Below are 57,671 nucleotides of genomic sequence, written 5' to 3'. Positions count from 1 at the left end.
CGTCCACTCCTCCGGCACCAGCGACAGGTCGCGCCGGAAGCGGGGCAGCAGCAGCCGCCCGACCTCGTCCGCGGTGAGCGTGGTGGGTGGCATCAGCCCGCTGCGGGTGAGGTCGGCGACGAGTTGCGCGTCGTCCTGCGAGCGGATCGCCCGGGCGGCCGCGCCGGACAGCGGCGGGGCGGAGAGCACCACGTGCGCCGGCTCCAGCCCGGCGCCGGCACGGTTGGCGACCTCGGCGGCGACGAGCGCGCCCAGGCTGTGTCCAAAGAGGACGGTACCGGCGGAGAGGTACGGGGTGACCGCCTTCCACCACGCGTCGGCGACATCGGCCACGGTGACCGGGCCACGCAGGCTCGCCTCGCCGGCCACCACCCGCCACGACTCCGGCAGGTGCTTGGCCAGCCGGGTGTACGAGCCGGCCGAACCGCCCGCGTACGGCAGGCAGATCAGCGTGCGCCTGTACCTACCTCCCCGCCCCTCGCGCAGCACCCGCAGCGTCACGTTGACCTCGCCGGTACGCAGCTTGAAGCGGGCCAGCTTGCCGGTCGAGGTGACCGGGAGCTGGTCGACGACCTCGATGACGGCCGGCCGCTTGAAGACCGGCAGCCGGTCCCGGAACGCCTGCCGCGCCGCCGTGCGCAGCACCGCGCGGTCCACCCCGTTCTCCGGTACCAGGTAGGCGACCGCCTGCTCCAGCCCGCTGGTGTCCCGGGCGCCCACGACCGCGACCTGGGAGAGGCCGTCCACCTCGCGGGCGGCGGCCTCCACCTCGAACGGCGACACCTTGAAGCCGCCCACGTTGATCAGGTCGTCGCGGCGGCAGACGTACTCCAGGTCGCCGTCCACCGCGCGGCGCACGATGTCACCGGTGTACGCCCCGCCGTCGGCGAACGTGCGGGCGGTGGCGTCGGCCCGGTCCAGGTAGCCGGCCGCGACCGAGCCGCCGGCCACGTGCAGCCGCCCCTCGACACCGTCCGGCACGACCTGTCCCTGGTCGTCGCGGACGGTGATCCGCACACCGGGTACCGGGATGCCGGTCGAGCCGGGCCGGCTGCCGTTGGTGGCCACCACGATGTGCAGCACCTCGGTCGCGCCGAGCCCGTTGACCAGCGGGGCGCTGCACACCCTGGCGAACTCGCCGCACATCGGCGCGGGCAGGTGCTCGCCGGCCGAGACGGCCAGCCGCAGCGAGCCGAGCGCGAGCGCCTCGCCGTGGCGGATCCGCTCCAGCAGCGCCGCGTACACCCGGGGCACCGAGCAGAGCACGGTCGGGCGGTGGGCGGCGAGCGTGGCGGCGACCCGGAAGACGTCCGGCGGGCCGGCGCTGAGGACGGTACGGGCGCCGGCGGCGAGCGGGAAGAGCAGCGAGTTGCCGAAGCCGTACCCGAAGGAGAGCTTGGCCGTGGAGAGCACGGTGTCGGCCGGGGAGAGCGCGAGGATCCGGCCGAAGCCGCTCAGCACGCCGTCGATGCCGGCCCGGGTGTGCAGCACGCCCTTGGGCTGGCCGGTGCTCCCCGACGTGTACTGGATCAGCACCACGTCGCCGTCGCCCTGGTGCGCGGGGGGCGGGATCTCACCGTCGTACGGGGCCATCCGGTCGGCCCGCCCGCGGGGCAGGTCGAGGGCACCCTTGGCGGGGAACCGCTCCTCGGCCCGCTCGTCCACGTGCAGGTACGTGGCCGAGCAGTCGCCCGCGATGAACTCGATCTCGGCCGGGGTGAGCATCGGGCTGACCGGCACCGGTACGCCACCGGCCCACCACACGCCCAGGATCGCCACGACCGTCGCGATCGAGTCGTCGGCGACGATCAGCGCGTTGCTCCCCGGGCGGAACGCGGAGCCGTCCAGCCGCGCCGCGTAGGCGTGCACCGCCCGGGCCAGCTCGGCGTACGTGACCTGACCACCGGCGTCCACGTACGCGGTCGCGTCGGGCTTACCAGCGGAGAGCAGGTGCTCGACGATGTTGTTGTTCACGATGACGAAACCTCCAAGCTGGCCGTGCTCCCGCACGGCTCGACCGCGAGGGCGAGGATTTTCGTGGGCCTGATCGGGTTGGGCTCGCTTCGCTCACCGGGCGCCGCGAGCAGCCCGGCCCCCGCGAGCAGCCCGGCATCCGGGAGCAGCCCGGGCCCCGCGAGCAGCCCGGCATCCGGGAGCAGCCCGGGCCCCGCGAGCAGCCCGGCATCCGGGAGCGGCCGGGGCGCCGCGAGCGGGCCGGTGGCGGCGCAGAGCGCGGCGGCACCCACCACCGCGAGAAAGCCGCCCGCCGCGCCGAGGTCGCCGAGCGCCCGCTCGACGTGCCAGACCGGAAACGGTTGCCCGGACGCGAGCGCGTCCACGAGGCCGAAGTCCGATGTGGACACCACGAGGCCGTCCGGGCGGGTCTGCGGCCGCGCGGCGGCCTGGATCACCCGGGCGGTCGCGCGGACGAGGTCGGTGCGGTGGCACTCGCCCAGCTGGATGCCGGAGCCGCCGGCCGGGTCCAGCACGAGGCAGGCGGCGCCCTCGGCGGGCGTGAGGTGGTCCTGGGCGGCGGTGAGGCTCCACCGCGTCACGGTGGCGGAGGCGCCGACCAGCGCGGCTCTCGCGTCGCCGGCCGCGATGAGCCGCATCGCCTCGGCGATCGCCGAGATGCCGGCCGTGGCCCCGCCGGTGAGGGTGAGGTTGGGGCCGGCGAGGCCGAGCCGGATCGAGACGGTCGCGGCCGGCCCGTTGTGTGCCGAGGCGGGCCCGAGGGCCGGCGCGACGAACCCTGGCTCCAATGTGGACGCCTCGGCGCAGACTGTGGCGTACTCCGGCAGCCCGGCCGTGGAGCTCGCCCAGACCACCGCCGTCGTGTCGTCGGGGCCCTGCTTGCCCGGGGTGCTGGCGGCGGCGCCCAGGGCCAGCAGTGACTCGTGTGGGAGGCTGCGCAGGCCGCGAGTGCCGGCGCGGGCCGGGACCCGGGGCTCGACCGGGCCGTAGACCTCCCGCTCCACCGGGGCGAGCACGGTGTCCGGCGCGGCGAACCGGCGTACCTCCGCGGGTGCCGGCGCGGAGCGGAGGCGGCGGGCGAGCGACGCCAGGTCGTCCACTTCGGACAGGCGTAGGCCGGCGCCGCAGACGGTGACGCTAGCGGGCATCGGGGTTCCCCTTCCCCAGGAGCACGGTGCAGACCGCGCCGCCGAAGCCGTACGCCTGGCTCAGCACCCGGCGCACCGGCCCCCGCCGGCCGGCCGGCTCGACCAGGTCGACGCCGGCACACTCCGGGTCCGGCTCGACGAGCGTCACGTTGCCGGGCACGAGGTCGTACGCGAGCGCGCGTACCCCGATGACGGCCTCCAGCGCGGCGGCCGCGCCCTCCGCGTGGCCCAGCTGTCCCTTCACGGAGGAGAGCACCGGGCGCCGCCGGCCGCCGAGCGCCTTGGCGACCGCGCGGGCCTCGACGGCGTCGTTGGCCGGCGTTCCGGTGCCGTGCGCGCAGACCCAGTCGACGTCGTCCGGCTCGACCCGGGCGCGGTCGAGGCAGGTCTGGATCGTGGCGATCAGGCCGGCGCCGTCCGGGTGCGGCTGGGTCAGGTTGTGCGCGTCGGCGGCGGACGCGGTAGCCAGCACCCGGGCCAGTGGCTTACGGCCGCGGGCGGCGACCCGCTCGGCCCGCTCCAGCACGAGCACCGCCGCCCCCTCGCCCGGCATCGTGCCCCGGCGCCCCGCGTCGAACGGCCGGATCGCGTCGGCGGCGAGCGCCCGCATCGACGTGAAGAACGCGAACACCTCCAGCGAAAGCTCGTCCGCCCCGCCGCAGACCGCCACGTCCACCTCGCCGGAGGCCACCGCCGCGGCGCCGGCGGCGATCGCCTCGTTGCCGGCCGAGCAGCCCGGCGCCAGCAGCACCGCCGGACCGTCCACTGTGACCACCTGGCGTACGGCGGCGAGCAGCTCGTCGGGGCGGGCCCAGGCCCGGTCGGCCACGCCGAGCGGTCCGCGCCCGATCGCCCGGTCGAGCAGCGGCCGGGTACCCATGACCGTGCCCACGAACAGTCCCAGCCGCCCGCGCCGCCGGTGTGCCGGCAGCCCGGCGTCGCCGAGCGCCTCCAGCGTCGCGGCGGCCAGGTAGCGGGCGGCCAGCGACTCGTGCGGGGGTACCAGCGAGTCGAGCGCCGCGACCGCGCCGGGCGGCACCTCGGCGGCCTGCCGGGTCGGGTACCCGGACAGGTCGTACCGCGTCACCGGCCCGGTGAGCACCCGGCGGTCCTCGATGGCGCGCCACAGCGCGTGCACGCCCAGTCCGGCGGGTGAGACCGCGCCCACGCCGGACACCGCGACGCCGTCACGGTCCAACGCTCAGTCCCCGGCTTCTCAGTACGGTGATCGCCCCGCCGAGGTCCCGCATGCCGGCCGCCTCGTCGTCGGTGAGCTTCAGCCCGAGCTGCCGCTCCATCCGTACGACGAAGTCCACCTTCTGCAACGAGTCGACGCCGAGGTCCTCGTAGAAGGCCGCGCCGTCGGTGATCTCCTCCGCCGGTACGTCGAACACCTCGGCCGCCAGTGCGCGCAGCCGCGTTGCGGACGTCTCCTGTGGCATCGTCTCTCTCCCCTAACCGCTTACTGCCTCCCCAGGCCCGGTACTCGCGGTCGACCGTCTTTGGGAGCGGCCAGGTTCGCCGGGACGATCAACCCCGGGGATCAGACAACGGGCCCGCCGCGCCCGGTCGCACACGGCGTGCGTCGTTTTTCGGGGCCGGAAACGACGTCAGGGCGCCCCCGTTTCCGGGGACGCCCTGCTCAGACCCGCTGTGATCGAAGCTCCCCTCACGTCGCTAGAACGACGTGACGGGAGCTTCGATCACGGGCGGGTCAGGCTTCTGCGACGCCGACGACCTCGCGGAGCTCGACGCCCCAGTAACGCGCGTCCGGCCAGCGCTGGGCGATCTCGACGGCCCGCTCCAGCGACTCGACCTCGAAGATGCAGAGGCCGGCCAGCTGCTCCTTGGCCTCGGTGAACGGCCCGTCCGTGACCGCCGCGACCCCGTCGCGGACCCGGATCGCCTTGGCCTGGGCCGGACCGGCGAGCCCGGCACCGCTGACCCACTCGCCGGTCTTGACCAGCTCCTGCCAGATGTCGCCGGCCTCGTTCTGCAGGCCGCCCATCTCCTCCTCGGACATGGCGGCCGCCGCGGCGGTGTTCTGATAGATCAACATCATGTACTTCACGGCGTAAACCCCTCGTGGTCTCGGTGCCCTGGTCGGGCCCCTCGCACCGGTAGGTCGGAGCGGCACGCTGGTCCTCGACATCGCCCGTGAGATCCACGTCACGGCCCCCGGCGGGGAGAGTCTAGCGACGGGAGATCCGCACCGGTCGGTAATGCTCGTGACTAGAGCGGCCCGCTGGGGGAAACTGAGAGGAGTCTGAACCGCACCTGTTGCCTGGAGGTGCCCATGACGACCGATGTCCACCTGCCCGACTCGATGCCGGTGCTGTCCCGCGGCCGTCACCGCAACCCGCGCAAGGGCGCCTGCTTCATGGAGATGGCGTCCTACCTCGCCGGGGAGCGGTGGAGCGACCATCCGGGCTGCACACACCCGCTGCTCGCCTCACTCGCCCGCCTGGTCAACGACCACACCAGTGACACCGGCCGCCAGCGCCTCGCCGAGCTGATCCCCTCGGTCATCGGCCTGACCAGCGACGACGTCCGCTGGGACGCGTTGATCGCGCTGCGCGCCGCGGAGACCGCCCTGCCGGTCGTCTCCGCCGAGATGCAAAACGCGATGGCCGTCTCGGTGCTCAGCGGCAACCGCCTGCTGGCCGGCCTCGACGGGCGCCCACCGGACACGCTCCGCCCGTCCAGCCGGGGCGCCCTGCTGCGCGCGCCACTCGCGGCCCGCTGGGCACACCGGTTCACCTACGACGTGTCCGTCTCCCGGAGGATGTACCAGCGGCACGGCGCGCCACGCACGGTGGAGTTCGCGGTGCAGGGCATCGCCAGGGCCTGCATCCCCGACGCCGACGAGACCCTGCGCGGCCTCCTCGCCGGCGCCATCGACGACGTGACGGCCACCCAGCCGGCCACGGCGGTCACCCACTCGGCGGTGCGGGCCTGGTAGCGGTGCCGTCCAGGATCTGGGCTGCCGCGACGTCCGCGGTGGTCCGGACCGTTGCGCGGGTACCCCGCGCAAGCGGTCTACAGCTGGCGCGGACCGGGGCAAATCCGGTCTGAAGAACGCCCGGGACGCGCGACCAGGCTCTCTCAGGACTCGTCTTCGTCGGCGGGCTGTGGGGTGTCGCCCTTGCGCACCAGCGCCTCGGGGCGGCAGAGCACGGTGACCTTGTAGGACAGGCCGACGTTGGACCAGATCTCGCCGCGCAGGCCGAGGCAGAGGCCGACCCCGTCGAGCCCGGCGGGGTGCTCGAAGAAGTCGACCTCGGGCTCGGCCAGCGCGCCGACCAGGCCCTGCGTGCCCCGGTCGGTGGCGGGCACCTGCAGGAGGCCGACCACGACCTGCACCTCGACGTCATCGAGGGCGTCCGCGTCGTACCAGTGGGTGTCGGGCAGGAAGAGCCGCGAGTCGACCGCGCGGCGGCGGTAGTTGGGGCCCATCATGCCGGTCTCGCCCGCCGGCTCGTCGCCGATCCAGGCCATCCCGGCGAAGTCACTGCGCAGCCGCCGGCTCTCGGTGTGAAACTCCGTCACGACTGTGTCGATGCGCGGCTGGGCGACGAGGTGCACGTCAGCGTCGGTCACCTGCGGCACCCTAGCATCCGGCCGGACTCCGCTCCCGCCGCGGTTGATCAGGGACTTGATGGAGTGACACGCGGCGCGACACGCCCACCAACTCCCTGATCAACCGGGCGGAGGGTCACGGGCGGGTGGAGGGTTACTCCCAGCGGACCAGCGTTGCGGCGGAAGTGCCGGCTAGGCGGCGGGTGGCCGCCGCGCCGGCGAGCGCACCGGCGAGGGCGGCGGCCGGGACGGTCGCGGCGAGCAGGAGCCCCGACGGGTACTGGGAGAGCCCCGGGCCGGCGCCGATCCCGGTGGTCACCTGGTCGGCGAGCACCCGGAGTACGACCAGCCCGACCGGCAGGCCCACGATGCCGGCGGCGAGCCCGAGCGCCGCCCCGCCGGTCGCCGACTGGGCGAGTGTCTGCCGCACCGTGAAGCCGACCGTGCGCAGCACTCCCAGTACCCGGGCCCGCTCCCGGGCGCCGCTCAGCAGCGCGGCGGCCAGGTTGGCGAGGCTGACGACGAGTACGAGCCCGGCCATCACCTGCAGCGCGACCGTGAAGACGCCAAGCTCGTCGGGGTCTGCCTCGCGGGCCCGTACCGTCGCGGCGGGGCCGAGCCGGTCGCGCAGCGCGGTCGCCAGCGCCTCCGGCGACCCACCCCGGCCGCTCACCAGGAACGCGTCGGGCGTGGCGCCGGGAAGCATCTCGGCCCGGTACATGAGCACCTCGCCGGTGTCTTCGGTCTCGCTGTACCAGCCGACGATCCGCAGCGAGAGCGCTGCCTCACCGGCCCGGATGTCCACTGTGTCTCCCACCGCCAGGCCGAACCGCCGCAGGAACCCGTATCCGGCGACCGCCTCGCCCGCCGCGCGCAGCGGTTCGCCCTCGCGCAGCAGGAAGCCCGCCTGCGCCGGGTCGCCGCCGATCGCCCGAGCCAGAAACGTCTCCTCGCCGAGCGTGGCCCGCCGGTCGGTCTGGGTGTACCAGCCGGCGACCTCGGGCATCGCGGAGAGCGCCGCCGCCGTGCCCGCGCCGCCGGTGCCGTCGCCGGCCACCATCACGTCGTACGGGTCGCCGGCCCGGGCCGGTTCGCTCACGATCCTGTCCATCGTGGACATGAAACCGGCGGCGACCACGACCGCGGCCACGGCGATCGCCAGCGCGGCGGCGGTCAGCGCCGAACGGGCCGGCCGGGCCAGCACGGTGCCGAGGCCAAAGCGGGCGGCCGGGGCGAGCCGCAGCCGCTCCAGCAGCCGCGCGACGCGGGCCGGGGCGGCCGAGCGGGGCGGGGCGTCGCGGAGCACGTCGGTGACCGGCTGGCGGGCGGCCCGCCGCGCCGGGATCACCGTGGCCGCGGCCAGGATCACCCCGACGAACGCGACCGCGATCAGCAGCGACACCACGCTCACCCGCAGCCCGGTGCGGCCCATCGCCGCGGCGAGCCCGACCTGCAGGAGCGGCGCGACGAGCGTGCCGACCACCCAGCCGAGGACCGCGCCGGTCACGCCGAGGAGCAGCGTCTCGCCGAGCAGGCCGCCGACGACCTGCCGGTTGGTGTAGCCGACGGCCTGGAGCATCGCGATCTCGCGGCGCCGGGCCAGCAGCCGCGCCGCGGCCGCGCCGGCCACCACGAAGGCGGCCGCCAGCAGCACGAACACGCCGAACCCGGCGAGCGAGGCGCCGAAGATGAGCTCCCGGACGAGGATGTCGTCGCGGGTGTCCGGCCACGGCTGCACCCCGTCGACACCGGGGAGGGTGCCGAGGCGGGCGGCGGCCGCGTCGGCGGCGTCCGGGTCGGTGAGCCGGCCGATCAGCAGCGCGCCCCGCTCGACCCCGCTGGGCGCGAGCGCGTCGAGCCCGGCCGGAGACACGAAGAGCCGGATCGGGTCGCAGTCGGGATAGAAGCAGTCCGTGAGGTCGACGGCGGTGCCGACCACGGTGAGGGTCGAGGGGCGGCCAGCCACGTCGACACGTACCAGATCGCCGTCGCGGACGCCGGCCTCGACGGCGGTGGCCCGGTCGAACACGACCTCGCCCGCTGCCACCGGCCACCGTCCGGTGCGCAGCTGGGGCGCGCCCACCGCGGACGCCGGCGGGAGCGTGGCGACGCGCGCCTCCACCGACCCGTCGCCGATCTCGACGTCGCCGGTGGTGAACGGGGTGACCGGCCCGGTCGCGGCGAACGCGGCGTCGCCCCGCAGCCCCGCCAGCGCGGCCGGCTCGCCGTAGACCACCAGGTCGGGACGGCCGGAGTCGCGGTAGATCTCGTCGACCTGCGGGCCGCCCTGGCTCTGCACCGAGAGGCCGGCGACCACGGCGGCCGCGGCGAGGGCGGCCACCAGCGCGGTGGCACCGGCGGCGACCTTGCTCCGCCCGCGCAGCCCGGACAGCGCCAGCCGAAGGGTGGCGGACATGGCTCAGCCCTCCAGGTTGATCAGGTTGGCGTACGTGGGGCGCTCCTTGGCACCGGTCAGGTCACGCTCGTCGACGATCTGGCCGTCGAGCATGGTCACGACCCGGTCTGCCGCGGCCGCCACCCTGTGGTCGTGGGTGACCAGCACGATGCTCTGGCCAGCGGCGTGGCGGCGGCGCAGCAGGTCGAGCACCACCTCGGCGGAGGCGGAGTCGAGCGCGCCGGTCGGCTCGTCGGCGAGCAGCACGTCGGGGCGGTGCACGACCGCACGGGCCAGCGCCACCCGCTGCTGCTGCCCGCCGGAGAGCTCGGCCGGCGCGGCGTCGGCGGCGTCGCCCACGCCGAGCTCTTCGAGGATCTCCAGCGAACGGGCGCGCGCCTCTCGCCGCCCGACCCCCTGCAGGACCAGGGGCAGCTCGACGTTGCCGATCACGGTCATCGTCGGCACCAGGTTGAGGAACTGGAACACGAACCCCACGTGCCGCCGGCGCAGCAGCGCCCGACCGCTCTCGCCGCGGTCGTCCAGCCGGGTGCCGGCCAGCCACACCTCGCCGCTGTCCGGTCTGTCCAGGCCACCGAGCAGGTGCAGCAGCGTGGACTTGCCGCACCCGCTCGGGCCGGTGATGGCCACCCAGTCGCCGGCGGCCACGGTCAGGGATACGTCTCGCAGGGCGGCGTACTCCCGGGCTCCGCCGCGGTAGGTCCGCACGAGCGCGCTGGCGCGCAGCAACGGGTCGGTCATGGCTGGTCTCCGTCCGGCTTGGGTGGGGACAGGGGCTGGATCTGGGTGAGCTGCTGCTCGCACGCCTCCAGCCAGCGCAGCTCGGCCTGCAGGTGCAACGCGGCGGCCTGGAGCAGCAGGCCGCTCACGCTGCCCGGCGGGGTCTGCCCGGCCTGGCGGTCGAGGTCGCGCAGCGCCTCGAAGCACCGCTGGCGGTGGTCGGTGATGATCGCGCGGGCGTCGATGCCCGGGATCACGTCCGCGGCGAGCCGGGCCGTGACCAGCCGCAGCAGCACGTCCGGCTTGACGATCGGGGTGTCGGGGCGCTCGGCGAACCACTCGCGCAGCGCCTTGGTGCCGGTGTCGGTGAGCCGGTAGACCTTGCGGTCCCGCTTGTCACCGCCCGGCGCGGGTGTCTGGGCGACCAGGCCGTCCTTTTCCAGCCGGCCGAGGGTGACGTAGATCTGGCCGACGTTGACCTCCACACCGGCGCCGGCGAAGAGCTCGTCGTATCGCCGGCGCACCTCGTAGCCGTGTGCCGGGCCGGCCGCCAGCAGGCCGAGTACGACGTACTTCATCGACGCTCCTCCAATACCTAACGGCTAGAGCTTAACTGTTAGGTATTGCCTGTCAAGACCAGCCTGGTCCGAGTGCCGCTCGCGGAGTTCAGTTCTTGCGGATATGGATCAGCTTCTTGCGTTGATCAGTCTGAATTTGTATCGTCATCGCCACGTAACACAGGTGCGCCCCACGCGCCCGGGCGTGGCGACTCACCGGTCTGGCCCCCTCTGTCGCCCACGGAAGTAGGTGCCGCACCGCCATGTCCCGAAGATCCGCAAGAGCACTCGTCGCCGCCGTAATGCTGGTGGCGGGGGTCGCGGTCGCGACGCCCGCCGAGGCCGCCGCCGGCCCCAGCCTCGCCGCCGGACGCACCGCGTCGGCCAGCGCCACCGCCGCCTCGTTCCCCATCGCCAACCTCACCGACGGCGACCAGGCCACCTACTGGCAGGGCTCCGGCGCCTTCCCCCAGTGGGCGCAGGTCGACCTGGGCGCCAGCCGCTCCATCGACCAGGTGCGGCTCCGGCTTCCGGCCGGCTGGAGCCAGCGCACCCAGACGCTCTCCGTGCAGGGGAGCCCGAACGGCAGCACGTTCGCCACGATCGTCTCCTCGGCGGCGTACACGTTCGCGCCGGGCAACGGCAACACCGTGACGATCGACTTCGCCGCCACCACCGCCCGGTACGTGCGGGTCGACGTCACCGCCAACACGGGCGCGCCAGCGGCACAGCTCTCCGCGCTCGACGTCTTCGCCGTCGCGGCCGCCGGGCCCAACCTCGCGGCCGGCAAGGCGATCCAGGTCAGCAGCACCCAGGGCGGCTTCCCCGGCGGCAACGCCAACGACGCCAACCAGGGCTCGTACTGGGAGAGCGCCAACAACGCGTTTCCACAGTGGATCCAGGTGGACCTCGGCTCGTCGGTGAGCGTCAACCAGCTCGTGCTCAAGCTGCCGGCCGGCTGGGAGACCCGCACCCAGACACTGACCGTGCAGTCGAGCGGCAACGGATCGTCGTTCGGCACGCTGGTCGCCTCCGCCGGGTACGTCTTCAACCCGGCGAGCGGCAACACCGTGACCATCGACTTCACCGCGACCACGACCCGGTACCTGCGGCTGAACATCACCGCCAACACCGGCTGGCCGGCCGGGCAGGTCTCTGAGCTGGAGGTCTACGGCCCGGCGACCGGTGACACCCAGCCGCCGAGCGTGCCCGGCAACCTCGCCTACACCCAGCCGGCCACCGGGCAGATCCGGCTCACCTGGAGCGCCTCGACCGACAACGTCGGCGTCACGGCATACGACGTCTACGCCAACAACGAGCTCCGCACGAGCGTGGCCGGAAACGTCACCACGTTCACCGACAACCAGCCGGACGGCACCACGGTCTCGTACCACGTGCGGGCCCGGGACGCCGCCGGCAACCAGTCCGCCAACAGCAACACCGTCACCCGGCCGGGCGGACCGACCGGCGGCACCAACCTCGCGGTCGGCAAGCCGATCACCGAGTCCGGCCACGTGCACACGTACGTCCCGACCAACGCCAACGACGACAACGTCGGCACGTACTGGGAGTCCAACGGCTTCCCCGGCACGCTGACCGTGCAGCTCGGCGCGAACGCGAGCATCAGCTCGGTCGTGCTGCGGCTCAACCCGGACCCGATCTGGGGGACCCGTACGCAGACGGTGCAGGTGCTCGGCCGGGAGCAGAGCGCGTCCGGCTTCGGCAACCTGGTGTCGGCGCAGACGTACACGTTCAACCCGGCCGCCAGCAACACCGTGACGATCCCGGTCACCGCGACCGTCGCGGACGTGCAACTGCGCTTCACCGCCAACTCCGGGGCACCGGGCGGGCAGGTGGCGGAGTTCCAGGTGATCGGCACGCCGGCACCCAACCCCGACCTCACCGTCACCGGCATCACGTCCAGCCCGGCCGCGCCGGTGGAGACCAGTGCCATCACCCTCTCCGCCACCGTGCGCAACGCGGGCAGCGCGGCCTCCGGGGCCACGGACGTCAACTTCTACCTGGGTACGACGCTCGCCGGCACCGCCGCCGTCGGTGGGCTCGCGGCCGGCGCCTCGGCCACGGTCTCGGCGAACATCGGTCCACGCGACGCCGGCACCTACCAGGTGACCGCCAAGGTGGACGAGGACGGCGACGTCATCGAGCAGAACGACGCCAACAACTCCTTCACCAGCCCCACGTCCCTTGTGGTCACTCCGGTGTCCAGTTCGGACCTGGTGGCCGCGGCGGTGGGCTGGACGCCGAACAACCCGTCGAACGGCAACACCGTCACGTTCACCGCGTCGATCCGCAACCAGGGCAACATCGCCTCGGCGGCCGGCGCGCACGGCGTCACGCTGACCGTACTGGGCGACTCCGGTACGGCGGTGCGGACGCTCACCGGCTCGTACAGCGGCGCGATCGCGGCTGGCGCCACCACACCGGTGCTCAACCTCGGCACGTGGACCGCCGGCAACGGCCGGTACACGGTCCGGGTCGTGCTCGCGGGCGACGCCAACGAGCTGCCGGTCAAGCAGGCCAACAACACCAGCGAGCGGCCGCTCTTCGTGGGTCGCGGCGCCAACATGCCGTTCGACATCCTGGAGGCGGAGGAGGGTACGGTCGGCGGCGGTGCGGCGGTCATCGGTCCAAACCGGACGATCGGCGACCTCGCCGGTGAGGCCTCCGGCCGCCGGGCGGTCACGCTCAACCAGAACGGCGCGTACGTGCAGTTCACCACCCGCGGCGACACCAACACGCTGGTCACCCGCTTCTCCATCCCGGACTCCGCCGGCGGTGGCGGCACGACCAGCACGCTCAACGTGTACGTCAACGACGTGTTCCACAAGGCGATCCCGCTGACCTCGAAGTACGCGTGGCTGTACGGCGCGGAGGCCGGCCCCGGCAACTCGCCGGGCGCGGGGAGCCCGCGGCACATCTACGACGAGGCGAACATCTTCCTCAACTCGACCGTGCCCGCCGGCAGCCGGATCAAGCTGCAGAAGGACGCGGCGAACAGCGGGACGTTCGCCATCGACTTCGTCAGCACGGAGCAGGTCTCGCAGGTGGGCAACCCGGACCCGGCGCGGTACACCACACCGACCGGCTTCACCCACCAGGACGTGCAGAACGCGCTCGACCGGGTACGGATGGACACCACCGGCAACCTGGTCGGCGTCTACCTACCCGCCGGCGACTACCCGACGTCGAGCAAGTTCCAGGTGTACGGCAAGGCCGTGCGTGTGGTCGGCGCCGGCGCCTGGTACAGCCGGTTCGTCGCGCCGCAGAACCAGGAGAACACCGATGTCGGCTTCCGCGTGGAGAACGCGGCGGCGGGCTCGGTCTTCACCGGCTTCTCGTACTTCGGCAACTACACCGCCCGCAACGACGGGCCGGGCAAGGTCTTCGACCTGCAGAACGTCTCCGGAATCACCATCGACGGGATCTGGGCCGAGCACCAGATGTGCCTCTACTGGGGACTCAACACCGACAACATGACCATCCGCAACAACCGGATCCGGAACGGGTTCGCGGACGCCATCAACATGACCAACGGCAGCACGGGCAACCTGGTCAGCAACAACGAGTCCCGGGCGTCCGGCGACGACAGCTTCGCGCTCTTCGCGGCCACGGACGGCGGCGGCGGGGCCCAGCGGGACAACGTGTTCGAAAACCTCACGTCGATCCTGACCTGGCGGGCCGCCGGTGTCGCGGTCTACGGCGGGCTGGGCAACACGTTCCGCAACATCCACGTGGCGGATACGCTGGTGTACTCCGGTGTCACCATCAGCTCGCTCGACTTCGGCATCCCGATGGACGGCTTCGGCGCCGACCCGCCGACCGTGTTCGACGGGCTGTCGATCGTCCGGTCCGGTGGTCACTTCTGGGGCGCGCAGACCTTCCCCGGCATCTGGGTCTACTCGGCAACGAAGGTGTTCCAGGGGATCCGGGTCAGCAACGTCGACATCGTCGACCCGACGTACCACGGCATCATGTTCCAGACCGACTACGTGAACGGTCAGCCGCTGTTCCCGGTGGCGGACACCGTCTTCACCAACGTCTCCATCTCGGGGGCGCAGCGCAGCGGTGACGCGTACGACGCCAAGTCCGGCTTCGGCATCTGGGCCAACGAGTTGCCCGAGCCCGGCGAGGGTCCGGTGCGCGGCTCGGTGACCTTCAACAACCTGCGGTTCAGCAACAACGTCCAGAACATCCGGAACACGACGACAACGTTCACCATCAACGTCAACTAGTGCTCCACCCGTGATCAAAGCTCCTCTGAAGTCGCTAGAACGACTTGGGAGGAGCTTTGATCACGTGCGGGGTCCTGCTGCTCGGCACCGCGGTCGACGGAGCCGCCGGCACGGTGACCACAATGGACGTCAGCAGGAGGCCACGCCGGCTCAGCCACCGGCCGGAGAAGCCGGTCAGCCGCCCCTCGGGTGTCTCCGGTCCGGGCACGAGCAGCGCCGCCTCGAACGTGCCCGCGTCGGGGTCGATCGCGATCCGCGCCTCGCTGAAGTCGAGCCACTCGCCGGTGAGCGGAAACCACGCCTTGTACACCGTTTCCTTGGCGCTGAAGAGCAGCCGGTCCCAGTGCATGCCGGGGGCCCGCGCGTCGAGGTCGCGGAGCATCGCCAGCTCCTCGGCGAGCGCGATCGCGTCGAGCACGCCCTCGGGAAGCGGCCCGGCGGGCTCCGCGTCGACGCCGAGCGTGCGCACGTCGCTGTCGAGCGCGAGCGCGCAGGCCCGGTATCCCTCGCAGTGGGTCATCGTGCCGACCACGCCGGCCGGCCACTGGGGCGCGCCGCGCTGGCCGGGCAGGATCGGCACCGGCCGGTGACCCAGCCGGGCCAGCGCCTGCCGGGCGCAGCCGCGCACGGTGGTGAACTCCCGCCGCCGCTTGTCGACGGCGCGGGCGACGATGGCCTCCTCCTCGGGGAAGAGCTGGACCGGCGTGGCGTCGTCGTACGCCTCGACGGCCACCACGGCCGCCGGGAGAAGCTCAGCCAACACGGGCACCGTCCACAGTGGGCAGAATCTGGCGGGGTCCCCGCGGCGGCGCTGCGCGCGCCCGCCACTCACGCGGGTAGCCGAGCGAGACCTCCTCGAACCGTACGCCGTCGAACCAGTTGACCCGCGGGATGTGCAGGTGGCCGTAGACGACGGCCGCGGAGTTGAAGCGCACGTGCCAGTCGGCGGTGTGCACGGTGCCGCACCACTGGGCGAACTCGGGGTGGTACAGGATGTCGGTCACCGCGCGCACGAGCGGGAAGTGGTTGACGAAGACGGTCGGCAGCTCGGGGCGCTCGCGCTCGGCCAGCCGGCGCAGCGTCAGCTCCAGCCGGGCGGCGCACCAGGCTTCGCGGGTCGGGTAGGGGTCGGGGTGCAGGAAGAACTCGTCGGTGCAGACCACGCCCGCGTCGTACGCGTTCGCGAGGGACGCCTCTTTGGTGTCGAAGCCCGGCATCCGGAACGTGTAGTCGTACAACAGGAAAAGCGGCACGACAGTGACGGGACCGCCCTCACCCTCCCAGATCGGGTACGGGTCTTCCGGGGTCACCACGCCGAGGCCGCGACACAGCTCGACGAGGTGCTGGTAGCGCGCCTCGCCCCGCAGCTGGACGCTGTCGTCCTTGGGCGTCCACAGCTCGTGGTTGCCCGGCGCCCACACCACCTTGCGAAAGCGGCCGGCCAGCAGCCGCAGGGTCCACTCGATGTCAGCCGCCATCTCGCCGACGTCGCCGGCGACCAGCAGCCAGTCGTCGTCGGTCTCGGGACGGTACCCCTCCACGAGCTCGCGGTTATCCGCGTACGCCACGTGCAGGTCGCTGATCGCCAGGAGCTTGGGCTGTACGGGCACCCGTCGATCCTAGCCGCGCCGCACGAGGCCGATGCTCAGCCGACCAGTGACTCCAGCGGCACCGACGGGTCGGCGAGGCGGTCGAGGTCGACGGCGGTCCCGGCGTAGCCGGCGCGGACCAGGGCCTGGATCTGGTCCTGCACGTCCCACACGTTGACGTTCATGCCGGCGAGCACCCGGCCGCCCTTGGTCCAGAAGACCACCAGCTCCGGGGTCTTGCCGTCCACGATGGACGGCTCGCCGCGGAAGACGACGCGGTCGTAGCCGCGGGGCGGCACCCAGCCCGCGTACTCCATGCCGAGGTCGTACTGGTCGGTGAAGAAGTACGGCACGCGGTCGTACGACACGGGCTGGCCGAGCATCGAGCGGGCCGCGGCCGGGCCACCGTTGAGCGCGTTGGACCAGTGCTCGACGCGGATCCGCGCGCCGACCAGCGGGCTGTGGAAGCGGGCCACGTCGCCGCACGCGTACACGTCGGGGTCGGCGGTGCGCAGCGCCGCGTCGGTGACCACGCCGTCGTCGACCGCGAGGCCGGCCGTCTCGGCCAGCTCGGTCGCCGGGCGGATGCCGACGCCGACGACCACCAGGTCGGCGGGGATCTCCGTGTTGTCATCGAGCACCACATCGGACACCTGGCCGCTGACGCCGCCGAACTCGCGCACACCGGCCTCGAAGTGGAACCGCACGCCGCACGCCTCGTGCAGGTCGCGGAAGAGCGTGGCGACCTCTTGGCCGAGCACGTTGTACAGCGGGAGGGGCGCCGCCTCCACGACGGTGACCGCGCAGCCGTGCTCGCGGGCGGCCGCGGCGACCTCGAGCCCGATCCAGCCGGCGCCGACCACCACCACGTCGCCCCCGGTGCGCAGGCGGTCGAGCAGCGCCTCGGCCTCGTCCATCGTGCGCAGGTAGCGGATGCCGTGGGCGTCGGAGCCGGGCACGTCGAGCGTGCGGACGCGCGAGCCGGTGGCCAGCAGCAGCTTGTCGTAGCGCAGCTCCTCGACCCCGTCGAGGGTGACCGTGTGCGCGGCGACGTCGAGGTGGGTGGCGCGGCGGCCGAGGACCAGCTCGACGTCGTGCTCCGCGTACCAGCCCGCGTCGTGCACGAACGCCTTCTCCTGCGGCTCCTTGCCGGCCAGGTAGCCCTTGGAGAGCGGGGGCCGCTCGTACGGCCGGTCGGTCTCCTCGCCGACCAGGACCAACCGCCCGGCGTAGCCCTCCTCGCGCAGCGTCTGGGCGGCCTTCGCGCCGGCCAGGGAAGCGCCGATGATCAGATACATGCAGCTCAGCCTCCGGTCAGTCGCTGGTGCCAGGCGACGGCGGCGGGGTCGGTCAGGGAGGCCACCTGGTCGATCACCACTCTAAGCCGACTCGGGTCGTCCGGCGCGGCCTTCCACAATGGCGCGAAGATCGGGTCCAACCCGTCCGGCGCCCGCGCCGCCAGCGCCCGGACCAGGTCGGCGAGGATCTCCCGCTGCCGCTCGTACCACATCTCGGCGCCCTCACGGCGCATCACGTAGCGCAGGGCCATCCCCTTGAGGAGCGCGCACTGGGCCCGGATCAGGCGCGGTACGACCAGGTCCGCGTCGTACCGGCGCAGCGGCCCGTCCCCCGAGGCCTCCTTGGTGGCCTCGACCGCGGAAGCCACGAAGCGCCCGATCTGCACGCTCGTCGCGCCCTTGAGCGCGGCCTGGGCACGGTAGCTGCCGTCGTATCCGGCCAGCGGCGCGAGCGCGGGGTCGGCGAGCAGGCCGGTGAGCACCTCGGCCAGGTCGCCGGGGGTCTCGGCGGAGTAGGCGGCCGACACGTCCGCGCAGAGCGCCGCGCGCTCGTCGGCGTCGACCAGCAGCCGGCCGAGCGCGATGTAGCCGCCGTGCACGCCGTCTTCGACGTCGTGCACCGAGTAGGCGACGTCGTCGGCCCAGTCCATGACCTGGGCCTCCAGGCACCGCTCCTCCCCCGCCACCCCCGCGCGCACCCAGGCGAAGATCTCCGCGTCGTCGGCGTACACGCCGAACTTGCGCCGCCCCGGGCGGCGCGGCCAGGGATATTTACAGGTCGCGTCGAGCGAGGCCCGGGTGAGATTGAGGCCGGCGCCGTCGACCTTGGCCTCCAGCCGCGTGAGTACGCGCAGCGTCTGCGCGTTGCCCTCGAAGCCGCCGCACTCCCGCGCGACGGCGTCGAGCGCGTCTTCGCCGTTGTGGCCGAACGGTGGATGCCCGAGGTCGTGGGCGAGCCCGGCCACGTCGACCACGTCCGGGTCGCAGCCCAGCCGGGCACCCATCTCCCGGGCGATCTGCGCGACCTCCAGCGAGTGGGTCAGCCGGGTGCGCAGGAAGTCGTCGGAGCCGGCGGTGTGCACCTGGGTCTTGGCGGCCAGCCGGCGGAACGCCGCCGAGTGGAGCACCCGCGCCCGATCCCGCTCGAACGGGCTGCGCCCGTGTCCCGTGTCCTTGCGCGGCTCGGGCACGAACCGCTCGGCCTCGATCACGCCCTGACTCTATCGCCGCCGGGCCCTCGCCGAGCGGAGCGAGCGGCGGGGTCCTACCCGCGCTGCTTCAGGACGCAGAACTCGTTGCCCTCGGGGTCGGCCAGGACCACCCAGGCGGCGTTGCCCTGGCCCACGTCGACGTGGCGGGCGCCCATGTTGACCAGGCGCTCGACCTCGGCCTCCTGGTCGGCGGGGCGGAGGTCGACGTGCAGGCGGTTCTTGCCGGCCTTGGCGTCCGGGACGGGCACGAAGATCAAACCGGGCAGTTCCTCGGGCGTACGGCGGATCTCCACCTCGTCGGGCCGCTCGTAGGTGATCTGGTAGCCGAGCGCCTCGGCCCACCAGCGCGCGAGGCGCGCCGGATCCAGCGCATCGACGACCAGGTTCTCCCAGCGGCTGCCCATAGGTATGCCTCCCGATTTGTACCCAGTTGTCGTCCGGCGACGCCTTATCGCCAGACGACGCCAAAGTGACGACCACGTTACGCCCAGGATCATCATCCCCGGTGCCGCCGGTACGCGTGACCCCGGGAGGGGCCGAGTGGCAACCGCCGATCATCCGAGATTCGCTGGCCGATCGCCGGCCGTACTCGGGCGGCCGCGCGCGGTAACGTGCTGGCGCGACAACGACCGGACCGGCGTGGCGGCTGCTGGTCGACATAACTACGCCCGGAGCTCGACACCCACCTGGCCGGACTGGGTAGCGAGCGCTCCTCCGGGCCGAGGAGCTATTGCAGTGTCCGGCATTGACGACTGCCTCGCGCAGGCGATGGCGATCAATGGCGCCATCGGCGCCAGCATCATCGACCACACGACCGGCTTCGCCGTCGGCGCGGTTGGGCGGGCCCCCACCGACGACCCCGACGCCACCTGGGCCGGCACCGCCGAGATCGTCAACGTGGCGGCCACCGGTGCCCCGTTCGCGTCGGCGCGGCCGGGCGACCGCGTCGAAGACATCATCATCACCACGCTCGACGGCTACCACCTGATCCAGCAGGTGCACACGGTCTTCGACAGCCGGCTCGTGCTTTATCTGTGGCTGGACCGGGCCCAGGGCAACCTGGCGATGGCCCGCAGGCAGTTGCGGCAGCTCGCCGACGGGCTGGCCGGTGTCCCGGCCGGCTCGGGCGCGGCCGCCGCTCCGGTCCCCAGCGCCGGCCGGTAGGGCGGTGAAGACCGCGCGCACGGGCAAGGCCGTGCTCCCACGCCGTACCCTGACCCAGCTCGCCGGCGCCGGTGAGACCGGAGCGCTGCACGTCGAGGGCGAGCCCGGCGGCATCGTGTACCTGACCGACGGCTGGGTCAGCTACGTCGAGTCCCCGGCCTCGCCGGGTGTTGGCGAACTGCTCACCACCTCCGGCCGCCTGCCCGGGCAGGTGTGGGAAGCGGCCGCCGCCAGCGGCGACGAGGTCGGCCCGCTGCTGGTCGCGCAGGGCCACCTCACCCAGGGCGAGCTCGAGCTCTGCACGCTCGGGGCGATCTACGACGCGGCGTTCTTCGTGCTGTCGCCGGCACCCGTCCGGGTCCGGTTCGGGGCCGGCGAGCGGCACCCGCTCGGCCCGGTCTGCCAGGTCGACGCCGGGGTACTCGGCCGCGAGCTGACCCGCCGCCGCAGGCTGCTCGACGACGCCCACCCGTCCTCCGATGTGGACACCGGGCCGCTGGTGGCGGTCCCGCGCGCGCCGGTGCCGCGGCTGGTGCTCAGCGGGGCGCAGTGGGAGCTGATCGTCCACTGTGACGGCCAGCGGAGCGCGACCGACCTCGCGCGGCTGGTCGGGCGGGCCGGATACACGACCCTGCTGGAGCTGCGCCGCCTCGCGGCCGCCGGCCTGGTCACGGCCGCGCCGCCGGACGAGCCGCAGGCGGCCGCGCCGCCCGGAACAGGAAAGCCGCCGGAGCCGAAGGCTGGCACCGCGGCCGGCACAGAGAAGCCCGCGGAGCCGAAGGCCGGCGCCACACCCGGCCCCACCGCGAAGCCATCGCCGCCGGTCCCCCGGCGGGCGACCAACTCGCGCCGCGCGGTGGCGGCCGGCGGTGGTGGCCGCACCAACCAGACCGAGGCCCGGCTGCCGCGCCGCACACCCGGACAGCAGCCGTCCGGCCCGGATCCACCGCCCGCGTTCCGGGACGAGCTGGACGAGGCCCTGCTCACCCGCATCCGGTCGGGCCTGGAAGCCCTGTGACGCAACGGAACACCATCACCGAAGGGGGGATGATCCTTGGACGGGATCGCCGAGTTACGGGCGCTGCGGCAGCGGCTGCCCGACATCGCCGGCGCGGGGGGGGGGGGCCCCCCCGGGATGCTCAGCGCCCGCGACATGGGCCCCGGGGGGGCGCGGCGGCCGCGCCCGCCCCCCCGCCCCGGGGCGGCCCCCCCCCCCCCCGACGGCATGCTCATCGCCAGCGACATGGGCACCGGTAGGGAACGGGAGCCCGGTGGCGTGGAGGCGGAAACCGTAGCCGCGCTCTCCGCCGCCAGCCTCGGGCTGGGGCAGCGGTTCGCCGCCACCGTCCAGCAGGGTCACCTGCGCGAGACGGTGATCCAGGCGGACGGCGGCTCCGTCGTCGTGTACGCGGCGGGCCGCGGCGGCCTGCTGACCGTGCTCACCCGCCCGCACGCCAACCTCGCCCGCTTGCACCACGAGGCCCGCCAGGTCGCGGCCCGCCTCGGCCGGATCGTCGACGGTCGCGGGATAACCCAGCCGCCGACGCCCGCCCCGGCGGCGAACGCCCCGGACCGGCACCGCCTCGCCCGCCGCACACCCATGGCCACGATCAGCCGATAGCAGGCCCACGAGCATCCACAGAAGACAATCCACACAGGACAGGAGTGCACCACCCCATGGCTGACATGGACGCGAGCCTCAAGGAAATCATGCAGATCGACGGTGCCATCGGCGCCGCGCTGGCCGACTACACCAGCGGTATGGCGCTCGGCACGATCGGCGGCACCAAGGACCTCGACCTGGCCGTCGCGGCCGCCGGCAACACCGACGTGGTGCGGGCCAAGCTGCGCGCCATGGAGATGCTCAACATCAAGGAAGCGATCGAAGACATCCTGATCACTTTGGACACCCAGTACCACCTGATCCGGCCGCTCACCGGTCGCGCGGGCAAGGGGCTGTTCCTCTACGTGGCCCTGCTCAAGGGGCGCGCCAACCTCGCCATGGCCCGCCACCAGCTGCGCCAGATCGAGGAAAACCTCGACGTCTGAGCGCCCGATCCGTTCGCCGGCCGGGGAGCACGCCCTCCCCGGCCGGCGGGCACCGGGCGGTTCAGCGGCTGTCCGAGCCCACCGCGGTCTCGATCGCCGCGCGGCCGGCCTCCAGCCGCGCGATCGGCACCCGGAACGGCGAGCAGGAGACGTAGTCCAGCCCCACCTCGTGGAAGAAGTGCACCGACTCCGGGTCGCCGCCGTGCTCGCCGCAGACGCCGATCTTGAGGTCCGGCCGGGCCGCGCGCCCCTCGTCCACCGCGATCCGCACCAGCCGCCCGACGCCGTCCCGGTCGATCGACTCGAACGGCGAGATGCCGAAGATGCCCAGCTCCAGGTAGCGCCAGAAGAACGCGCCCTCGACGTCGTCCCGGGAGAAGCCCCAGGCCATCTGGGTGAGGTCGTTGGTGCCGAACGAGAAGAACTCGGCCGCCTCGGCGATCTGCCCCGAGGTCAGCGCCGCCCGCGGCACCTCGATCATCGTGCCGATCGACACGTCGTCGGCGCCCGCCTCGGCGATGATCCGCTCGGCTTCGGCGCGTACCGTCTCCAGCTCCTGCACCGCGCCGACGAGCGGCACCATGATCTCCGGACACGGGTTGCCGCCGCGGCGCGCACACTCGGCGGCGGCTTCGGCGATGGCCCGTACCTGCATCGCGAACAGGCCCGGGATGACCAGCCCCAGCCGTACGCCGCGCAGGCCCAGCATCGGGTTCTGCTCGTGCATCCGGCGTACGGCGGCGAGCAGCGCCTCGGCCTTGCCCGCGTTCTCGCCCCGCTCGTGCGCGACCGCCACGCTCACGGCCAGCTCCTCCAGCGACGGCAGGAACTCGTGCAACGGCGGGTCGATCAGCCGTACGGTGACCGGAAGCCCGTCCATCGCCTCGAAGATCTCCAGGAAGTCGGCCCGCTGCAAGGGAAGCAGCGCGTCCAGCGCCTCCTGCCGCTCGCCCTCGGTGCGGGCGAGGATGAGCCGCTCGACCAGTTCGCGCCGGTCGCCGAGGAACATGTGCTCGGTGCGGCACAGGCCGATCCCCTCGGCCCCGAAGCGCCGCGCCCGCGCCGCGTCATGCCCGGTGTCGGCGTTCGTCCGGACCCGCAGCCGCCGCGCCGCGTCGGCGTGCGACATGATCCGGTGTACGGCCGACACGAGCGGGTCGACCTCGTCCTCCTCCGGTGACAGCTCGCCCTCGAAGTAGCGGACCACTTCGGACGGTCGCACCGGCACCTCGCCGACGTACACCCGGCCGGTCGTGCCGTCGATGGAGATGACGTCCCCCTCGACGATCGTCGTACCGTCCACTGTGAACTTCTTCTTGCGGGTGTCCACATCGAGCGCGTCGGCGCCGCTGACGCACGTCTTGCCCATCCCACGCGCCACGACGGCCGCGTGGCTCGTCTTGCCGCCGCGCGAGGTGAGGATGCCCTGTGCCGCGATCATGCCGGCGAGGTCGTCCGGGTTGGTCTCCCGGCGGACCAGGATGACCGCCTCGCCCTCCTTGGCCAGCTCGACCGCGCGGGGCGCGTCGAAGACCGCCTTGCCGACCGCCGCGCCCGGGGACGCGCCCACGCCCTTGGCGAGCGGCTTGGGCTCGTCGGTGAGGTCGAAGCGGGGGAACATCAGCTGGCCGAGCTGGGCGCCGTTGACCCGCCGCGCCGCCTCGTCCAGGTCGATGAGCCCTTCGTCGACGAGCTGGCCGGCGATGATGAACGCGGCCGCCGCGGTGCGCTTGCCCACCCGGGTCTGCAGCATCCACAGCTTGCCCTGCTCGATGGTGAACTCGATGTCGCACAGGTCCTTGTAGTGACCCTCCAATGTGGCCATGATGCCGAGCAGGTCGTCGTACGACCTCTTGTCCAGCCGCTCCAGCTCCTGCAGCGGGATCGTGTTGCGGATGCCGGCCACCACGTCCTCGCCCTGCGCGTTGGCCAGGTAGTCGCCGTAGATGCCCTGGGTGCCGGAGGCCGGGTCGCGGGTGAAGGCGACGCCGGTACCCGAGTCCGGGCCGAGGTTGCCGAAGACCATCGCCACCACGTTCACGGCGGTACCGAGGTCGGCCGGGATCCGCTCCTGGCGGCGGTAGAGCACGGCCCGCTCGGCGTTCCACGACTCGAAGACAGCGCGGATCGCCAGGTCCATCTGCTCCCGGGCGTCCTGGGGAAACTCGCGCCCGGTGTGCTTGGCGAAGATCTTCTTGTACGCGTCGACCAGCGCCCGCAGGTCGCCGTCGTCCAGGTCGAGGTCGTTGTCGGTGCCGCGGGCCCGCTTGGCCTCGTCGAGCGCGTGCTCGAACTCCTCGCCCGGCACCTCGCACACCGTCTTGCCGAACATCTGGATCAGCCGCCGGTACGAGTCCCACGCGAACCGCTCGTCGCCACCGGCCTGCGCGGCGAGGCCGGACACGCTCGCGTCGTTGAGCCCGACGTTGAGGACGGTCTCCATCATGCCCGGCATCGAAAAGCGGGCGCCCGAGCGGACCGAGACCAGCAGCGGGTCGGCCGCGTCGCCGAGGCGCTTGCCGCGCGCCTCCTCCAGGTCGGCCAGGTGCCGGTCGACCTGCTCGCGCAGCCCGTCCGGCTCGCGACCGGTGGTCAGGTACGCCCGGCACGCCTCTGTGGTGATGGTGAAGCCCGGCGGCACGGGCAGCCCGAGGTTGGTCATCTCGGCGAGGTTGGCCCCCTTGCCGCCGAGGAGGTCCGCCATGTCCTTGTTGCCTTCGGCGAAGTCGTACACGTAGACGTCGTTCGCTGCCGATTTCGCTGCCACCAGAGCCTCCTGCCACCGCGTTCACCGTTGAACGAACGGTCTAATCCCAAGAGGGTTTAGTACCCAATGGTGGGCGAAGGTTAAGCGAGATACGCCACGTCTCGGGAGGGTTCGGTGACCATGCGCACACCTGCCAGGGGTGTGACGTTCACGCCCGTTTCTGGGAACGATCCCATGCGCAGTTTCGCGCGTCAGCCGCCGGAGTCGTCGTGTTCGGCGTCGTCCGGGACGGCCTCGGAGTCGCGGTCGTCGAGCCACCCGTACGGCAGGACGACCCGGGCCGGCGCGTTGGTGCGGCCGCGCGGCTGGCCCAGGACGTCCGTCGGAAACGGCTCGCCCGCGTCGACCTTGCCCAGCAGGTCGTCGAGCTCGGCCAAGGACGAGGCCATCGCCATCGAGCGGCGCAGCTCGGCGCCGACCGGAAAGCCCTTCAGGTACCAGGCGACGTGCTTGCGAAAGTCGGTGACCGCCTCCCGCTCGGCGCCCCACCAGTCGACCAGCAGCTCGGCGTGGCGACGCATGATCCGGGCGACCTCGCCCAGCGTCGGCAGTACGCGCTCGGAGCGGCCGGCGAACCCGGCGGCCAGGTCGGCGAAGAGCCATGGGCGGCCCAGGCAGCCCCGCCCGACCACGACACCGTCACAGCCGGTCTCGGCCACCATGCGCAGGGCGTCGTCGGCCTCCCAGATGTCACCGTTGCCCAGCACCGGCACGTCGAGCGCCTGCTTGAGCGTGGCGATCGCCGCCCAGTCGGCGGCGCCGGAGTAGCGCTGCGCGGCGGTACGCGCGTGGAGAGCGACCCAGGCGACACCGGCGTCCTGCGCGGTCAGCCCCGCCTCGACGTAGGTCAGGTGATCGTCGTCAATGCCCTTGCGCATCTTGACGGTGACCGGCAGCCCGGCGGCGTTGTCGACCGCCGCGCGCACGATCGCGCCGAAGAGCCGCCGCTTCCACGGGATCGCCGAGCCGCCGCCCTTGCTGGTGATCTTCTTGACGCTGCACCCGAAGTTGAGGTCGATGTGGTCGGCCAACCCCTCGTCCACCACCCGGCGCACGGCCTTCGCCGTGATCTCCGGGTCGACGCCGTAGAGCTGCATGCTGCGCGGGTGCTCGCCGGCCCCGAACTGGATCAGCCGTTCCGTCTTCGGATTGCGGTGATGCAGGGCCACCGTCGTGATCATCTCGCAGACGTAGAGGCCCGCGCCGTACTCCCGGCAGAGCTGGCGGAACGCCACGTTGGTGATGCCGGCCATCGGCGCCAGCACCACGGGCGGGTCGATCACGTGCCGACCCAACGTCAACGTTCCAGTCACGGCAACCAGGGTAGTTTGGGTTGGTGACCACACCCGATCCGGCGTGCGCCACTGCACAGGGCGACCTTCCGCCCGATCATGGGCCGCGCACGCTCGTCGCCGTCTTCGAGTCGCCCGTCGCCGAGCACCTGATCCGCTTCGCCGCCGACCTGGGCTACCGCACGGTGCTCGTGGAGCCCCAGCCGCGGCTGCTGGCCGGCACCCCCAAGCCACACGGCGACCAGACGGTGGCCAGCGTGAGCGCGGCCGGCCTCGACGAGCACACCGACGTGGTCGTCACCGACCACGACCGCCCGGAGCTGGGCACCATGCTGCGCGACGCGCTCGACAGCAAGGCGCGCTGGATCGGCGTCATGGGCGCCAAGCGCCACACCGCGCCGCACGTCGAGGCGCTCCGGAGCCTCGGCGTCGACGACGAGGCCATCGCCCGGATCCACCGCCCGATCGGCCTCAACATCGGCTCCAAGACCCCGGCCGAGATCGCCCTGGCCACGCTCGCCGGCCTGATCGCAGACCGCAACCGCCGCCCCGGCGGCTTCACCTTCTGACCCCGCCTCGACCACGTTCGAGCTACCGCGACGTCCGCGGTGGTCCAGACCGTTGCGCGGGGGCCCCGGGGGAAACGTGGAGCGCAGCGGAGCGTTTCTTGGGGTGCGTTCCCGCGGCCTCACCCTCCGCCGCGCACGCCCGCCCGCCATCGCGCAGATCTTGGAGAGTTGGGGCACCTATAGCCGCCCTAACTCTCCAAGATCTGCTTGTGGGACCGCGGAGGGCGAGGCGGGTGTCGCGGTAGTCCGGTCCGGAGAATCGATCTTGGGGGTCAGCAGCCGGGGAGGCGGTCGATCAGGTAGCGCTCCACCTGGTCCAGCGGCACCCGCTCCTGCCGCATGGTGTCGCGGTCGCGGACCGTCACGGCGTCGTCCTGCAGCGTGTCGAAGTCGACGGTGACGCAGAACGGGGTGCCAATCTCGTCCTGGCGGCGGTAGCGGCGGCCGATCGCCTGCGAGTCGTCGAACTCCACGATCCACCGCTTGCGCAGCGTGGCGGCCAGCTCGCGGGCCTTGGGCGAGAGCTCGGGGTTGCGCGAGAGCGGGAGCACCGCGACCTTGATGGGCGCCAGCCGCGGGTCGAAACGGAGCACCGTGCGCTTGTCGACGCCACCCTTGGTGTTGGGCGCCTCGTCCTCGTCGTACGCCTCGAGGAGGAAGGCGAGCACCGCGCGGGTGAGGCCGGCGGCCGGCTCGATCACGTACGGCACCCAGCGCTCCTGCTTTTCCTGGTCGAAGTAGGACAGGTCGACGCCGGAGTGCTTGCTGTGCGTGGTGAGGTCGAAGTCGGTGCGGTTGGCGATGCCCTCCAGCTCGGAGAAGTCCGTGCCGCCGAACTGGAAGCGGTACTCGATGTCGACCGTCCGCTTCGAGTAGTGCGACAGCTTCTCCTTCGGGTGCTCGTAGAAGCGCAGGTTGTCCGGGGAGAGGCCGAGGTCGATGTACCAGTTCCAGCGCTCCTGCAACCAGTACTCGTGCCACTGCTCGTCGGTGCCGGGCTCGACGAAGAACTCCATCTCCATCTGCTCGAACTCGCGGGTGCGGAAGATGAAGTTGCCCGGGGTGATCTCGTTGCGGAACGACTTGCCGACCTGCGCGATGCCGAACGGCGGCTTCTTGCGCGCGGAGGTCTCCACGTTGCGGTAGTTGACGAAGATGCCCTGGGCGGTCTCGGGCCGCAGGTAGTGCAGGCCCTCCTCGCTCTCGACCGGGCCGAGGTAGGTCTTCATCAGGCCGTTGAACATGCGCGGCTCGGTGAAGGTGCCCTTGTTGCCGCAGTTGGGGCAGTTGATCTCGGACAGGCCGGCCGGCGGGCGGCCGTGCTTGGCCTCGAACGCCTCCTCCAGGTGGTCGGCCCGGAAGCGCTTGTGGCAGGAGACGCACTCGGTCAGCGGGTCGACGAACGCTTCGAGGTGGCCCGACGCGGCCCACACGTCCGTGGCCAGGATCACGGCGGAGTCGATGCCCACGATGTCGTCGCGCTGCTGGACCATCGTGCGCCACCACTGGCGGCGGACGTTTTCCTTCAACTCCACGCCGAGCGGGCCGTAGTCCCAGGCCGACCGGGTGCCCCCGTAGATCTCGCTGGAGGGGAAGACGAAGCCCCGGCGCTTGGCGAGGCTGACAACGGCGTCGATGCGGTCGGCTGGCATGTGATTTCCTCCTGCGCCGGCTGGCGGTCGGCGGGGACCAGTGAGAAGAGGTTACGGACGGGACTTACAACGGCTACCGCCACCGTACGGTTACCGGCGGCCCAAACCCCAGCAGATTACCCCGCGATGCCGCACACCTCGAACTGGCCGGTGCCCGAGTCCTGGGCCAGCGTGATCTCCAGCCGGTCTCGCCCGCCGGTCGCGTACGTCACGTCGGTCGGCACGGTCAGGTCGGTCAGGTTGACGTCGCCCACCTGGTACGACGTGACCCGCGGCTCGCGCGTCACCCGCGCGGTGAACTGGGCCGGCGTCTCGTCGCGCTGCAGGTCGTCGCAGAGCAGCTCGTACGCGTCCTCGTACTTCCCCTCGGCGAGCGCGTCGAAGTAGTCGCCGACGATCGTGTCGGCCTGCTCGTTGAGCGACTCCGCCTGGGTGATGACGAGCCCGACCAGTGCCGTGCCGCCGGCGCCGCAGCAGAGCACCGCGGCCAGGCCGGCGATGCCGAGGGAGAGCCACATGCGGGCGTTGCGCCCCTCGGTGGGCGGTGCCGCGAACGGCGGCGTCACGCCCGGGCCGGGCGGTGGCGGTGGCGCGTCGGTGGGCGAGGGTGCGCCGGCTGCCAGCGTCATGACGGCAAGCGTAGTGCGCGCCCGCCTCATCACCGGCCCGGATCGGCCGCCCGGTCGCTGCGGGCGGTGCTCACCTCGCCGCCGGGCGTGGCCTCGGCCAGCGCCTCGTACGCCGAGGGCTCGTCGAGCGACTCGGCGAGCAGGGGTGTCGCGTACACCTTCACGTCGAACGCGCCGAGCGCCCGCCGGTACGTGCCGACCGACTCCCACTCGGTGACCAGGCACCAGTACGACGGCTCGTCGAGCGAGCGGGTGAGCCGCCCGCGCAGGTAGCCGGGGCGTGCGGCGAGGGCGGCCAGCGCGGCGTGGGCCCGCTCGGTGAACGACCCGGCCGCGTCCTCCTCGACCACGAACCGGTTCATGACCAGCACGCGCGCCTCCTTAGAGTTGAATCCATGAAGGGTACGCGTGACGCCCGGCTGGCCCGGATCAACCCGACCGCCGCGTTCCTCGGTGCGCTGGTCGTGGTGCTCGTCGGCCTCTTCGCGCCCGGGGCGTTCGGCGGGGTGGTGCTGCTCGCGCTGGCCGCCGGGATGGTCTACCTGATGAGCCGCACCTGGCCGGTGACCGCGCCGCGGACCCGGTCGATCCGGGTGATCATGCTGGGCCTGCTACTCGTGGCGGCACTGTTCAAGATCCTGTGATCGAAGCTCCCTTCACGTCGTTCTAGCGACATGGCGGGAGCTTCGATCACAGGAAAGGCAACAACGGGCATCGACCCATGCGCTTTTGACAATCATTGTCATCTCGGCGGAGAGTAGGGGTTATGCGTAACCGCCCCACCCCTCGGGCCTTCCTCGCCACTGCCGCTGCCGCCGCCCTCGCGCTCGGCGCGCTGACCGCCTGCGGTGACGACGCCTCTTCGGACACCGGTGCCGTCGCCGGCAAGCTCGACGTCGTGGCCGCCTTCTACCCGCTGCAGTTCGTCGCCGAGCGGGTCGGCGGCGACGCCGTGAGCGTGACCAACCTCGCCAAGCCCGGCGCCGAGCCGCACGACCTGGAGCTCAACGCCGACCAGGTCGCCCAGATCGCCGACGCAAAGGTGGTCGTCTACCTCAAGGGCTTCCAGCCGGCCGTCGACGAGGCGGTGGAGCAGCAGGGCGGCGACCGGGCGTTCGACGTGTCGACCGCCGTGCCGCTGCTGGACGCCACGGCGGGCCACGAGCACGAGGGCGAGGAGGCCGGCGCCGAGGAGGAAGAGCACGAGGAGGCGGCGGGCGGCAAGGACCCGCACGTCTGGCTCGACCCCACCCGCCTGGCCACCATCGGCGAGAAGGTCGCCGAGCGGCTCGGCCAGGCCGACCCCGACCACGCCGCCGACTACACGGCCCGCGCGGCGACCTTGCGGACCGACCTGGACACGCTGGACAAGGAGTACGCGGCGGGGCTGAAGACCTGCCAGCGGCGGGAGATCGTGACCAGCCACTCCGCGTTCGGGTACCTGGCCGACCGGTACGACCTGGAGCAGATCGGCATCACCGGCCTCACCCCCGAGGACGAGCCCTCCCCGCAGCGGCTGGCCGAGGTGGCCACCGAGGCGCGTGAGCACAAGGCGACCACGATCTTCTTCGAGACGCTGGTGAGCCCGAAGGTGGCCGAGACCATCGCGAACGAGGTCGGGGCGAAGACCGCGGTGCTCGATCCGATCGAGGGGCTGCAGCCGGGCAGCTCGGACGACTACTTTTCGGTGATGCGGAAAAACCTCGCGACCCTCGAGCCGGCGCTGGGCTGTAGCACGTGAGCGATACGAACGTCGTGGACGTCTCGCACGGGGTGGTCGCTTACGGCGACCGCCCCGTCCTGCGTGACGTCTCGCTCCGCGTCACCGCCGGCGAGGTGGTGGCGATCCTGGGTGCGAACGGTTCGGGCAAGTCCACCCTGATCCGCGCGGTCCTCGGGCTGATCCCGCTCCGGGCCGGCACCGTCTCGCTCTTCGGCACGCCGCTGCGCCGCTTCCGGCAGTGGCACCGGATCGGGTACGTGCCGCAGCGGATCGGCGCTGGCAGCGGCGTGCCCGCCACGGTGCGCGAGGTCGTCGCCTCCGGCCGCTTGGCCCGCCGCGGTGTGCTCCGCCCGCCCGGCGCCGCCGACCGGGCCGCCGTGGCCGCCGCGCTCGACGCCGTGGGCCTCGCCGGGCGGGCCGCCGACCCGGTCGCCACCCTCTCCGGTGGGCAGCAGCAGCGCACGCTGATCGCCCGCGCGCTCGCCGGCGAGCCCGAGCTGCTGGTGCTCGACGAGCCCACGGCCGGGGTCGACGCGGCCAGCCAGGAGGCGTTCGCGGAGGCGCTGCGCGGGTTCGTGGCCGGCGGCGGGACGGTGCTGCTGGTCGCGCACGAGCTCGGGCCGCTGCAGCCGCTGGTGGGGCGCGCCGTGGTCGTACACGATGGACGGATCGCGCACGACGGCGCGTGCCCTCCCCCGGCGGGCCACCACGCCCTGCCCGGCCACGACCACGTCCACCCGCACGAGCATCCGGCGCCGCACGGGGTGTTTCAGCCGTGAGCATGTTCCAGTACGACTTCATGGTCCGGGCGCTGATCGGCGCGCTCGTGATCGGGCTGTCCGCGCCCGCGCTCGGCATCTACCTGGTGCAGCGGCGGATGTCCCTGATCGGCGACGGCATCGGCCACGTGGCGCTCACCGGGGTCGGGGTGGGGCTGCTGCTCGACCGTTCCCCCGTGCTCACCGCCGTGATCGTCTCCACGGTCGGCGCCGTCGCGATCGAGCTGCTCCGCGAGCGCGGCCGCACCTCCGGCGACCAGGCCCTCGCGCTGCTCTTCTACGGCGGCATCGCGGGCGGCGTGATGCTCGTCGGCCTCTCCAGCAACCGTAGCAACGCCAACCTCATGGCGTACCTCTTCGGCTCGCTCACCACCACCTCCCGCGACGACCTGGTCGTGATCGTCGTGCTGGGCGCGGCGGTGCTCGCCGCGATGCTGCTGCTGCGCCCGGCGCTGTTCGCGATCTGCCACGACGAGGAGTACGCGCGCGTCTCCGGCCTGCCGGTCCGCACGCTCAACGTGCTGATCGCGGTCACCGCCGCGGTCACCGTCACGATCGCCATGCGTACCGTCGGGCTGCTGCTGGTCAGCGCGCTGATGGTGGTACCGGTGGCGGCGGCGCAGCAGGTGACGCGGGGCTTCCGGGGCACGATGGCGCTCGCGATGGGGCTGGGTGTGCTCTCCGCCGGCGTCGGCGTGTGGCTGGCCGGCGAGGCGGACACCGCGGCCGGCGCGACGATCGTGGTGCTGGCCATCGGCGGCTTCGTCGCGATCGCCGCCGGGGCGGCGGCCTGGCGGCTGCTGCGCCGCCGGGTCCAGGCGTTCCCCCAAACCGCCGACGTGGAGCCCCCGGACGTGGTCCTCGAACGCTGACCGCCCTCGTTTGGACTACGGTTGCGGGGTGACCACGACGGCCGGATACGAGGCGTACGAGGGTGCGGGCGAGTTGCTCCGCGCTCTGTCCGCGCCTATCCGGGTGGCGATCGTCACCGAGCTCGCCGGCGGTGAGCGGTGCGTGCACGAGCTGGTCGACAAGCTCGGCGCTCCGCAGCCGCTGGTCTCCCAGCACCTGCGCGTCCTGCGGGGCGCCGGCGTGGTGCGGGGCTCCCGGCGCGGCCGCGAGATCGCGTACACGCTGGTCGACGAGCACATCGCGCACATCGTGGCCGACGCCGTCAGCCACGCACGGGAGGTACACGTGAGGGAGCCTGGCCCGCGGCTGGCTCAACCCGGAGCCGGGCGCGGAGCGACCAGCCCGGATTGAGCCGGCAGCCAGGGCCGAAGCGAGCAGAGCGAGCCCGCCGGCAGAGCCCGGCGGCGTCGGCTCACGACGGCGGTGAGCGAGCGATCAAGGAGATACGGTGAGCATCGACGAGGGGACCGGGGCGGCGGTCCGCAACACCCGCCAGCGCACCGCCGTCAGCTCGCTGCTGGGCGAGGTGGAGGGCTTCCACAGCGCGCAGGAGCTGCACGCGATGCTCCGCGAGCGGGGTGAGCGGGTCGGCCTGACCACGGTCTACCGCACGCTGCAGGGCCTGGCCGACTCCGGCGAGGTCGACGTGATGCGGCCACCGGGCGGCGAGCACCTGTACCGCCGGTGCAGCGAAGGCCATCACCACCACCTGGTCTGCCGCTCGTGCGGCCGCACGGTCGAGGTCGAGGGCCCGGCGGTGGAGAGCTGGGCCGAGCGGGTGGCGGCGCAGCACGGTTTCGTCGGCGTGAGCCACACCCTGGAGATCTTCGGCACCTGCCCGGAGTGCGCCACCCGCACCGGGTGATCTTGCAGGCGGTGCGAGACGCTGATCCCGTGAAGATTTACGCCGATCGCGCCCCCGCCGCCGCCCGCCAACTGGTCACCGATCTGCTCGTCGTCGCCTGGGTGTACGCCGCCGTCCGGGCCGCGATGTGGCTGCACGACCTGGTGCAGAAGCTCGCCGTACCGGGGCAGCGGCTGGAGGGTGCCGGCACCGGGCTCGCCGACGGTCTGTCCGATGTGGGCGGCAAAATCAACCGGGTACCGATCGTGGGCGACGAGCTGACCGCGCCCTTCAACGGCGCCGCCGACGCCGCCCGCTCCCTGGCCGGCGCCGGGCAGCAGCAACAGGACGTGGTCAACGACCTGGCGCTCGCCCTCTCCCTCGGCCTGCTGGTGTTTCCGCTCGGGCTGGTGCTCTTCGTGTGGCTCCCGTTGCGCGTACGCTGGATCCGCCGCGCCGGCGCCGCGGCCACCCTCCGCTCGGCCCCCGCCGGCCGCGACCTCCTGGCCCTGCGCGCCCTGGCCACCCAGCCGCTCCGCAAGCTGACGAAAATCGACCCCGACGTCGCCCAGGCCTGGCGCCGCGGCGACGAGGACACCCTGCGGGCACTCGCCGCCCTGGAGCTCAAAGGCCTGGGTCTACGCGCCTGACTTACCCCGGTCCGCCTCAGCTGCGGACCGCATGCGCGGGGTCCCCGGGGAACGTGGAGGGCATCGGCAGCGGCACAGGCGTGTGCGCGCGGAGCTCTGGAGCTGCCCGCACAGACGGGGCACCCCGGCAACCACGCGGCGGTGTAGTGGGGTAACCGCAGCCAACGCGGAGGGTAAGGCCGCGGGAACGCACCCCCAAGAAAACGCTCCGCTGCGCTCCACGTTTCCCCGGGGACCCCGCACAACGGTCTGGACAATGCCACTCACGCTAGTCGATCAAGGCTGTGAGCCTGGCGCGCTCGGGAGCGTCAGCCCGCCGCCCGGCCCAGGCGGCGATCACTACTGGGCGGGGTGGTCGAGATCGTGGTACGCAGGTGCCCTCGGGCGGGCGGATCCGTACCACGATCTGCTGGGACGGTCCGGCCTTCCCGACGAGCGCCGGGCGGTCGTTGAGATCGTGGTACTCAGGTGCCCCCAGCGGGGCACCGGGATACCACGATCAGCCCGGGCCGACCAACGGCGGAGGGTGCGGCCGCGGGAACGCACCCCAAGAAAACGCTCCGCTGCGCTCCACGTTCCCCGGGGACCCCGCACAACGGTCTGGACCACGGCGGACGTCGCGGTAGCTCAAAGTCTCTGGGTCATGGGGGTGGGATGCGGCGGCGGACGTCTTCGGCCGCGGACGGGCCGGGCTCCCAGGTCGCGACCCAGGCGGCGTCCGACGGTGGGGGCACGATGCCGTCTTCGAGGAACTCGTAGCGTCCTTCCAGCACGCGGCGGGCGACCTTGGTGTCGAGGGAGTCGGTGTTGTCCCACAGGGCGGCGAAGAGCGCCTCCGCCCGCAGCCGCGCCTGGCGGCAGAAGAGGTCGGCCAGCTCGACGCCTTCCGGCCGGGTGGAGCGCTCGGCGCGGGCCCGCACGCAGACGGCCGACATGGCGAAGAGCTCGGCGCCGATGTCGACGATCCGGCCGAGGAAGCCCTGCTTGCGCTCCAGCTTTCCCTGCCAGCGGGACATCGCGTAGAACGTCGAGCGGGCCAGCTTGCGGGAGGCGCGCTCCACGTACCGCAGGTGGGCGGCGAGCGGACCGAACTCGCCGTACCCGTTGGGCACCTGCCCTCGCCCGACGGCGAGCGTCGGCAGCCACTTGGCGTAGAAGGCGCCGGCCTTGGCGCCCGCGCGGGCCTTGCGCCCGAGGCTTGCCTCCGGGTCGATGATGTCGCCGGCGACGGCGAGGTGGGCGTCGACCGCCTCGCGGGCGATCAGCAGGTGCATGATCTCGGTGGATCCCTCGAAGATCCGGTTGATCCGCAGGTCGCGGAGGATCTGCTCGACCTCGACCGCGCGCTCGCCGCGGGCGGCCAGCGAGTCGGCCGTCTCGTACCCGCGGCCGCCGCGGATCTGGATCAGCTCGTCGGCCACCTGCCACGCCATCTCGCTGGCGAAGAGCTTGACCAGCGCGGCCTCGATCCGGATGTCGTTGCGGTCGTCGTCGGCGATGAGGCAGGAGAGGTCCAGCATGGACTCCATCGCGTACGTGGTGGCGGCGATGAACGCGATCTTCTTGGCGACCGCCTCGTGCTGGCCGACCGGCCGCCCCCACTGCACCCGCTCCGCGGACCACTGCCGGGCCACGTTGAGCGACCACTTGCCGGCGCCGACGCACATGGCGGGGAGCGAGAGCCGGCCGGTGTTCAGGGTGGTCAGCGCGATCTTGAGGCCCTTACCGAGGCCGCCGATGACGTTCTCGGCGGGTACGAAGACGTCGTGGAAGCGGGTCAAGCTGTTTTCCAGGCCGCGCAGGCCGAGGAAGGCGTTGCGCCGCTCGATCGTGATCCCCTCGCTGTCACCCTCCACCACGAACGCGGTGATGCCCTTGTCGGGCACACGCGCCATCACGACCAGCAGCGTGGCGACGGTGCCGTTGGTGGCCCAGAGCTTGACGCCGTTGAGCCTGTACCCGCCCTCGACCGGCTCGGCGGTGGTGCCGAGGCGCGCCGGGTCGGAGCCGACGTCCGGCTCGGTGAGCAGGAACGCGGAGACCTCGCCGCCGGCGAGCCGGGGCAGGTACGTGCGCTTCTGCTCGTCGGTGCCGAAGAGCTTGAGCGGCTGCGGTACGCCGATCGACTGGTGCGCCGAGAGGAGCGCGCCGATCGAGGGGTTTACCGAGCCGGCGAGGGTAAGCGCCTTGCAGTAGTGCAAATTGGAGAGCCCGAGCCCGCCGTACTTCTTGTCGATCTTCATGCCGAACGCGCCGAGCGCGGCCAGCCCGTGGAAGACCTCGTCCGGGATCCGCGCCTCGCGCTCGATCCGCGCTCCGTCTACATCAGACCGGACGTACGCGTCCAGCTTGGCCAGATACTCCTCCGCGTCGGCCACGGACTCCGGCGACGGGGTCGGCCAGGGGTCGATCAGGTCGAGCCGGAAACGCCCCAGGAAGAGCTCCTTGCCGAAGCTGGGCTTACGCCACTCCGACTCGCGCGCGGCCTCGGCGACCTGCCTGGCCTGCTGTTCCGAAACGGTCGCGGTCACGGCACACCCCCTTGACGAGGATCGGCTTGTTGCCACGCTACCCGCAGGTACTACTCAGCGGTAGGTTTCTCGCCTCGATCGTCGTGCCGTCCTGTCTTCGCGCGGTCTTGTCGCTACCGCGCGGCGATCTCGTCGCTGTCCGCCGTGCGGCGGTCTCGGCTCCGTCGCCGCGCTACGGGGTGACGGACCCGCCGCGGCCCTCGCCACGCGGAGCCGCGGACTCGCCCGGCGGAGACGCGGACTCGCCCGGCGGAGACGCGGACTCGCCGGACGGAGACGCGGACTCGTCGCGGTCCTCGCGGCTCGGGGCCGCTACCTCGTCGCGGTCCTCGCGGCGCAGCAGGGGGAGGATGAGCCACAGCAGCACGAACCAGGCGGCCGTGACACCGCTCAGCAGCCAGGCCACCCAGCGATCGAGGATGAAGTCGGTGATCAGCAGCACCGCGCTCACCATCGCGACCAGCATGAACACGAGCCCGACGGACGCCATCCGGTGCGCCGAACGGACCAGTTCCGGCTTGCGGCCGCGCTGGAAGAGCACCCGGTGGTACGCCACGGGCGCGATCAGCGCGGCGGCCGCGCCCGCCGAGGCGAGCAGCGCCACGACGTAGACGTCCTTCTGAAACTGGCTCACCTCGTCGAAGCCGGCGCTGAACGGGAGCGTCAGCAGGAACGCGAACAGGATCTGCACGCCGGTCTGCGCGACCCGAAGCTCCTGCAGCAGATCGGCGAAGTTCCGCTCGTATCGTTCCTTGTCGGTCTCCGGCACGCCGCCGTCAGTGCCCCGCTCGCCCCAAGATCAAACCCCGGCGGCTCAGGCGCTGTTCAATTTTTGGAGACGTTCAGTTCTCATGAACGGAGTCCAAACCTGAACACAGGTGGAGTCACGTCATGAGCATCGCCGCAGATCATCTGATCGAGGTCGCGCGGGAGCGCCTGCGCGAGTTCGGCATCGATCTCGAAATCGAGTCTCCGAAACGTCGGGCCCAGCACGTCGACGCGATCGCCACGCTGTCGCGAGCGGGTGCCAGCGCGCGTTACGCGGTGCTCGTGAAAGAGCTGACCCTCACTTCCGTGGTGCGCGTTGCGGCGCCCAGGCCCCCCATCCTCTCCTGGTCATCGGTGGCCGGGTGACCTCGCGAAGCGCAGCCTCACTCGCGGCTGGCAAGGTCCGCGAGGTCGCCCACGCCGCCGGCGTATCCGTGGGTCAGGCGCACGACGCCTTGGCGCAGCTCCAGCAGTCCGGCTTCCTCGACCCGGCGTCGAAGAGGTTGGATCGGACCGACGAGCTTCTCGATTACTGGGCCGCCGCATACCTGACCGGGCTGGGGCGGCGGCTTGAGATCGCCACCTATTCCGGCGACCCGTCCAGGCCCGTCAGTAGACCGGACCCCGACCAGCCCGTCTATCTCAGCAGCGAGTCCGCCAAGGGGGCCGATATCGCGCGTTCTGGGTCTCGCCGCTTCGCGACGAGGAAGGACCCTCGACAAAGGGGCGCAACGCCCCGTGGCCACTCGTCTACGCCGACCTCATGGCCAGCGGAGACGCCCGTCTCAGCGAGGTCGGCCGGGCTTGGAGGGCACATCATGCTCGACCCGACGAAATGTGATCCCGCTCAGCTTGACTTGGTCGACGTCGTGGTCACCGAACTGTTGGCGAAGTCGACGCGACCGGGCGCGGACGACGTGATGGTCGTCGGCGCGCGTTGCCGTGACGTCCTGCAGAGCGCGCTGGGACACGAATTCCCGCTCCGGGCCACGACCGACATCGACCTCGGGTTGGCGGTCGCGAACTGGCGGGCGTGCGAGGAGCTGACCGAAACCCTCCCCTTGGCTGGGGACACCGGGATCCGGTACCGGGTGGTGAGCGGGGATGTCGATCTCATGCCGTTCGGCCCGGCCGAAGATCCGCCTTCTCGGTGCGGACATAGCCGACATCGCAGGCCGCACTCGCATGTCCGAGCTTGCCGCGCGTTGGGCCGAATCGCGAAGGATCTGCTGTACCAGCGGTTGAAGGTGTCACAGGCGCGCGACTGGCCCAGTTCCCTGGAGCGCTGTCGGGCGCTGGTCCGTGCGATGGAGCTTGGCATGTTCACGTGGTGAGCCCTGATTTCGGGATCAGGCGCCGCGGCGGAGGCGGCCGGCGTACCGGGCTTCGAGCTCGTGGTTGTGCTCGTCGCCGCCGGGGACGTTGGCGGAGAGGTAGACCGGGGGCGCCTCACCCGCCTCGACCATGCGGCGTACGACCTCGACCGTCACCTGCTGGGCGAGCAGCGCGGCGGTGATCGAGGAGATCGCGCCGACCGCGCCGCCGCCGGGTAGCGCCAGGGTGGCGTCGCCGTACGGGGCGCCGTTGTCCAGCACCACGTCGGCGATGTCGGAGAGTTTGCGCCCGGACGGGTGCCGCGAGTCGACGCCGGCCGAGTGGGCCAGCGAGGTGACCGCGATCAACCCGTGCCCGCGCCCCTTGACCAGCGTGGCGAACTCCACGATGGACCCGTTGACGCCGGAGTTGGACGACATGACGAAGACGTCGGCGGGCTGGATCGGGGCCAGCGCGTAGAGCCGGTGGGCCACCGACGGGTCGCGTTCCAGCATCGGCCCGAGCACGCTCGCCGGCTCGCCGCCGAAGAGCACCAGGTCGCGCAGCGCGATGCGGTTGGTGGGCACGAGCCCGCCGGCCCGCCCCGCGACCTCCATCGCGAACGCCTCGGAGTGCCCGCTGCCGAACGCCTGCACCACCCCGCCGGCCCGCAGCGCCGCGACGACCAGGTCGGCGGCGCGCAGGACCCCCTCCCGCTGGCTCGCCGAGACGCGCTCGACGGTGCCGGTGACGACGCGCAGGAAGCCGTCCGCGCTCAGTTCACTCATACTGCTGCTTGGGCGGGTCGATCTGGGTCCAGGTCTCGACCTCGATGTACGGGATGGTCTCCTCGTTGACCGGGTCGGTGACGGTCCGGTCGGTGTACTTGCCGACCACCTCGACCCAGGTGTCGCTGGCCAGCCCGGCCGGCGCGTTGCCGGACATGCCGAGCTTGATCGGGCGCCCGTCGGCCGCGCAGCAGCTCAGGATGATCCGGGCCAGGATCGGCTCGCCGTTGGGCCCCTGCGCGATGAAGCCGGTCAGCTGCACGGTGCGGTCGCCGAGCGAGACGCCCTTGTCGAAGACCGCCCGGGAGGCGTAGTCGAGCACGCTGATCTTCGCGGGGTCGCCGGGCGGGAGCGGCGGGTAGTCGGAAGCCTGCTGGCTGGAGAGGGCGGTGCCGGCCTGGCCCGCCGCGTACGACCCGAGGGCCGGCGGGGCGACCAGCAGCAGCCCCAGCACCGGCAGGATGAGCAGCCAGGCCACCCAGGGCTCGCGGTGCGGCTTGCCGTCACCGTGGTCGTGGCCGTGGTCGGCGGGCTCGGCGTCGTCGCCGCCGGCGCGGGCACGCGGGCGGAGCACCTCGTGCACGAGCGTCATCACCGCGGCCGCGATCAGCACCAGCCCGGCCGCGATCAGGAACGGCCGGAGCGACTCCTTCACGTACCGCAGGTACATGTCGGTCACGCTCGCCCGGACGATCGCTCCCCCGAACAGCAGCATCACCACGGCCTGCGCCTGCCGGTTCACAGAGCCTCCTGGTTCGCTCGCTCGTGCGGCGCTGAAGGCGACGTCCGCCACCCCGAAACCCCGACTACGTCGGCGGGGCAGCTCCGTCCAGACGCCGCCGCGCCAACTCGCTCCCTCACAGAATCACCGCCCCTACGGCTACGCCGGCGAGGACGCAGATCGCGAACGTCGCCGGGGCGAATCGGAACGCGAACCGGCGGCCGAAGACGCCGGCCTGCATCGAGATGAGCTTGAGGTCGACCATCGGGCCGACGACCAGGAAGACCAGCCGCGACGTGAGCGAGAACTGGGAGAGCGAGGCGGCCACGAACGCGTCTGCCTCCGAACAGATCGACAGCAGCACGGCGAGGACGGCGAGCGCGATCACCGAGAGCACCGGGTTGTCGGCGAGGGTCTGCAGCCAGCGCTCGGGCACCACCACGTTGATGGTGGCGGCGGCCATCGCGCCCAGCACGAGGAAGCCGCCGGCGTGCACGACGTCGTGCCGTACCGAGGCCCAGAAGGCCCGCCCCTTTGGCATGCCGTCGAGGTCGGGCCGGTGCGGCAGCCGGATCCACTCGGCCTTGCCGAGGCGGAGCCAGAGCCAACCCATGATCATGGCGACGACCAGGCTGGCCACGCCGCGGGCGACCACCATCTCCGGGTTGTTGGGAAACGCGACGGCCGTGGCGGCCAGCACGATCGGGTTGATCGCCGGGGCGGCGAGCAGGAAGGCGAGGGCGGCGGCGGGTGTCACGCCGCGGCGGATCAGCGAGCCGGCGATCGGTACGGCGCCGCACTCGCAGCCGGGCAGCACCACGCCGGCGCAGCTCGCCACCGGTACGGCGAGGGCGGGGTGGCGGGGCAGCGCCCGGGCCCAGAACGAGCGGGGCACGTACACGGCGATGATGGCCGAAAGCACGACGCCGAAGACCAGGAACGGCACCGCCTGCACCATCACCGACACGAAGACGGTGGTCCAGGTCTGCAGGCGCGGGTCGGAGATGGCGTCGGCGACGGGCCCCCGGAAGAGCACGAGCAGGACGAGCAGCACCGCCAGGATCTCGACCGAACCCACCCGGTCACCCAAAAGCCGGCGGCGGGGCGGATCCTCGGGAGGCGATGGCGCAGTCTCCGCCCGTTGATCGGTCGCGCGCTCTGCGGTCGTCACAGCAGGTAATTCCCTTCACTGACGCAGGCCGACCAAGGGTAGCCGGTGTTAACGTGACGGGAAACAACCGACAGGGGAGCGCACAGCGCTGAGAGTGCGGGTGCCGCGAGGCGGCCGCAGACCCTCGAACCTGATCTGGGTAATGCCAGCGCAGGGAGTCGAATCTCAGGCTCGCCGGCATCCGGCGTGCGTCTTCTCCTGGTTCGCGAGGACTGGGAGGTTTTCATATGAACAACAACCGCTGGCGCACGGTCGACGTCGTGGTCGCGGCCGTGCTGGGCGTGGCGTTCGGCGTCATCTTCTGGGCCTGGGGCCTGCTCTGGGACGGCCCGGCAAACGCGATCCCGCTGCCCGGCCGGGCGCTCATCTACGGCATCTGGCTGGTTCCGGCCGTGCTCGGCCCGCTGGTGATCCGCAAGCCCGGCGCGGGCATCTTCACCGAGTTCGTGGCGGCGACCGTGTCGACGTTCTTCGGCTCGCCGTGGGGCCTGGTGACCCTGCTGTACGGGCTGTTCCAGGGCGTCGCGGGCGAGTTCGCGTTCGCCGCGACCGGCTACCGGAGCTGGCGCCTGCCGACCGCGATCGTGGGCGGGGCGCTGGCCGGCGGCGCGGCCACCCTGCTCGACGTGATCAACTACTACCCCGACACGAGCGCCGCCTGGAAGTGGGCGTACGCCGCCCTGCTGGTGCTCAGCTCCGCGGTCATCGCCGGCGTCGGCGGCTGGCTGCTGACCCGGGCGCTGGCCCAGACCGGCGTGCTCGACCGCTTCCCCGCGGGCCGCGAACGCGTTCCGGTGTGATCCGGGCCAAAGGCTTCGGCTGGCGGCACGCCGGACGCAAGGCCTGGGCGGTCCGGGGGCTCGACCTGCGGGTGGAGCGCGGCGAGCGGGTGCTGCTGCTGGGCGCGTCCGGCGCCGGCAAGAGCACGCTGCTGGCCGCGCTCGCCGGCTTGCTCGCCGCCGACTCCGGCGAGCGGGAGGGCACGGTCGAGGTCGACGGGCGGGTCGGCATCGTGTTCCAGGACCCGGAGACGCAGATCGTGATGGCCCGGGCCGGCGACGACGTGGCGTTCGGGCTGGAAAACCACGCCGTGCCGCCCGCCGCGATCTGGTCCAGAGTGGACGGCGCGCTGGCCCGGGTCGGCTTCCCCTACGGCCGGGACCGCTCCACCGCCGCCCTCTCCGGCGGCGAGCAGCAGCGGCTCGCGCTGGCCGGCGCGCTCGCCCTCCGCCCCGACGTGCTGCTGCTCGACGAGCCCACCGCCAACCTCGACCCGGCCGGCGCCGGTCTCGTCCGCGGTGCGCTCCGCGAGGCCCTCGACCCCGGCACCACCACCGTCCTGGTCGAACACCGGGTCGCCGAGGCACTCCCCCTGGTCGACCGGGTGGTCGTCCTGGAGCCTGGGGGCGGCGTCCGGGCCGACGGCCCGCCGGACGAAATCTTCGCCACGCAGGGTGACCGCCTGGTCGCCGAAGGCGTGTGGGTGCCGGGCCGTCCGGTGGAGCCCCGGCACGCTTGCGCGCCGCCGGGCGAGGCGCTGCTCACCGCCGAAAAGGCCACCATCCGGGATCGGCTGGCCGCCGTCGATCTTCTGGTACGCGAGGGCGAGTCCCTGGCCATCCTCGGCCCGAACGGCTCGGGCAAGTCCACCCTGGCGCTGCTGCTCGGCGGGCTCCTCAAGCCGGACGGTGGTCGGATCGCCGCCACCGCCGCACTCGCCGGTCCCGACGCGGCCACTCCCCCGCACCGGTGGCGGGCGCCGGCACTGGCCCGCCGGATCGGCTCGGTCTTCCAGGACCCGGAGCACCAGTTCGTGACGTCCACGGTGTACGACGAGCTGGCGCTCGGCCCGCGCCGCACCGGGATGCCCGACGGTGCGGTCAGGTCCACAGTAGACGGGCTGCTGTCCCGGCTGCGGCTGGACCGGCTCGCCGCCGCCAACCCGTACACCCTCTCCGGTGGCGAGGCGCGCAGGCTGAGCGTGGCGACGGCGCTGGCCGCAGCACCGGCGCTGCTGGTCCTGGACGAGCCGACGTTCGGGCAGGACCGGCGCACCTGGGTCGAGCTGGTCGATCTCCTCGCCGGCCTGCGCGACGAGGGGCGCGGCATCGTCACGGTCACGCACGACCCCGACTTCGTGGCCGCGCTGGCCGACCGGACGGTGCACCTGCGCGCAAACCAGGAGACGCTGTGAGGGCCGTGCTCGCGCGCCGCAACCCGGTCGCCAAGGTGGCCGCCGCGCTGGTCTTCACCGTCGCGCTGGTCACCACGCTCGACCCGGTGCCGCCGGCCGTGGCCATCGCGATCGAGCTGGCGCTGGTGCCGCTCTTCGGCGTCGGCTACCGCACGCTCGCCCGCCGCGCCTGGCCGCTGCTGGTCAGCGCCGCCGGTGTCGCGGTGACCATGGTGCTCTTCGCCGCCGAGCGCACCGGCGACACCGTCTTCCAGGCCGGGCCGGTCGAGGTCACGACGAGCGTGCTGAACGGCGCGCTCGGGCTGGCGCTGCGGGTGATCGCGATCGCGCTGCCCGGGGTACTCGTCTTCGCCTCCACCGACCCGACCGACCTCGCCGACGCGCTCGTGCAGAACGTGCGGGCGCCGTACCGGTTCGCGATCGGCGCGCTCGCCGCGTTTCGGCTGGTGCCACTGCTCGGCCAGGAGTGGCAGCTGCTCCGCCTCGCCCGGCGGGCCCGTGGCGTGGACGCTGGGCGCAACCCGTTCGCCGCCGCGCGGATCTTCGTCTCGACCGCCTTCGGCCTGCTCGTCGGCGCGATCCGGCGAGGTACCCGGCTGGCGGTGGCGATGGACGCGCGCGGCTTCGACCGGGGCGGTCCGCGCAGCCGGGCGCGCACACAGCGCTTCGGAACCGCCGACGCGGCGCTCGTGGCCGGCGCGGTGGTACTTTCCGTGGCCGCCCTTTGGACCGGTTTCGCCACCTGAGCGCCAACCATGCCGGGCTGCGCATGTTCGCATGACAGCAGCCACCACGCCACCTCCTGTTCGCCGATGGGGACGAGATTGAGCCCTGGATCATCGCGTAACACGAGGAGTAATCGCATGGGCCACGGCCACCACCATCACGATCTCGGCGGGCAGCCCGCCGACGTACCCGAGGCTCTCGACCTGTCCATCCCGGACGGTGAGCTTTCGCCCGCGGACGTCTCGCGGCGCGGTTTCCTGCGCGGCGCCGGCCTTCTCGGCGCCGGCGCGGCGGCGAGCGTCCTCGCGACACCGGGCGCGGCGCACGCGCACAGCGACGACCACGATCACGGCCCCGGCGGCGACCACAACGAGAAGGGCGGCTTCCTCTGGCTCGCCGGCGACCACCACATCCACACCCAGTACAGCTCGGATGCCATGTACCGGGTGGTGGACCAGGCCCGCCACGCGCGGGCGTACGGCCTGGACTGGATGGTCATCACCGACCACGGCAGCGTGGCCCACGCCAAGATCGGCGTGGAGAAGGTGAACCCGGACATCGTCGCCACCCGCAAGGAGCTGAAGGACCTGCTGGTCTTCCAGGGCCTGGAGTGGAACATCCCGGCCGCCGAGCACGGCACCGTCTTCGTCCACCCCGGACCGAACGAGGTGGCGGTGCTGAAGGAGTTCGAAAACGCGTACGACGGCACGGTCAAGAACGCCGGCACCCCGACGCCGGAAAACGAGGCGCTGGCCGTCGCCGGCATCAAGTTCCTCGGCGAGGCCGTGCGTGCCCGCCGGGTCGAGGGCGCGCTCTTCCTCGCCAACCACCCGGCCCGCCGGGGCGTCGACTCGCCGCACGAGATCCGGGCCTGGCGGGACGCCGACCCGACCGTGGCCGTGGGCTTCGAGGGTGCGCCCGGCCACCAGGCGGCCGGCCTGCCCGGCGGCAACGCGGGCGGTCGCGGCTTCTACGAGGGCAGCCCCTCCTCCGCCTCGTTCCCCGCGTACCCGCTGGAGAGCTACCGCACCTGGGGCGGCTTCGACTGGATGACCTCCACGGTCGGCGGCCTCTGGGACAGCCTGCTCGCCGAGGGCAAGGCGTGGTGGATCAGCGCCAACTCGGACTCGCACGTCAACTACCTCGACGTGGCGACCCGGGGCCCGGACAGCAACTTCGACCTCAACGGCAAGTACAACGACCCGGTGTACGGCACGCTGCTCGCCGAGGCCGGCGACTACTGGCCCGGCCAGTACAGCCGCACGCACGTGGGTACGACCGCGTTCGGGTACCGCGCGGTCATGAACGGCCTCCGCGCCGGCCGGGTCTGGGTCGACCACGGCGGCCTCATCAGCGGCCTGGACGTCCGCGTCCGCGCGGCCGGCGACTCGGGGCCGGACGGCGGCACCCCGCTCGGCGGCGTGCTCAAGGTCAAGCGGGGCACCAGGGTCGACCTCACCATCGACATCGACCTGGCGAACGGGCCGAACTGGGCGCAGTTCGTGCCGGTGCTGGCCCGGGTCGACGTGATCGCCGGATCGGTGACCGGCCCGGTCGCCGACCGGGACGCGTTCACCGCCCCGAACACCAAGGTGGTCAAGTCGTTCGAGGTCGACAAGGGCACGGGCAAGGCCTCGTTCCGGTACACGTTCGGCCGCGTCGACGAGCCGTTCTACGTGCGCGTCCGGGGCACCGACGGCAAGCGCAGCGCCCCCGGCCTCATGGGTGCCGCCGTCGACCCGGCCGGACCCGCCATGGACGTGCTCGGCGACGCCGACCCGTGGCTGGACCTGTGGTTCTACGGCAACCCGATCTGGGTCCTGCCCCGTTGAGATACGTAGGTCTGAGCCTCGGACACGGGGCCAACCGGGAGGCCGAGCACTGGCTGCACACGCTCGGCCTCCCGGCCGGTGTCGAGGCGTGCACGCACCTGGCGCGCGTGCCGTACCCCCACGTCGCGGTGAGCCTCGCGCTCCCTCCCGCCGTGGAGGTGGAGCTGCCGGAGGTACCGCCGGAGCTGCGCGCGCCGGCCGAGGAGGCCGCGGCGGTGCACGGTGCCCAGCGGGGCGGGCGCGCGGTGCTCTTCGCGGGGGTGGAGCGCCTCGTGGGTACGGTCACCGTCGCCGAACTGCTCGCCGGCAGCGCGATCTCGCGGGTCAAGGTGCTCGGCGGGGCGGCACCGGACCCCGGGACGGAGATCGTCACCCGCGACTTCGTCCGTCCGGAGTGGATGGACGGCGAGCTGACCCTGACGGCCACGGCGGCGCCGCGCGGTCGGCTGGCGCCGTTCGAGTTTCCCAACCCCACGCCCTGCTGCGGTGGGGCGCACTGACGCCGGGCGGCGCTGATCGCTAAAACCCCTTGGGGGGCCTGCGCTGCTGGTGGGAGCGGTTCCAGACTCTAGAAGGAATCCAGGTTGGCTAATTTAGCCCGCTCCCACGACGCTCTGGAAAGGCGGCAGCGCATGCCTTCCACTCCCTCTGTCAGCAGGCGGGGGTTCATCGCGCGGGTCGGCGGTGCGGCCGCCGGTGCCGTGGCGATCGGCGCGGCGCCCTCGCTCGCCGGCACGCACGCGGCCTACGCGGCGACCCCACCCGACCGCTTCGGGCGCATGTTCACCGACCTCGGCCCCTTCGTACCCGCCGACGACCGCCGCCGGGCCGCGCTCATGGACATCGGGCGCCCGGGCGGGATCATGGACGCCAAGGACCCGCTCCAGGAGGGTCCGATCCGTCTGATCACCAACCCCGAGCTCAGCCCGAACAACCGCGACAGCCAGGACGGCACCACCATCCACATGACCGCGGGTGTGACGTTCTTCGGGCAGTTCCTCGACCACGACATGACGTTCGACACGACCTCGCCGCTGGGCATCCCCACCACGCCCGAGGCGTCGCCGAACATCCGTACCCCCTCGTTCGACCTCGACACCGTCTACGGCGGCGGCCCGGTCGCCAGCCCCGCCTTCTACGAGCCGGACCGGATCAAGCTGCGGATCGAGTCGGGTGGTCTCTTCGAGGACGTACCCCGCCAGTCCGACGGCACCGCGATCATCGCCGACCCGCGCAACGACGAGAACACGATGATCTCCGGCTTCCAGAGCGCGTTCATCCTCGCCCACAACCGCATCGTCGACCAGCTACGCACCCAGGGCGTGCCGGCGGACCAGCAGTTCGCCCAGGCCCGGCGGATCCTCACCTGGCACTACCACTGGATCATCCTCAAGGAGTTCCTGCCGAACGTCGTCGGCCAGTCGATGGTCAACACCGTGCTGAGCGGCGGCCGCCGCTGGTACCGGCCGGATCCCTCACCCGCCTTCATCCCGGTGGAGTTCCAGATCGCGTACCGCTTCGGGCACAGCATGGTCCGCCCCTCGTACCGCCTCAACCTCGCCGGCAACCCGGACGGCACCCCGTTCTTCGGCTTCATCTTCGACCCGGCCGGCGAGGGCCAGGCCGACCCGGTCGACCTGCGCGGCGGCGCGCGGGCGCCGCGGCGCTTCGTGGGCTGGCAGACGTTCTTCGACTTCGGCGGCGACCAGACCACCAACGTCCGCCCCAACAAGCGCATCGACACCCACATCTCCACGCCGCTGTTCAACCTGCCACTACAGACCATCCCGAGCTCCGACCCGCCCACCTCACTGGCGACCCGCAACCTCCTGCGCACCATGACCTGGGGCGTGCCGGCCGGCCAACTGATCGCCCAGCGCATGGGCTACCCCCAGCTCATGCTCCAGGAACTGGCCGGCTACGGCGTGGCCCTGGAAAACCACACCCCGCTCTGGTACTACGTGCTGGCCGAAGCCGAGCGCCTGACCAACGGCGTGACCCTCGGCCCGTGCGGCGGCCGCATCGTCGCCGAGGTCTTCGTCGGCCTGCTCCAGCTCGACCCCGGCAGCTGGGTGCGCACCCAACCCACCTGGACGCCCACGCTGCCGTCGGCCACTCCCGGCACGTTCAAGATGACCGACCTGCTCCGCTGGGCCCGGGTGGACCCGGCGAGCCGCGGGCAGTGAGCGGCGGCCCGCCACAGAGGCGCGGGTGCGCCCGGCGTGGGGCCGGGCGCACCCGCCTGTCGTGCGGCCCAAGCCCAACTCCGGCTGGAGATCGCGGTAGCCCAAATCTCGTCGCTGAGCGTGTGTCAAACGCCCGCCACGCGGTACCCACTCGCAGGTCTTGAGTGTCGATCATGTTTGGATGGGGTTATGCCCAACCCCGACCGCCGTGACCTGCCGGCTCGTCGTCGTGGGGCGCGTGACCGGTGGGTGCCCGTGACGGAGCTCTCCCCGATGGCCCGCGCGTTGCTCAGCGACGACCTCGGCGGCCGGGACGTGGTGCCGGGGCACGTGGCGGACCGGGTCATGGAGCGGGCGGAGGAGTGGCTCGCGCACGGCTTCACCGCGGAGACCGTGCGGGCCTGGCAGGACCTGCCGCCGGCGGCCGCCGCCTACCTGGCCGAGCGTGGGGTCGAGCCGCGGGTGCTGGACCTGCCGGTGGACGCGTTTCCCGGCGCCGCCGCCCCGGTGCCGCTGCGGATCGCGATCAGCACCGAGCGGATCCCGGTCGAGCGGGCGTACCAGCTGCTGGTCCTGACCGGTGAGCACCAGCCGGCCGCACCGCCGCCGGCCCCGCCCCCACCGCCACCACCGCCGCCCTCCGAAAGGCCGCCGGCCCGGCCGGTCGCGCCGGTCCTCTTCTCGCACGCCCGCCCCGAGGAGGGCGATAGAAGATCGTGAGGATCGTCGACGCCCTGCTGCGTTCCGAGGAGCCGTCCATCCGGTGGAAGGTCCGCACGCGGGTGCTCGGCGAGCCCACGGACGGCAAGGCCGCGCGGAGCCTGCGCGAGCAGATCCGCCAGTCGCCGCGGGTGCGGCGGCTGCTCTCCGCCCGGGACGCGGACGGGCGGATCACCAACCCCAAGCAGGTGTACGCCAAGTGGCGGGGCGCCCATTGGGTGCTGGCCGCCCTCGCCGACCTCGGCTACCCACCCGGCGACGAGTCGCTGATCCCGCTCCGCGACCAGGTGCTGCGGCGCTGGCTGCGGGACGTCGACGTGCCGCTGGTCCAGGGGCGGTACCGGCGCTGCGCCTCCCAGCAGGGCAACGCGCTGCGCTACCTGACCCTGCTCGGCATCCTCGACGGCGGCGACGCGCGTACGCTCGCCGAGCGGCTGGTCAAGTGGCAGTGGCCGGACGGCGGGTGGAACTGTGACCGCAACCCGACGGCGCAGACCTCGTCGTTCATGGAGACGCTGCTGCCGATGCGCGGCCTGGTCGGGCACGACGCCACGGCGGCCGAGCGGGCCACCGAGGTCTTCCTCACCCGCCGGCTGGCCTGGCGGCGCTCCACCGGCGCGCTGATCCACCCCGACTTCGCCCGGCTGCACCACCCGCTGTACTGGCACTACGACGTGCTCGGCGGGCTCGTCGGCATGGTCGAGGTGGGCACGATCGGCGACCCCCGCTGCGGCGAGGCGCTCGACCTGCTGGCGGCGAAGCGGCTGCCGGACGGCGGCTGGCCGGCCGAGAAGGCGTACCAGACGAGGGCCGGCGACCCGCTCGACTGGGGCGGCACCGGGGCCCACCGGACGAACGAGTGGGTCACCGCGGACGCGCTCGCCGTCCTCGCCGCCGCCGGACGGCTCAGCTGGGCGGATCCCGCCGCCGGCCTCCCGGCGTGATCAGCTGGGCGCCACCGGGTTGGGCAGTGCGCCACCGAAGCGGCGGTCGCGCTGGGCGTACAGCTCGCAGGCGTACCAGAGGTGGCGCCGGTCGAAGTCGGGCCAGAGGGTGTCCAGGAAGACCATCTCCGCGTACGCCGACTGCCACAGCAGGAAGTTGGAGGTGCGCTGCTCACCGGAGGGGCGCAGGAAAAGATCGACCTCGGGCACCTCGGGGTGGTAGAGGTACCGCGAGATCATCTTCTCGTTGACCTTGTCGGGTGAGACCCGGCCCGCCGCGACGTCGCGGGCGATCGCGGCGGCCGCGTCGGCGATCTCGGCCTGGCCGCCGTAGTTGACGCAGAACTGGAGCGTCAACGTCGAATTGCCGCGCGACATCTCCTCGGCGGTGACCAGCTCGGAGATCACGCTCTTCCAGAGCCGGCCGGTCCGCCCGGACCACACCACCCGTACGCCCAGGTCGACGAGCTGGTCCCGGCGGCGCCGGATCACGTCCCGGTTGAAGCCCATCAGAAACCGGATCTCCTCCGGCGAGCGCCGCCAGTTCTCCGTCGAGAACGCGTACGACGACAGGTACGGGATGCCCAGCTCGATCGCACCCTCGATCGCGTCGAACAGGGAGTATTCGCCCTGCTCATGCCCCTTTGTCCGGGGCAGGCCGCGCTCCTTGGCCCAGCGCCCGTTGCCGTCCATCACGATCGCGATGTGCCGCGGCAGGCTCTCCTTGGGCAGCGCGGGCGGGCGCGCACCGGACGGATGCGGCGTCGGCGCCATCGGCTCCCGACGTCGGATCTTCACAACCACAGCTATCCCCTATCCACCAGCGGCAGCGAGCGTAACGCGCGCTCGAGGTGCCACTGCAAATGCGCCGCCACCAGCCCGCTGCACTCACGGCGGCTGGCCGCCTCCGCGCCGTCCGCCACCCGCCAGTCACCCGACGTGAGAGCGGACATCAGGTCGATTGTGGCCGGCGCCGGATGCGCCGATCCCGGCGGGCGGCAGTCCGGGCAGACACAACCCCCAGCGGGTACCGAGAACGCGCCGTGCCGCCCCGGTGTGCCGCAGACCGCGCACTCGACCAGCGCCGGCGCCCACCCGGCGACGCCCATGCTGCGCAGCAGGTACGCGTCGAGGACCAGCGTGCTGGCGTGCGCCCCCTCGGCCAGCGCGCGCAGGGCGCCGAGCGTGAGCAGGAAGAGCCGCAGCGAGGGCTCGAGCTCCACCGGGGTGAGCCGCTCGGCGGTCTCCACGATCGCGCTGGCGGCCGTGTAGCGCGGGTAGTCGTCGAGGAACCGCTTGCCGTACAGCTCGATCCCCTCGACCTGGCTCACCGTGTGCAGCGACGCGCCCTCGGCGAGCTGGAGATCGATGTGCCCGAACGGCTCCAGCCGGGCGCCGAACCGCGACGTGGTGCGGCGAACCCCGCGGGCCACCGCCCGCACCCGCCCGTGCCGCCGGGTCAGCAGCGTGATGATCCGGTCGGATTCGCCCAGCTTTTGCACGCGCAGCACCACCGCGTCGTCGCGGTACAGCGGGCGGCGAAATCCGGGCACCGGCTCATTGTCCCCTACCCCGTGCGGGGTCCCCGGGGAAAGGTGGAGCGCAGCGGAGCGTTTTCTTGGGGTGCAATTTCAGGGTCGTCTCGGTGACCGCTCCGGATGTGTACCGGGGTTCCGCGCCCGTACCGTGCAGACCATGGATCCCCGAAAGCTGCTCGCCGTGGCCGGCGTGGTCGCCGTCGCCGGCCTGGTCGCCTGCGACGACGTCGCCCGGACCCGCCTGGACTACGACAACACCGAGAAGGTGGCGATCAGCGAGATCGTCATCGAGCCGGGTTCGGGCAACGTGACGATCAGCACCAGCGACACGCAGCAGGTCGACGTGCGCCGGGTGGTGCGCTACACGGGCGACGAGCCGGACACCGCGTACCAGATCAACGGCTCGGTGCTGCAGATCGACAGCGAGTGTGGCAACTTCTGCAGCGTCGACTGGGAGATCGTGGCCCCTAAGGGTGTGGCGATCCGGGGCGAGATCGGCTCCGGCGACCTCTCCCTGAGCGGTGTGTCTACCGTGGACCTGAGGACCGGCTCGGGCAACGTCGGCATCACCGACGCGACCGGCTCGGTGCGGGTGCAGGCCGGCTCCGGCGACATGGTGATCGCCGATGTCGGCGGTGACCTGGAGGCGCGTACCGGCTCGGGCAACATCGACGCGCGCGGCCTGTCCGGCGCGACGAACACCGCCCGCACCGGCTCCGGCGACGTGACGCTGTCGCTGGCCAAGAGCGGTGCCGTGCGTACCCACACGGGCAGCGGCAACGTCGACCTCGCTGTACCGGCGGGCTCCTACCGGGTCGACGCGCGCACCGGGTCAGGCGAGAAGGTGCTCGGCGTGCCCAGCTCGCCGACGGGGCGGTACCTGCTCGACCTGGAGACCGGGAGCGGCGACATCACCCTGCGGGAGGTCTGAGCCGCGGGGACGCGGCGCCGCCCACCGGGCAGCAGCACCGGGCGGCGCCGCGCGGAGACGTCCTCCACCCAGCCGAAGAGCACGACCGACACGGCCACCAGCAGCGCCACGACGGCTAGCCGCGCGGCGAGGCTGAACGGGAGTACCGCGGCGACCCCGACGACGATCGGCATGTGCCACAGGTAGATGGTGAGCGCCCGGCTGTTGAGCACCGTGACGGCGCGCAGCAGCCCGACCCGCCGTTCCAGCCAGGCGGTCGTGGCCGGGGCGAAGCCGAGCAGCGCGAGCACGAACGCGGCGGACCAGAGCGCGTTGCCGAGCCGGATGTCGTTGAGGTCGAAGCCGCGCGGCCCCGGATGGGTCAGAAACCACGCCGCGCCGGCCACCGCCAGCACCCCGATGCACGGCACGAGCAGCCGCCACGACAGGCGGCGCAGCAGGCCGTCGTGGTGGGCGAAGCCGAGCAGCCACGCGCCGAAGTACAGGCCCACGTCCTTGAGCACGGTGTGCGCCGGCATGGCGCCGAACTCGATGAGCGCCAGCAGCAGGTACGGCGTGGCGAGCGTCGGGATCGGGAAGCGCCGAAACAGCGGCAACGCCAGCGGTGAGAGCAGGACGAACCACAGGTAGTCGCGCAGGTACCAGATCGCGCTCAGCGCCAGCGCCCCCCACGCGTTGGCCGGCGGGTCGAGCAGCGGCAGGCCCCAGTAGAGCAGGCGCCAGTCCACCGGGAGCCCGGTGAGCAGCATGGCCGGTACGAACACGGCGGCGAGCACCCACAGCGCGGGCAGCAGCCGGCGCAGCCGCCGCCAGACCGCGCGTACGCCGTGACTGTCCAGGGAGGCCGCCATCAGCGAGCCGGCGAGCGCGAACATCACCGACATCGCGGGGAAGGCGATGGTGAGAAACGCCCAGTGGGTGGTGTGGTAGACGACGACTCGGACGACGGCCAGTGCGCGCAGCAGATCCACGTACCTGTTTCGCATGGGTCCAATCGGGGGGATGCGGGGAACGGGGGTAGCTACCGCCCTACCCCGCAGACCAACCGATGAACCCGTCCAAACGGAAACGTCTGCGTGACGAACCGCACAAAGACGTCAGAAGCCGAGCTTGCGCAGCTGCTTCGGGTCGCGCTGCCAGTCCTTCGCCACCCGTACGTGCAGGTCGAGGTAGACCTTCGTGCCGAGCAGCGCCTCGATCTCGGCGCGGGCGCGGGTGCCGACCTCCTTGAGCCGGCTGCCCCGGGCCCCGATCACGATGGCCTTCTGGCTGGTCCGCTCCACGTAGACATCGGCGTAGATCTTCGTCAGCCCGCCCTCGCGGATCATCTCCTCGACCACCACCGCGATCGAGTGCGGCAGCTCGTCGCGTACGCCCTCCAGCGCCGCCTCACGGACCAGCTCGGCGACCATCACCTGCTCGGGCTCGTCGGTGAGCATGTCGTCCGGGTAGAGCTGCGGCGACTCGGGCAGGTACTTGGTCATCACGTCGACGAGCGTCTCGACCTGGTATCCGGAGACCGCGCTGACCGGCACCACCTCGGCGAAGTCGGCGAGCTGGCTGACCGCGACCAGCTGCTCGGTCAGCCGCTTGCGGTCGACCAGGTCGGCCTTGGTCACGACGGCGACCACCGCGGCCTTCAGCTCGGCCAGCTCCCCGGTGATGAACCGGTCGCCCCGCCCGACCTCCTCGTCGGCCGGCACGCAGAGCCCGATCACGTCGACCTCGCTCCAGGTCTGCCGGACCAGGTCGTTGAGGCGCTCGCCGAGGAGGGTACGGGGCCGGTGCAGGCCGGGCGTGTCCACGAGTACGAGCTGCGAGTCTTCGCGGTGCAGCACGCCCCGGATCACGTGCCGGGTGGTCTGCGGCTTGTTGGAGGTGATGGCGATCTTCTGCCCGACGATGGAGTTCATCAGCGTGGACTTGCCGGCGTTGGGCCGGCCCACGAAGCAGGCGAACCCCGCCCTCACGCCGCCCCCTCGCGCTGACCCTCGACCACGGGGCTCACCCGGTCACCGTGCCGATGAGCCTGCCGTCCGGGCCGGCCACGTGCACCGGGGCGTCGGTGGAGAGGTCGCGGACCGCGGCGTACCCGGCGCCGTCCAGAGTGGACGCCTCGGTCACCACCGCCGCGGCCTCCAGGCGGGTCGCGCCGGCCGCCGCCGCCGAAGCCACGGCGAGCTGGAGCGCGGTGACCGTCAGCGAAGGGAGTGAGACGCTCGCCGCCGCGTAGGTACGGCCGTCCTGGTCGCGCACCGCCGCGCCCTCGACCGCGGTCACCCGGGCCCGTGCGCCGCGGGCGAGCAGCACCAGCTTGGCGTCTTCGGCGTCCAGCTCGGCCGGCGCGCCGACCGGCGCTCCAATCGCGGTCGCCCTGGACGACTCAGGCATCGGCGGTCTGCCTCTCTTGCTCGGGGGTCTCGGCGGGCACGTCGCCGCTGGACACCTCGCGGCGAACCAGGACGGAATCGATCCGGTTGCGGCGGCCGGTGGTGCCCTCGGCGACCATGTGCAGCCCGCTCACCGTAGCCTGTGCCCCCGGGATCGGTACCCGCCCCAGCGCCTGGGCGAGCAGGCCGCCGACGGTCTCCACCTCGTCGTCGGGGAGGTCGACGCCGAAGATCTCGCCGAGGTCCTCCACGGGCAGGCGGGCGGTCACCCGGACCGCGCCGTCGTCGAGCCGCTCGACCGGCGGGCGCTCGACGTCGTACTCGTCGGTGATCTCGCCGACGATCTCCTCGAGGATGTCTTCGATCGTGACCAGGCCGCCGGTGCCGCCGTACTCGTCGACGACGATCACCAGGTGGGTGCGGGCCGCCTGCATCTCGGAGAGCAGGTCGTCGACCGGCTTGGACTCCGGCACGAACCGCGCCTCGCGCATCAGCTCGGCCACCGCCGTGGCGTCGGCGCCCGGACCGCCGCTCTGCGTACGCCGCACGACGTCCTTGAGATAGAGAACGCCGAGCACGTCGTCGACGCTCTCGCCGATCACCGGGATGCGGGAGAAGCCGGAGCGCATGAAGAGCGCGAGCGCCTGCCGCAGCGACTTGTGCGACTCGATCCAGACCATCTCGGTGCGCGGCACCATCACCTCGCGGGCGATCGTGTCGCCGAGCGCGAAGACCGAGTGGATCATCTGGCGCTCGCCGTGCTCCACCACGCCCCGCTGCTCCGCCAGGTCGACCAGCTCGCGCAGCTCGATCTGGGAGGCGAACGGCCCCTCCCGGAAGCCCTTGCCGGGCGTCACCGCGTTGCCGATGAGGATCAGCAGCGAGGCGAGCGGCCCGAGCGCCCGGCCCAGCCAGCGCACCAGCGGGGCGGTGGTGCGGCCCACCGCGTACGCGTGCTGGCGGCCGATCGTGCGCGGGCCGACGCCCACGACGACGAAGCTGACCACGGTCATCGCGCCCGCCGTGACCAGCGCGGCGGTCCACCCGGCGCTGAACGTGTCGACCGCCACCAAGGCGACGAGCGTGGTCGCGGTCAGCTCGCAGAGCAGCCGCAGCAGCAGGAGCAGGTTGAGGTGGCGGACCACGTCGGAGGCGACGATCTGCAGGGCGCGGGCGCCCCGTACCCCCTCGCGGGCAAGCTCGGCGGCGCGCGCCGGCGAGACGGCGGCGAGCGCCGCGTCGGTCATCGCCACGATGCCGGCCAGGACGACCAGCCCGGCGGCGAAGATCAGCAGCTGCAGGTCGGGTAACCCGCCGCCCGTGGCGGCGGCTGCGGCGTTCACAGCGCCTCCTGGTTCGCTCGCTCGTGCGGCGCTGAAGGCGACGTCTTCCTCCGCCGCCCCGAAACCCCGACTACGTCGGCGGAGCGGCGTCCAGACGCCGCCGCGCCAACTCGCTCCCTCACTGGACTCTGGAGGCCCGCCAGCTGGACAGCAGCCGGGCCTGCAGCGCGAACATCTCCCGCTCCTCCTCCGGCTCGGCGTGGTCGTAACCGAGCAGGTGCAGGGCTCCGTGGACGGTCAACAGGTGCAGCTCGTCGGCCGCCGAGTGGCCGGCGGTGGCCGCCTGCTTGGCCGCCACCTCCGGGCACAGCACGATGTCGCCGAGCAGCGCCGGCTCACCGGCGCCCGCCTCGCCCGGGCCGTGGTCGACGCTCCCCTCGTCCATCGGGAACGCGAGCACGTCGGTCGGGCCGTCGCTGCCCATCCAGCGGTGGTTGAGCTCGGTCATGTAGTCGACGTCGACGAGCAGGACCGAAAGCTCGGCGAGCGGGTTGACACCCATCTCGTCGAGCGCGTGCCGGGCCACCGCCATCACGGCGTCGGTATCGACGTCGACGCCGGACTCGTTGGCGATCTCTATGGACAACGTGCTCTTCCCCCAGGAGACGGACTATCGGCGCCGGCCGGCGCGGGCGGTGCGGCCGGGTACGGCGTGCACACCCTGCCCATTTTGCGTCTCGCGCTCCGCGTCGTACCGGGCGTACGCGTCGACGATGTCGCTGACCAGCTTGTGGCGCACCACGTCGGCGCTGCCGAGCTGGGCGAAGTGGACATCCTCGACACCTTCGAGGATGTCGCGCACGACCTTGAGGCCACTCGTGGTGCCCCCGGGCAGGTCGACCTGCGTGACGTCACCGGTGACCACGATCTTGGAACCGAAGCCGAGCCGGGTCAGGAACATCTTCATCTGCTCGGGCGTGGTGTTTTGCGCCTCGTCCAGGATGATGAACGCGTCGTTGAGCGTGCGACCCCGCATGTACGCCAAAGGGGCGACCTCGATCGTGCCGGCCTGCATCAGCCGCGGGATCGACTCGGGGTCGAGCATGTCGTGCAGCGCGTCGTAGAGCGGCCGCAGGTACGGGTCGATCTTTTCGTAGAGCGTGCCGGGCAGGAAGCCGAGCCGCTCGCCCGCCTCGACGGCCGGCCGGGTCAGGATGATCCGGTTGACCTGCTTGGCCTGCAATGCCTGGACCGCCTTGGCCATGGCCAGGTAGGTCTTACCGGTGCCGGCGGGGCCGATCCCGAAGACGATGGTGTGGCCGTCGATCGCGTCGACGTAGCGTTTTTGCCCCAGCGTCTTGGGGCGGATGGTGCGGCCGCGCCGGGACAGGATGTTGAGCGTGAGGACCTCGGCGGGCCGCTCGGTGGTGCCCTGCTCAAGCATGCCGACGGTGCGCCGGACAGCATCGGTGGTCAGTGTCTCACCCTTTTCGATCAGCTCGAGCAGCTCGGTGAAGAGGCGCTCGGCCAGCGCGTTGTCGGCTGGCGCGCCGGTGATGGTGATCTCGTTGCCCCGCACGTGCACGTCGCTCGCGAGCGAACGCTCGATGAGCCGGAGAATCTCATCCCCGGCGCCGAGCAGGTTCACCATGATCTGCGAGTTAGGAACCGTGATCTTGGTCTGCACGCGGGTCTGCTCGGTGGGGGATGTCGTGGTCATAGATCGGCCCTCGGGCCAATGCCACCTGCTCTCGGTCTCAGTGCCGCGCCCGGTGGCGCGACGTGCGGAACTGCTCCATCGTATCGGCTCAACGCCCTGACCACCGCGCCCATTTCCGCGTGGGGACCTGGTAATTCCG

56 protein-coding genes, 1 pseudogene and 1 riboswitch (1 of these 58 only partly in view) are annotated in these 57,671 nt (G+C 72.3%); of the genes and pseudogenes, 25 read left to right on the top strand and 32 right to left on the bottom strand.

The annotated features are described in order from the left end of the window. The 5 genes from RB614_RS00525 to RB614_RS00505 form a co-directional block, all read right to left on the bottom strand. Positions 1–1,974, bottom strand: the 5' portion of a protein-coding gene (locus RB614_RS00525) for an AMP-binding protein (RefSeq protein ID WP_308710274.1). The gene continues 186 nt to the left of window position 1, outside the view; the window shows 1,974 of its 2,160 coding nt (coding positions 1–1,974); it begins with the start codon at positions 1,972–1,974; its stop codon lies beyond the left edge, outside the window. Beyond that, a complete protein-coding gene (locus RB614_RS00520) occupies positions 1,971–3,122 on the bottom strand; it encodes a beta-ketoacyl synthase N-terminal-like domain-containing protein (RefSeq protein WP_308710273.1) in 1,152 nt (383 codons plus the stop codon). Before RB614_RS00520 ends, RB614_RS00525 begins: the two co-directional genes overlap by 4 nt. Then, positions 3,112–4,320 (bottom strand): beta-ketoacyl synthase N-terminal-like domain-containing protein, encoded by a 1,209-nt coding sequence (locus tag RB614_RS00515; protein WP_308710272.1) that lies wholly within the window; start codon positions 4,318–4,320, stop codon positions 3,112–3,114. Before RB614_RS00515 ends, RB614_RS00520 begins: the two co-directional genes overlap by 11 nt. Next, on the bottom strand, positions 4,310–4,564 hold the full coding sequence (locus tag RB614_RS00510) for an acyl carrier protein (RefSeq protein WP_308710271.1): 255 nt from the start codon (positions 4,562–4,564) through the stop codon (positions 4,310–4,312). The genes RB614_RS00515 and RB614_RS00510 overlap by 11 nt, the downstream gene beginning before the upstream one ends. A 272-nt stretch (positions 4,565–4,836) precedes the next feature. Then, positions 4,837–5,184, bottom strand: a complete 348-nt coding sequence (locus tag RB614_RS00505; RefSeq protein WP_308710516.1) for a YciI family protein — start codon at positions 5,182–5,184, stop codon at positions 4,837–4,839. A gap of 234 nt (positions 5,185–5,418) precedes the next feature. On the opposite strand from RB614_RS00505, the gene RB614_RS00500 reads away from it, so the two are divergent. Next, entirely contained in the window at positions 5,419–6,084 is a 666-nt protein-coding gene (locus RB614_RS00500; protein WP_308710270.1) for a hypothetical protein, read from the top strand. A 143-nt stretch (positions 6,085–6,227) separates the two neighbouring features. On the opposite strand, the gene RB614_RS00495 is transcribed toward RB614_RS00500, so the two are convergent. From RB614_RS00495 to RB614_RS00480, 4 genes are all read right to left on the bottom strand, one after another. Next, complete coding sequence (locus RB614_RS00495; RefSeq protein WP_308710269.1) at positions 6,228–6,722, bottom strand: hypothetical protein; 495 nt, start codon at positions 6,720–6,722, stop codon at positions 6,228–6,230. A 133-nt stretch (positions 6,723–6,855) separates the two neighbouring features. Next, positions 6,856–9,117: an FtsX-like permease family protein gene (locus tag RB614_RS00490; RefSeq protein WP_308710268.1), complete on the bottom strand. Its 2,262-nt coding sequence runs from the start codon at positions 9,115–9,117 to the stop codon at positions 6,856–6,858. A 3-nt stretch (positions 9,118–9,120) separates the two neighbouring features. Beyond that, on the bottom strand, positions 9,121–9,858 hold the full coding sequence (locus tag RB614_RS00485; RefSeq protein ID WP_308710267.1) for an ABC transporter ATP-binding protein: 738 nt from the start codon (positions 9,856–9,858) through the stop codon (positions 9,121–9,123). After that, the gene (locus RB614_RS00480) at positions 9,855–10,415 is read right to left on the bottom strand and encodes a PadR family transcriptional regulator (RefSeq protein ID WP_308710266.1); all 561 of its coding nucleotides are present in this window, start codon (positions 10,413–10,415) and stop codon (positions 9,855–9,857) included. The genes RB614_RS00485 and RB614_RS00480 overlap by 4 nt, the downstream gene beginning before the upstream one ends. A gap of 242 nt (positions 10,416–10,657) precedes the next feature. On the opposite strand from RB614_RS00480, the gene RB614_RS00475 reads away from it, so the two are divergent. Continuing rightward, positions 10,658–14,647 carry a galactose-binding domain-containing protein gene (locus RB614_RS00475; RefSeq protein ID WP_308710265.1) on the top strand — a complete coding sequence of 1,330 codons (3,990 nt, stop codon included), beginning with the start codon at positions 10,658–10,660 and terminating at the stop codon, positions 14,645–14,647. Positions 14,648–14,681: 34 nt separating this feature from the next. Here the strand turns inward: RB614_RS00475 and RB614_RS00470 are convergent, their stop codons facing one another. From RB614_RS00470 to RB614_RS00450, 5 genes are read right to left on the bottom strand one after another with little or no spacing between them, the layout of a single operon-like run. Further along, positions 14,682–15,410 (bottom strand): 4'-phosphopantetheinyl transferase family protein, encoded by a 729-nt coding sequence (locus RB614_RS00470; protein WP_308710264.1) that lies wholly within the window; start codon positions 15,408–15,410, stop codon positions 14,682–14,684. Further along, entirely contained in the window at positions 15,400–16,257 is an 858-nt protein-coding gene (locus RB614_RS00465; RefSeq protein WP_308710263.1) for a metallophosphoesterase family protein, read from the bottom strand. The genes RB614_RS00470 and RB614_RS00465 overlap by 11 nt, the downstream gene beginning before the upstream one ends. A 35-nt stretch (positions 16,258–16,292) precedes the next feature. Then, the gene (locus RB614_RS00460) at positions 16,293–17,534 is read right to left on the bottom strand and encodes an NAD(P)/FAD-dependent oxidoreductase (protein WP_308710262.1); all 1,242 of its coding nucleotides are present in this window, start codon (positions 17,532–17,534) and stop codon (positions 16,293–16,295) included. 5 nt (positions 17,535–17,539) lie between these two features. After that, positions 17,540–18,745: a deoxyguanosinetriphosphate triphosphohydrolase gene (locus RB614_RS00455; protein ID WP_308710261.1), complete on the bottom strand. Its 1,206-nt coding sequence runs from the start codon at positions 18,743–18,745 to the stop codon at positions 17,540–17,542. Between the two features lie 53 nt (positions 18,746–18,798). Continuing rightward, the gene (locus RB614_RS00450; RefSeq protein WP_308710260.1) at positions 18,799–19,149 is read right to left on the bottom strand and encodes a VOC family protein; all 351 of its coding nucleotides are present in this window, start codon (positions 19,147–19,149) and stop codon (positions 18,799–18,801) included. A gap of 331 nt (positions 19,150–19,480) precedes the next feature. On the opposite strand from RB614_RS00450, the gene RB614_RS00445 reads away from it, so the two are divergent. From RB614_RS00445 to RB614_RS00430, 4 genes are all read left to right on the top strand, one after another. Next, positions 19,481–19,909, top strand: coding sequence for a hypothetical protein (locus RB614_RS00445; protein ID WP_308710259.1), 429 nt, complete (start codon positions 19,481–19,483; stop codon positions 19,907–19,909). 4 nt (positions 19,910–19,913) lie between these two features. After that, complete coding sequence (locus RB614_RS00440; protein WP_308710258.1) at positions 19,914–20,927, top strand: ADAM 12 protein; 1,014 nt, start codon at positions 19,914–19,916, stop codon at positions 20,925–20,927. A gap of 207 nt (positions 20,928–21,134) precedes the next feature. Further along, entirely contained in the window at positions 21,135–21,530 is a 396-nt protein-coding gene (locus RB614_RS00435; protein WP_308710256.1) for a roadblock/LC7 domain-containing protein, read from the top strand. Between the two features lie 56 nt (positions 21,531–21,586). Further along, positions 21,587–21,958, top strand: coding sequence for a hypothetical protein (locus RB614_RS00430; RefSeq protein WP_308710255.1), 372 nt, complete (start codon positions 21,587–21,589; stop codon positions 21,956–21,958). Between the two features lie 61 nt (positions 21,959–22,019). Here RB614_RS00430 and ppdK read toward each other — a convergent pair whose 3' ends face one another. Both ppdK and dusB read right to left on the bottom strand, forming a co-directional pair. Further along, positions 22,020–24,725: a pyruvate, phosphate dikinase gene (gene ppdK / locus RB614_RS00425; RefSeq protein WP_308710254.1), complete on the bottom strand. Its 2,706-nt coding sequence runs from the start codon at positions 24,723–24,725 to the stop codon at positions 22,020–22,022. Positions 24,726–24,916: 191 nt separating this feature from the next. Beyond that, positions 24,917–26,038, bottom strand: coding sequence for a tRNA dihydrouridine synthase DusB (gene dusB, locus RB614_RS00420; RefSeq protein ID WP_308710253.1), 1,122 nt, complete (start codon positions 26,036–26,038; stop codon positions 24,917–24,919). Between the two features lie 23 nt (positions 26,039–26,061). Here dusB and RB614_RS00415 point away from each other — a divergent pair, with 23 nt between their 5' ends. Then, a complete protein-coding gene (locus RB614_RS00415; protein ID WP_308710252.1) occupies positions 26,062–26,586 on the top strand; it encodes an XdhC family protein in 525 nt (174 codons plus the stop codon). 272 nt (positions 26,587–26,858) lie between these two features. Here the strand turns inward: RB614_RS00415 and RB614_RS00410 are convergent, their stop codons facing one another. From RB614_RS00410 to RB614_RS00400, 3 genes are all read right to left on the bottom strand, one after another. Continuing rightward, positions 26,859–28,238: a glycine--tRNA ligase gene (locus RB614_RS00410; protein WP_308710251.1), complete on the bottom strand. Its 1,380-nt coding sequence runs from the start codon at positions 28,236–28,238 to the stop codon at positions 26,859–26,861. Positions 28,239–28,354: 116 nt separating this feature from the next. Then, entirely contained in the window at positions 28,355–28,867 is a 513-nt protein-coding gene (locus RB614_RS00405) for a hypothetical protein (protein ID WP_308710250.1), read from the bottom strand. A gap of 29 nt (positions 28,868–28,896) precedes the next feature. Further along, positions 28,897–29,238, bottom strand: a complete 342-nt coding sequence (locus tag RB614_RS00400) for an antibiotic biosynthesis monooxygenase family protein (protein WP_308710249.1) — start codon at positions 29,236–29,238, stop codon at positions 28,897–28,899. Between the two features lie 24 nt (positions 29,239–29,262). On the opposite strand from RB614_RS00400, the gene RB614_RS00395 reads away from it, so the two are divergent. From RB614_RS00395 to RB614_RS00365, 7 genes are all read left to right on the top strand, one after another. Beyond that, positions 29,263–29,511, top strand: a complete 249-nt coding sequence (locus RB614_RS00395) for a DUF6703 family protein (protein ID WP_308710248.1) — start codon at positions 29,263–29,265, stop codon at positions 29,509–29,511. Positions 29,512–29,633: 122 nt separating this feature from the next. Then, on the top strand, positions 29,634–30,608 hold the full coding sequence (locus RB614_RS00390; RefSeq protein WP_308710247.1) for a metal ABC transporter substrate-binding protein: 975 nt from the start codon (positions 29,634–29,636) through the stop codon (positions 30,606–30,608). Between the two features lie 14 nt (positions 30,609–30,622). Then, complete coding sequence (locus tag RB614_RS00385; RefSeq protein WP_428982893.1) at positions 30,623–31,369, top strand: metal ABC transporter ATP-binding protein; 747 nt, start codon at positions 30,623–30,625, stop codon at positions 31,367–31,369. Beyond that, positions 31,366–32,241, top strand: a complete 876-nt coding sequence (locus tag RB614_RS00380) for a metal ABC transporter permease (protein WP_308710244.1) — start codon at positions 31,366–31,368, stop codon at positions 32,239–32,241. Before RB614_RS00385 ends, RB614_RS00380 begins: the two co-directional genes overlap by 4 nt. A gap of 28 nt (positions 32,242–32,269) precedes the next feature. Beyond that, positions 32,270–32,632, top strand: coding sequence for an ArsR/SmtB family transcription factor (locus tag RB614_RS00375; RefSeq protein ID WP_308710243.1), 363 nt, complete (start codon positions 32,270–32,272; stop codon positions 32,630–32,632). 103 nt (positions 32,633–32,735) lie between these two features. Further along, positions 32,736–33,146 carry a Fur family transcriptional regulator gene (locus RB614_RS00370; protein ID WP_308710515.1) on the top strand — a complete coding sequence of 137 codons (411 nt, stop codon included), beginning with the start codon at positions 32,736–32,738 and terminating at the stop codon, positions 33,144–33,146. 29 nt (positions 33,147–33,175) lie between these two features. After that, complete coding sequence (locus RB614_RS00365) at positions 33,176–33,775, top strand: hypothetical protein (RefSeq protein WP_308710242.1); 600 nt, start codon at positions 33,176–33,178, stop codon at positions 33,773–33,775. A 641-nt stretch (positions 33,776–34,416) separates the two neighbouring features. Here the strand turns inward: RB614_RS00365 and RB614_RS00360 are convergent. Both RB614_RS00360 and RB614_RS00355 read right to left on the bottom strand, forming a co-directional pair. Beyond that, complete coding sequence (locus tag RB614_RS00360) at positions 34,417–36,342, bottom strand: acyl-CoA dehydrogenase family protein (RefSeq protein ID WP_428982886.1); 1,926 nt, start codon at positions 36,340–36,342, stop codon at positions 34,417–34,419. Between the two features lie 136 nt (positions 36,343–36,478). Beyond that, positions 36,479–37,075 carry a DUF6328 family protein gene (locus RB614_RS00355; RefSeq protein ID WP_308710240.1) on the bottom strand — a complete coding sequence of 199 codons (597 nt, stop codon included), beginning with the start codon at positions 37,073–37,075 and terminating at the stop codon, positions 36,479–36,481. Between the two features lie 122 nt (positions 37,076–37,197). On the opposite strand from RB614_RS00355, the gene RB614_RS00350 reads away from it, so the two are divergent. Together RB614_RS00350 and RB614_RS00345 are read left to right on the top strand one after the other, a co-directional pair. Next, positions 37,198–37,440, top strand: a complete 243-nt coding sequence (locus RB614_RS00350) for a hypothetical protein (RefSeq protein WP_308710239.1) — start codon at positions 37,198–37,200, stop codon at positions 37,438–37,440. Further along, positions 37,437–38,408 carry a hypothetical protein gene (locus tag RB614_RS00345; protein ID WP_308710238.1) on the top strand — a complete coding sequence of 324 codons (972 nt, stop codon included), beginning with the start codon at positions 37,437–37,439 and terminating at the stop codon, positions 38,406–38,408. The genes RB614_RS00350 and RB614_RS00345 overlap by 4 nt, the downstream gene beginning before the upstream one ends. Positions 38,409–38,423: 15 nt before the next feature. Here the strand turns inward: RB614_RS00345 and RB614_RS00340 are convergent, their stop codons facing one another. From RB614_RS00340 to RB614_RS00330, 3 genes are all read right to left on the bottom strand, one after another. Continuing rightward, positions 38,424–39,176: a sugar isomerase domain-containing protein gene (locus RB614_RS00340; protein WP_308710237.1), complete on the bottom strand. Its 753-nt coding sequence runs from the start codon at positions 39,174–39,176 to the stop codon at positions 38,424–38,426. Further along, positions 39,169–39,918, bottom strand: a complete 750-nt coding sequence (locus RB614_RS00335) for a TIGR03943 family putative permease subunit (protein WP_308710236.1) — start codon at positions 39,916–39,918, stop codon at positions 39,169–39,171. Before RB614_RS00335 ends, RB614_RS00340 begins: the two co-directional genes overlap by 8 nt. Positions 39,919–40,033: 115 nt before the next feature. Continuing rightward, positions 40,034–40,987 carry a permease gene (locus RB614_RS00330; protein WP_308710514.1) on the bottom strand — a complete coding sequence of 318 codons (954 nt, stop codon included), beginning with the start codon at positions 40,985–40,987 and terminating at the stop codon, positions 40,034–40,036. A 143-nt stretch (positions 40,988–41,130) separates the two neighbouring features. Next, positions 41,131–41,242, top strand: a riboswitch (TPP riboswitch). Between the two features lie 53 nt (positions 41,243–41,295). Here RB614_RS00330 and RB614_RS00325 point away from each other — a divergent pair. From RB614_RS00325 to RB614_RS00290, 8 genes are all read left to right on the top strand, one after another. Next, positions 41,296–41,868 (top strand): ECF transporter S component, encoded by a 573-nt coding sequence (locus RB614_RS00325; RefSeq protein ID WP_308710235.1) that lies wholly within the window; start codon positions 41,296–41,298, stop codon positions 41,866–41,868. After that, positions 41,868–43,262, top strand: a complete 1,395-nt coding sequence (locus RB614_RS00320; protein ID WP_308710513.1) for an ABC transporter ATP-binding protein — start codon at positions 41,868–41,870, stop codon at positions 43,260–43,262. The genes RB614_RS00325 and RB614_RS00320 overlap by 1 nt, the downstream gene beginning before the upstream one ends. Beyond that, positions 43,259–44,008, top strand: coding sequence for an energy-coupling factor transporter transmembrane component T family protein (locus RB614_RS00315; protein ID WP_308710234.1), 750 nt, complete (start codon positions 43,259–43,261; stop codon positions 44,006–44,008). Before RB614_RS00320 ends, RB614_RS00315 begins: the two co-directional genes overlap by 4 nt. 117 nt (positions 44,009–44,125) lie before the next feature. Further along, a complete protein-coding gene (locus RB614_RS00310; RefSeq protein WP_308710233.1) occupies positions 44,126–45,820 on the top strand; it encodes a PHP domain-containing protein in 1,695 nt (564 codons plus the stop codon). After that, a complete protein-coding gene (locus RB614_RS00305; RefSeq protein WP_308710232.1) occupies positions 45,817–46,320 on the top strand; it encodes a hypothetical protein in 504 nt (167 codons plus the stop codon). Before RB614_RS00310 ends, RB614_RS00305 begins: the two co-directional genes overlap by 4 nt. 132 nt (positions 46,321–46,452) lie before the next feature. Next, positions 46,453–48,006: a peroxidase family protein gene (locus tag RB614_RS00300; protein WP_308710231.1), complete on the top strand. Its 1,554-nt coding sequence runs from the start codon at positions 46,453–46,455 to the stop codon at positions 48,004–48,006. 255 nt (positions 48,007–48,261) lie between these two features. Next, a complete protein-coding gene (locus RB614_RS00295) occupies positions 48,262–48,726 on the top strand; it encodes a hypothetical protein (RefSeq protein ID WP_308710230.1) in 465 nt (154 codons plus the stop codon). After that, entirely contained in the window at positions 48,723–49,670 is a 948-nt protein-coding gene (locus RB614_RS00290) for a hypothetical protein (protein WP_308710229.1), read from the top strand. Before RB614_RS00295 ends, RB614_RS00290 begins: the two co-directional genes overlap by 4 nt. Here the strand turns inward: RB614_RS00290 and RB614_RS00285 are convergent, their stop codons facing one another. Then, positions 49,671–50,444 (bottom strand): isoprenyl transferase, encoded by a 774-nt coding sequence (locus tag RB614_RS00285; RefSeq protein ID WP_308710512.1) that lies wholly within the window; start codon positions 50,442–50,444, stop codon positions 49,671–49,673. Positions 50,445–50,476: 32 nt separating this feature from the next. Then, complete coding sequence (recO, locus tag RB614_RS00280) at positions 50,477–51,223, bottom strand: DNA repair protein RecO (RefSeq protein ID WP_308710228.1); 747 nt, start codon at positions 51,221–51,223, stop codon at positions 50,477–50,479. On the opposite strand from recO, the pseudogene RB614_RS00275 reads away from it, so the two are divergent. Further along, positions 51,141–52,067 (top strand): annotated as a pseudogene (locus RB614_RS00275) (DUF4097 family beta strand repeat-containing protein); the annotation flags it as partial. The gene recO and the pseudogene RB614_RS00275 sit on opposite strands and share 83 nt — an antisense overlap. Here RB614_RS00275 and RB614_RS00270 read toward each other — a convergent pair. From RB614_RS00270 to RB614_RS00245, 6 genes are all read right to left on the bottom strand, one after another. Continuing rightward, the gene (locus RB614_RS00270; RefSeq protein ID WP_308710227.1) at positions 52,016–53,125 is read right to left on the bottom strand and encodes an acyltransferase family protein; all 1,110 of its coding nucleotides are present in this window, start codon (positions 53,123–53,125) and stop codon (positions 52,016–52,018) included. The pseudogene RB614_RS00275 and the gene RB614_RS00270 sit on opposite strands and share 52 nt — an antisense overlap. 111 nt (positions 53,126–53,236) lie before the next feature. After that, a complete protein-coding gene (era, locus tag RB614_RS00265) occupies positions 53,237–54,109 on the bottom strand; it encodes a GTPase Era (protein ID WP_308710226.1) in 873 nt (290 codons plus the stop codon). Between the two features lie 34 nt (positions 54,110–54,143). After that, on the bottom strand, positions 54,144–54,530 hold the full coding sequence (locus tag RB614_RS00260; RefSeq protein ID WP_308710225.1) for a cytidine deaminase: 387 nt from the start codon (positions 54,528–54,530) through the stop codon (positions 54,144–54,146). After that, positions 54,523–55,872: a hemolysin family protein gene (locus RB614_RS00255; protein WP_308710224.1), complete on the bottom strand. Its 1,350-nt coding sequence runs from the start codon at positions 55,870–55,872 to the stop codon at positions 54,523–54,525. Before RB614_RS00255 ends, RB614_RS00260 begins: the two co-directional genes overlap by 8 nt. 118 nt (positions 55,873–55,990) lie before the next feature. Continuing rightward, complete coding sequence (gene ybeY, locus RB614_RS00250; RefSeq protein WP_308710223.1) at positions 55,991–56,458, bottom strand: rRNA maturation RNase YbeY; 468 nt, start codon at positions 56,456–56,458, stop codon at positions 55,991–55,993. Between the two features lie 24 nt (positions 56,459–56,482). Next, entirely contained in the window at positions 56,483–57,532 is a 1,050-nt protein-coding gene (locus RB614_RS00245; protein WP_308710222.1) for a PhoH family protein, read from the bottom strand. Between the last annotated feature and the right edge of the window lie 139 nt (positions 57,533–57,671).

The organism is Phytohabitans maris, from assembly GCF_031085175.1.
In the GTDB taxonomy this organism is placed as follows: domain Bacteria; phylum Actinomycetota; class Actinomycetes; order Mycobacteriales; family Micromonosporaceae; genus Phytohabitans; species Phytohabitans maris.
Note: the sequence above shows the minus strand (reverse complement) of the source record. Positions and strands in the feature narration are given on the sequence as shown.

Coding starts and splice junctions, on each gene's coding strand:
- RB614_RS00520 (WP_308710273.1), bottom strand. CDS start 3,122: ATGCCCGCTAGCGTCACCGTCTGCGGCGCCGGCCTACGCCTGTCCGAA.
- RB614_RS00510 (WP_308710271.1), bottom strand. CDS start 4,564: ATGCCACAGGAGACGTCCGCAACGCGGCTGCGCGCACTGGCGGCCGAG.
- RB614_RS00505 (WP_308710516.1), bottom strand. CDS start 5,184: ATGATGTTGATCTATCAGAACACCGCCGCGGCGGCCGCCATGTCCGAG.
- RB614_RS00500 (WP_308710270.1), top strand. CDS start 5,419: ATGACGACCGATGTCCACCTGCCCGACTCGATGCCGGTGCTGTCCCGC.
- RB614_RS00490 (WP_308710268.1), bottom strand. CDS start 9,117: ATGTCCGCCACCCTTCGGCTGGCGCTGTCCGGGCTGCGCGGGCGGAGC.
- RB614_RS00485 (WP_308710267.1), bottom strand. CDS start 9,858: ATGACCGACCCGTTGCTGCGCGCCAGCGCGCTCGTGCGGACCTACCGC.
- RB614_RS00480 (WP_308710266.1), bottom strand. CDS start 10,415: ATGAAGTACGTCGTACTCGGCCTGCTGGCGGCCGGCCCGGCACACGGC.
- RB614_RS00475 (WP_308710265.1), top strand. CDS start 10,658: ATGTCCCGAAGATCCGCAAGAGCACTCGTCGCCGCCGTAATGCTGGTG.
- RB614_RS00460 (WP_308710262.1), bottom strand. CDS start 17,534: ATGTATCTGATCATCGGCGCTTCCCTGGCCGGCGCGAAGGCCGCCCAG.
- RB614_RS00450 (WP_308710260.1), bottom strand. CDS start 19,149: ATGGGCAGCCGCTGGGAGAACCTGGTCGTCGATGCGCTGGATCCGGCG.
- RB614_RS00435 (WP_308710256.1), top strand. CDS start 21,135: ATGCTCATCGCCAGCGACATGGGCACCGGTAGGGAACGGGAGCCCGGT.
- RB614_RS00430 (WP_308710255.1), top strand. CDS start 21,587: ATGGCTGACATGGACGCGAGCCTCAAGGAAATCATGCAGATCGACGGT.
- RB614_RS00410 (WP_308710251.1), bottom strand. CDS start 28,238: ATGCCAGCCGACCGCATCGACGCCGTTGTCAGCCTCGCCAAGCGCCGG.
- RB614_RS00405 (WP_308710250.1), bottom strand. CDS start 28,867: ATGACGCTGGCAGCCGGCGCACCCTCGCCCACCGACGCGCCACCGCCA.
- RB614_RS00395 (WP_308710248.1), top strand. CDS start 29,263: ATGAAGGGTACGCGTGACGCCCGGCTGGCCCGGATCAACCCGACCGCC.
- RB614_RS00390 (WP_308710247.1), top strand. CDS start 29,634: ATGCGTAACCGCCCCACCCCTCGGGCCTTCCTCGCCACTGCCGCTGCC.
- RB614_RS00350 (WP_308710239.1), top strand. CDS start 37,198: ATGAGCATCGCCGCAGATCATCTGATCGAGGTCGCGCGGGAGCGCCTG.
- RB614_RS00340 (WP_308710237.1), bottom strand. CDS start 39,176: ATGAGTGAACTGAGCGCGGACGGCTTCCTGCGCGTCGTCACCGGCACC.
- RB614_RS00325 (WP_308710235.1), top strand. CDS start 41,296: ATGAACAACAACCGCTGGCGCACGGTCGACGTCGTGGTCGCGGCCGTG.
- RB614_RS00310 (WP_308710233.1), top strand. CDS start 44,126: ATGGGCCACGGCCACCACCATCACGATCTCGGCGGGCAGCCCGCCGAC.
- RB614_RS00300 (WP_308710231.1), top strand. CDS start 46,453: ATGCCTTCCACTCCCTCTGTCAGCAGGCGGGGGTTCATCGCGCGGGTC.
- RB614_RS00285 (WP_308710512.1), bottom strand. CDS start 50,444: ATGGCGCCGACGCCGCATCCGTCCGGTGCGCGCCCGCCCGCGCTGCCC.
- RB614_RS00270 (WP_308710227.1), bottom strand. CDS start 53,125: ATGCGAAACAGGTACGTGGATCTGCTGCGCGCACTGGCCGTCGTCCGA.
- RB614_RS00260 (WP_308710225.1), bottom strand. CDS start 54,530: ATGCCTGAGTCGTCCAGGGCGACCGCGATTGGAGCGCCGGTCGGCGCG.
- RB614_RS00245 (WP_308710222.1), bottom strand. CDS start 57,532: ATGACCACGACATCCCCCACCGAGCAGACCCGCGTGCAGACCAAGATC.